Origin of the sequence: Streptomyces sp. NPDC050738 (genome assembly GCF_040654175.1) — a bacterium.
GTDB lineage: Bacteria > Actinomycetota > Actinomycetes > Streptomycetales > Streptomycetaceae > Streptomyces.
The window spans coordinates 282,964-340,333 of sequence record NZ_JBFAHN010000005.1 but is presented as its reverse complement, the minus strand read 5'-3'; the positions used below and the strand labels follow the sequence as shown (position 1 = coordinate 340,333).

Genomic DNA, 57,370 nt, shown 5'->3' with positions numbered 1-57,370 from the left:
CGCCCGAGCGGCCTCCCGCAGGATGCGGCCCGCGTCCTCGGTGGACGTCACGGTCTCCGCGTACTTCGAGACCGCCCGCAACATGCCGAGCTGATCCTTCGTCTCATGGATGAAGCCGCGCCCGCTGCCCAGATGGGCGCTGTCGATCTGCCCGGTGACATGCAGGACGGCGCTGCCCGCGCTGAGCGCCTCGATGAGCGAGCCCGCCGCGTTTCCGGCGCCCGTGCCCGTCGAGGTCAGCGCGCAGCCGATCGAGCCGCGGGCCCGGCCGTAGGCGTCGGCGGCGCTGACGGCGCTCGCCTCGTGGCGTACGGGCACGAACCGCAGGTCCCGGTCGACGGCCTCGACCAGCGGCAGATTGTGCACGCTGACGATGCCGAAGACCGTGTCGATGCCGAGTTCGCGCAGGACGGCGACGAGGAGATCGCCTCCGGTGGTGTGATGCATGGTGGTCTCCTCGGAGATCGTCAGAGAATGGAGCGGCCGACGCCGCCGCAGACGTCGATGGCTGTGCCGGTGATGTACGAGGCGCGGGGCGAGAGCAGGGACACCACCGCGTAGGCGACCTCCTCGGCCCGGCCGAGCCTGCCGAGCGCGATCCCGCGGTCGGCCGCGAGCTCCGCCTGCCACTGCTCATAGCCGAGGCCGCTGCCGGATGCGGCGTAGCGGCGCGTCCACTGCCCGGTGTCGACGAGGCCCAGACAGACCGAGTTGACGCGGATGCCGTCCGGCGCGAGCTCCTGGGACAGGGACTTGGAGAGGTTGAGAATCCCGGCGCGCGCCGCGCTGGTGGTCATGAGCCGGCGCTCCGGCTGCTTCGCCAGCACCGCGTTGATGTTCACGACCGAGGCCGCGGACGAGGCGCGGAGATGACCGAGGGCCGCGTGCAGCGGGTTGAGCACACCCGCGAACTTCAGCTCCAGCTCGTCGCGCCAGTCCTCGGCCGTCGTCTCGGCGAAGGGCTTGATGCGGGACTGGCCCGCGTTGTTGACCAGACCGTCGAGGCCGCCGAAGTGCTCGGCGGTCCTGGCGGTGAATCTCCGTACCGCGTCCGCATCCCGTACGTCGCAGACTCCGGTCAGCAGCCGGTCGCCGCCCGCGCCCAGGCCGGAGGCCGCCTTCGCGAGACGCTCCGCGTCCCGGCCGCAGGTGGCCACCCGTGCGCCCTCGTCGAGGAGGGCGCGGACCGTGGCCAGGCCGACGCCCGAGCTGCCGCCGGTGACCAGTACGGTGCGGTCGGTGAGGCCCAGATCCATAACAGGTGTCTCCGTGGGGTCAGTTCATGGTGAAGCCGCCGTTGACGGCGACCACCTGTCCGGTGAGATAGCGGGATTCCTCGCTCAGCAGGAACGCGACGAGCCCCAGAAGGTCCTCCGGCCGCTGGGGCCGCGAGATGGCCCTGTTCATGCGGTACAGCGCGTGCCGTTCGGCCGGTACGGACTCGGTGGCCTCGCCCTCGGTGATGCCGGGCGCCACCGCGTTCACGGTGATCCCCCGGTCGCCGAGTTCCCTGGCCATGGCACGGGTGAGGGCGATGACGGCGCCCTTGGAGGCGACGTAGTGGGCGAGGCGCGGGGAGCCGTACAGGGCGGCGTCCGAGGCGAGATGGACGATCCGCCCGCCCTCCCCGTGTGCGAGGAGCTGCGGCAGCAGGGCCCGCGAGACGAGCCAGGGCGAACGGGCGTTGACCGTCATGATGCGGTCGAAGTCCGCCACGGAGATGTCCTGGAACTCTCTTCCGCCCACTCCGTTGGCGAGCGCCGCGTTGTTCACCAGGCCGTGCAGCGGGCCCAGGTCGGCGACCCGTGCGGCGAGTGCGTCGACCGAGGCGGGGTCCGCCACGTCGCACCGTACGAAATGGGCGTCGATGCCCTCCGCGCACAGCTCCCCGGCCGCCAACTGACCACGATCCACGTCCACTTCGGCGAGTACGACGCGAAAGCCGTCCGTGCCCGCCCGGCGGGCCATGGCCAGTCCCAGGCCACGGCCGGCGCCGGTGATGACGACGGTGCGCATCAGTCGCGGGTCACGCCGTGCATGGGCGAGTGCTCGGGGTAGGTGGGGATCTGCGGCTTCTGCGTGCCGATGACGACACAGAACAGGGCGTCGGTGTCGCCCTCGTTCTTCAGCGAACGGGCCACGCCCGCGGGGACGACGATCATGTCGCGGTAGCCGAGCGTGCGGTACTCGCTCTCGCTGTCGCCGCGGTGGATGCCGACCCTGACCTGCCCCTCCAGGACGAAGAAGGCTTCCTCGACGTCGTGGTGGGTGTGCTCGGGACCCTCGGCACCCGGCGGAAGCAGCATGTTGGAGAAGGTGAAGCCGCCCGAGGGCAGGATGCGGTTGTCGCTCTCGTGGTTGCCGGTGGCGCCGGAGCCGACGTAGCGGATCTGACCGCGGCGGTACTGCGGGCCTGCCTTCTCCTGGAAGGAGAGGGTGTCGAAGTCCGCGACGCGCGAGGCCTTGGTGGCGATGAGCGAGTCGGTGTACGCGGCGAGGTTCCCGCCGTCGGTGTACTCGGTGGTGGTGAGAGGCATGGTGGGGCTCCTATGCGGGGGTCTGTGCTGTCTCAGGGATGTGGGCGGTGATGCGGAGGTGGGAGAGGACCCAGGCGTTGAACGCCGCGGGCTGCTCCTGGTTGGCCGCGTGACCGGCGTCCTTGACGATCACGTAGGCGGCGGTACGGAGGGATCCGGCGATCACCTGGCTCGCCTCGACACCGGTGACCCGGTCCTCGTCACCGCACAGGACGAGGGTCGGGGCGGTGACGAGGGCGAGTTCGGGACCGAGATCCGTGGCGGCCATCGCTTCGGCCGCGTATCCGTAGCCGGGAAGTCTGACGGCGCCGGCCATCGCGTCGACGAGCCGACGGACGAGCTCGGGCGGGGCCTTGGGGGAAAGGAGCCGGGGGCCTCGCCGCTCGGCGAAGGCCTGCGGCCCCGCCTCGGCCAGTTCGGCGGCCCGGCTGCGCATGGCCTCTGCCTTGGCGGGATCGGCCCCCGATCCGGTGCTGGAGTCGGCGACGATCAGTGAATCGACGAGCGTGGGGTGCCGGGTGGCGAGCCGGAGTGCGATGACGCCGCCCCAGGAGACGCCCAGGACGTGGGCGCGGCCGCCCCGTTCCCTGATGAGTGCGGCAGCGGTGTCGGCGAAGTCGTCGAGCGTCAGCGGACCGGCAGGGTCGTCGGACCGGGCGTAGCCGGGGGCGTCCCAGGCCACGACCCGTACGTACGCGGAGAGTTCGGCGAGCTGCGGGGCGAACGCGGCGGACGAGGAACCGATGCCGTGCAGACACAGCAGCAGCGGGCCTTCTTTTCCCGCCTCCTCCACATGCAGGGCGGCGGTCGGCACGCTCACAGGATCTGCCCGGTGCGTCCGGCTATCGCGCCGAGGCTGCGCAGCACGGCGTACGGCACGATCTGGCTGGTGGCGGGGTTCCCGGGATCCGGGAGATGCGCGACCTCGAAGCGGTACGCGCCGTGCGGGCCGCTCGCCTCGATCACATGCCGGGTGTGCTGCGCGCCGGGGTCGGCGACGACCCGTACCCGCACCGCGTCCAGGTCCCCGACCGCCAGGGCCACCGAGGCGGCCACATTGGTGGACTTCGGGAACTTCACCGGGATGTCCCGTGCGGTCCCCGACATGACCTCGACCGGACCGGTCGCGTTGCGCATCCGTGCCAGCAACTCCTCGTCCATCCAAGGCTGTTCGAGGGTGGCGGGAAGTTTCGTGGTGGTCAGCGTGATGTCGCTCAGCGGGGCGAGACCGCCGACCGCCTGCAGCAGATCGAGGCCGCCGACGGCGCCCGAGGTGAAGTACACGCGGCCGGGCCCCGCGGTCAGCAGCCGCTTCGCCAGGTCCTCGTCGGTCAGCGCCCCGGTCGATGCGATCAGGAGGTCGGTGCCCGAGAGCAGGACGCGCTCGCCCCATTCCCGTACGACGCCCTGGCCTGCCGCCTCCACGATCAGGTCGCAGCGCTCCAGCGCCTCCTCGAAGGAGAGCTGGGGCGCGGGTGCGTCACCGAGCGCACGGTTGTCGACGATGCAGGCCAACTCGGCGCCCTGCACGGCCCCTTCGGCGAGGGCCTGGCCCACCACCCGGCCGATGGCGCCCCAGCCGACGAGCCCCACGGTGCGGGTCATGCCACTGCCTCCTCGGTGGTACGGGACAGGGGGCCGGGATCCGGCGCACCCGCCATGTGGCTGCGGATCGTGGGGGACGGCGGTCCTGCCGTACCCCAGAGGTCGGAGAGTTCGGGGACCCGCCGCCACACCTTCGCGATCCACGCGTCCTCGACGATCTGCGCGACCTCGGAGGTGTACTCGCAGACGAGGCCCGAGGGGTCGGTGAAGTACGAGAAGGTGTTGTTGCCGGGGCCGTGCCGCCCCGGACCCCACTGCGGGGTGACGCCGTGGTGGCGCAGCCGGCCGAGTCCGCGCATGAAGTGGTCGACCGAACTCATCTCGTACGCCACGTGGTTGACCGAGGCCCACTCCGCCTGGTTGAAGGCGATGCAGTGGTGGTCGGCGTTGCAGCGCAGGAAAGCCATCTGGTGCTCGGACCAGTCTGAGACGCGCAGGCCGAGGACATCGCAGTAGAAGGCGACCGATGCGTCGATGTCGGCGGTGTTGAGCACGGCGTGCGTCACACCGACGGGGACCGCGCCGTCGCGGCCGCGCGGTGCGACCGCCTCGACCTGGGCGCTGATCTCGATCAGCCGGCGCTCGGGGTCGGTGAAGCGCAGCCCGTAGCCGCCGCCCACCTGGTCGAGCGGGCCGGGGCCCGCGATCGGGGTGATGCCGTGGGCGAGCAGCCGGCGGGCCGCCTCGTCGACCTCGGCGGGGGTCGCGACGGCGAACGCGATCCGGCCCAGGCCCGTACGGTCGGCGTGGCTGAGGTGCAGCACATGGTGCTCGTCGCCGGTGCCGCGCAGCCAGCGCGCACCGGAGTCCGACTCGACGCTCTCCAGACCCCAGACCTCCTGGTAGAAGTCGGCGGTCTCGGCGAAGGCGGGGGTGAACAGCTCGACGTAGCGCAGGGAACGCAGCCGGGCGACGGGGGGCGGGGGAGGGGTTGGGGGCACAGCTCTATCTCCAGACCGGGTCAGTTGGCCCATGCGAGCGGGGTGTCGGACATGCCCCAGTACAGGGACTTCTGTCGCTGGTAGGCGCGGAGGGAGTCGCGGCCCTTCTCCCGGCCGAGACCGCTCTCCTTCATGCCGCCGAACGCGGTGGCGATGCTGAACTGCTTGTAGGTGTTGATCCAGACGGTGCCCGCGTCGACCCGGCGGGCGATGCGCCACGCGGCCCGGTGGTCGCGGGTCCAGATCCCGCAGGCCAGCCCGTACACCGAGTCGTTGGCCGTACGGACGAGATCGTCCTCGCCGTCGAAGGGCAGCGCGACGAGCACCGGGCCGAAGATCTCCTCCTGGCAGGTGCGCGAGGAGTTGGCGAGGCCGTCGAGCACGGTCGGCAGGTAGTACGCGCCCTCGCCGTATGCCGCGCCCTCGGGCACGGAGCCTCCGCACAGCACCCTGGCGCCCTCTTCGCGGGCCAGATCGACGTACGCGGCGACGGAGTCCCGGTGCCTGTGGTGCACGAGCGGTGCCACCTGGGTGTCCGGGTCGGTGCCGGGCCCCACGCGCAACTTGCGTACACGCTCGACGAGTTCACCTACGAAGCTGTCGTACAGCTCGCGCGCCACGAAGAGCCGCGAACCGGCGATGCAGGACTGGCCGCTGGAGGAGAAGATCCCGAACATCACACCGGCCAGGGCCTGTTCGACATCCGCGTCGGCGAGCACGATCGTCGGCGACTTCCCGCCGAGCTCCAGCGACACGGGCATGAGCTTGTCGGCGGCCGCGCGGGCGATGGTGCGTCCGGTGGACGTCCCGCCGGTGAAGACGACCTTCCCGACGTGCGGGTCCTTCACGATGGCGTCACCGATGATGCTGCCGCGCCCCGGCAGTACGGACAACAACCCCGTGGGCAGGCCGAGTTCGGCGAGTACGCGGGTGATCAGGCGGCCCAGCGCGAGCGAGACCAGCGGGGTCCACTCGGCCGGCTTGAGCAGTACGGCATTGCCGCCCGCGAGGGCGGGGGCCAGCTTCTGTGCGTCGCTGGCGACGGGGGAGTTCCATGGGTTGATGGCGCCGACGACGCCGATCGGTTCGTACACGCTCATCGTGAGGCAGTCGCCGCGTGCGGGGGTGAGCGTCTCCTCCGCGGTCTCCAGGGCCGCCGCGGTGTAGCGGAAGGTTCCCGCCGCGCTGGCCACCAGGGCGCGGGTCTCGGAGAGCGCCTTGCCGGTGTCGGCGGTCTGCAGCGCGGCGAGCTTGTCCGCCTCCGCGTCGATCGCAGCGGCCACCCGGTGCAGCAGCTGGGCGCGCTGGTGAGGGAGGAGCGCCAGCCAGCGGGTGTCGGCTGCCGCGCGGGCCGCTCCCCGGGCCGCTTCGGCGACCTCGTCGACGGACGCCGCGTGCACGGTGGCCAGGGTCAGTCCGGTGGCCGGATCGACGGTACGGATCGGGGCGCCGGCGCCGCGACGCCACTCACCCGCGATGAGCACCTCGTCGGCCGGTAGATCGAGCATACGAGCGCCTCCTGACGGGAGTTGAGGAAGTCCTAGAAATCTAAGGCCTTAACTATCTCGGACGCAAGACCTGAATCGAAGATGATTTCCCAGCAGAGACCCTTGACGTGGGCCCGTGTGAGGGCGGTACAACTTAAGCCCTAAGAAACTTTGCGCTTACGTGCTTTTTGGCCCGGGTTTCCCCAGACCCCGCGGTCCGCCGCGTTCCCCTCGCCCCTCCCCGCCGAGCCGGAGGACCTTCCCGTATGACGATCGACGCCTACCCGGACCGTGCGGTCCGGGCCGCCATAGCCGCACGCTTCGAGCGGCTCCCCCTGTGCCGATGGCACGTCACCGTCCGGCTCATCGTCGGAGCCGTCACCTTCTTCGAGGCCTTCGACCAGCTCCTCATCGCCTACGCCCTGCCCGACCTGCGCAAGGAGTGGCACCTCAGCACCTCGGCGGCGACCCTTCTGCTGACCGTGGGCTCGATCGGCATGCTGATCGGCGCCCTGCTGTCGGGGCGGCTCGCGGACCGCTTCGGCCGCGTCAAGGTCATCGCCGCCTGTATCGGCGTGTCCAGCGTGGCCAACCTGGCGCTGGCCGCGAGCAGCACACCCGGCCTCTTCTTGGGGGTGCGCTTCATCCAGGGCCTGGCCATCGGCGGCGAGGTCCCGGTCGCCGCCACCTTCATCGCCGAGATCACCAGGAGCCACCGGCGCGGACGCTTCGTCCTGCTCTACGAACTCGTCTTCCCCGCCGGTCTCACGATCGGCGCCCTGGTCGCCGCCTGGGTGGTCCCGCTGCTCGGCTGGCGCTGGATGTACGCACTGGCGGCCGTACCCGGTCTGCTCTGCATCCTGGTCAAGCGCTCCGTACCGGAATCGCCGCGCTGGCTCGCCGAGCACGGCAGGGTCCAGGAGGCCGACGAGGTGATGACCAGGATCGAGACCGAGGTCGAACGCGTCACCGGCGAACCTCTGCCGCCCGTCCCCGCCGCACCCGCCGCACCCCCCGAGCCCGTCCCCGCAGCCGAGGCCTCCAGCGGCCTCCGCGGCCTGTTCACCGGCCGCTACCGGCGCCGCACCCTGGTCATCGGCGCCCTCTGGTTCGCCGGCTACTTCGTCAACTACGGCATCACCTCATGGCTGCCGACGATCTACCAGCACCGCTACGGCCTCTCGCTCTCCGACGCGCTGCTCTACTCCACCGTCACGTCCTGCGCGGGCCTCCTCGGCTGTCTCGTCGCCGCACTCACCGTGGACCGCGCGGGCCGCAGGCGCGTCATCACCGGCTGCCTCGCCGGAGCGGCCGCGGGCCTGCTCGTCCTCGCGTACGTCGGCGCCCGCACACCCCTGGAGGTCCTCGTGTGGACCTCGTTCGCCGCGGTCTTCTTCTTCGGCTCCAACATCTGCCTGTACCTCTACACGCCCGAGCTCTTCCCGACCCGCATGCGGGCGCTCGGCAGCAGCGTGGGCGGTGCCATGAACCGCCTCGGCGTCATCCTCGGGCCCATCGTCGTGGGCATCGTCTACGCGGGCGGCCACATGTCCTCCGTGTTCGTGATGCTCGGTGCGGTGGCCCTCGCCGGGGCTGTCGTCGCGGCGCTGGGTGCGGAGGAGACGGCAGGGCGGCGCCTGGAGGAGATCTCGCCCTGACCGCCACCGCCACCGCCCCGCCCCTCCGGCTCAGTCCCAGAGTGTGGAAGGCGCCTCGCGGCGTACCACCGGGGCGATCTCCTCGGCGAACCGCTGCAGCGTCTCGAGCTGCTCGCCGTGCGGCAGCCCGAATCCGTCGACCGTGATGGACTGCAGGTCATGCCGGTAGACCTCGTGGTATCCGAGGATCTTGTCGATGATCTGCTGTGGGGAGCCGATGAGTTGAGGGCCGCTCTCGATGGCGTCCTCGATCGTACGGAACGGGGTGTTGTAGCCCGCCTTCCCCGCCAGATGCGGCTTGAAGGTCTGCGCCACCTTCGCCTCGTACAGCCCCTTGAAGCGCGACACCGCCTGTTGTGAGCTGTCCGCGATCAGCAGCCCGCCCGAGCCCGCCGCCACATGGGCCCGGGCGGGATCGTGTCCGTACGCCGCGAACCGCTCGCGGTAGTGGTCGATCAGCTTCGCGTACGCGGCCCGGGGCTGGATGGCATTGGCGGTGAACAGCGGGTCGCCGTGCTTGGCGGCCAGCTCGGGGGAGTTGAGGCTGGTGGCCGAGCCGTGCCAGATGCGGGGGAGACCGTCGTACGGGCGCGGGACGGTCGTCACATTCTTCAGCGGCGGCCTGAACTCGCCCTCCCAGTCCACGCCTTCCTCGCTCCACAGCCGCCGCAGCAGCTCGTACTTCTCCCGCTGCAAGTCCCACTGGCGCTCTTCGTCGAGGCCGAAGAGGTCGAAGTGCCCGGCCTCCGCGCCCTTGCCCACGACCAGTTCGATACGGCCGCGGGAGAGCTGGTCGAGCGTCGCGTACTCCTCGGCGACCCGGACCGGGTCGAGGATAGCGACGACGGTGACACCGGTGAGGAGCCTGATCGTGGACGTACGGGAGGCGAGGGCGGCCAGCACCACGGTCGGGCTCGACGACAGGAAAGGCCCTGCGTGCCGCTCACCGACCGCGTACGCGTCGAACCCGAGCCGCTCGGCCTCGACACCCGTCCCGACGACCTCCGCCAACCGGTCGGCTGCGGACGGGAGTTCACCGGTCAGGGGGTGCGGGGCGTGGCCGATGATGGAGAGCACGGAGAATTTCATGAACTCCACTGTTCCCGCGCAGTGTTGCGGGAGCGTGGCAGGCGCATGGCATGAGTGAGGGGCGGCCCCCCGTAGGCCGCCCCTCACCGTTCAGTGGGACTACTTCTTGCCGAGTACGTCCTCGACCTTGGCCCGTACGTCGTCCGTCGCCAGACCCCGGATCGTCAGCGTCGTGCGGCGGCGCAGCACGTCGTCCGCGGTCTCGGCCCACTCCTGGTCGCGGGCGTAGACGACCTGCGCCCAGATCTCCGGGGCGTCGGGGTGGATCCGCTCGGCCAGCGACGGGTCCTCGTAGGCGAGGCGCGCGATGTCGAAGGAGAGCGAACCGTAGTGCGTCGCCAGATGGCGCGCGGTGTCGGCCGCCATCCGCGGGCCGGGCGCCGGGGCGTCCACCAGGAGGCGGTGGGCGACCGCGTTCGGGTTGGCGATACCGGGCAGCGGGAGCTTCTTCGGCAGATGCGAGATCGGCTCCATGTCCTCGCCGAGGGGGTGACCGGGCAGCGCCGCCAGCTTGTTCATGACGGTGCGGCCGATGTGACGGAAGGTCGTCCACTTGCCGCCGGCCACCGACAGCATCCCGCCGCGCCCCTCGGTGACGACCGTCTCGCGCTTGGCCTTCGAGGTGTTGCCGGGACCGCCGGGCAACACGCGCAGACCCGCGAAGGAGTAGGTGATCAGGTCGCGGGAGAGCTGCTGGTCGCGTACGGAGAAGGCCGCCTCGTCCAGGATCTGCGCGGTGTCCTTCTCGGTGACCGAGACGTCCGCCGGGTCGCCCTCGTACTCCTCGTCGGTGGTCCCCAGCAGCAGCTGGTCCTCCCACGGCAGCGCGAACGTGATCCGGTACTTGTCGATGGGCGTGGCCAGCGCGGCCTTCCACGGCGAGGTCCGCTTCAGGACCAGGTGCGCGCCCTTCGAAAGGCGGATGGAGGGAGCCGAGTCGGGGTCCTCCATCTTCCGCAGGTGGTCCACCCACGGTCCGGTCGCATTGAGCACGAGGCGCGCGGTGACCCCGAACTCCTCGCCGCTCATACGGTCCTTGAGCTCGGCGCCCGTCACCCGGCCCTGGGTGAAGCGCAGCCCGGTGACCTCGGCGTGGTTGAGGACGGTGGCGCCGGACTCGACGGCGGCGCGGACCGTCATCAGGGCCATGCGGGAGTCGTTCATCTGGTCGTCGCCGTACACGGCAACGGCCTTGAGGTTGTCCGTACGCAGCTCCGGTACGTCACGCTGCGCCCGCGAGGGCGAGATGACATGCCCGACGCCGTCACCGAAGGCGGAGAGCGCGGAGTAGGCGAAGACGCCCGCGCCGAGCTTGGCCGCGCCGTGCGGGCCGCCCTTGTAGACGGGGAGGTAGAAGGTGAGCGGGTTGGCGAGGTGTGGTGCCACGTCACGCGAGACCGCACGCCGCTCGAAGTGGTTCTCCGCGACCAGCTTCACCGCGCCGGTCTGCAGATAGCGCAGACCGCCGTGGAGGAGCTTGGAGGAGGCGGAGGAGGTGGCGCCGGCGAAGTCGCCGGCGTCCACCAGTGCCACCCGCAGTCCGGACTGCGCGGCGTGCCAGGCGGTGGAGATGCCCAGGATTCCGCCGCCGATCACCAGGAGGTCGTACGTCGCCTTGGAAAGCTGCTCCCGAGTCTCGGCGCGGCTCGCTGTGGAGCCGGAGGCCGGGTGCGTCCCGAGGGCCGGAACGCTCTGCAGGGTGGTCATGTTGCTTACTCCTCGCCGGTGTTCTCGTCGAGCCAGCCCATGGACCGTTCCACGGCCTTGAGCCAGCTCTTGTACTCACGGTCCCGCTGGTCCGCGTCCATGCGGGGGGTCCACTCGGCGGCCCGGCGCCAGTTGGCGCGCAGCTCGTCGGTGCTGGACCAGAAGCCGACGGCCAGGCCGGCGGCGTAGGCGGCGCCGAGGCAGGTCGTCTCGGCGACCATCGGGCGCACTACGGGGGCGTCCGTGAAGTCCGAGATGGTCTGCATCAGCAGGTTGTTGGAGGTCATGCCGCCGTCGACCTTGAGGGCCGCCAGCTCGACGCCGGAGTCCTTGGTCATGGCGTCGGTGATCTCGCGGGTCTGCCAGGCGGTGGCTTCCAGGACGGCGCGCGCGATGTGCGCCTTGGTGACGTACCGGGTGAGGCCGGCGATCACACCGCGGGCGTCGGAGCGCCAGTACGGGGCGAAGAGACCGGAGAAGGCCGGCACGAAGTAGGCGCCGCCGTTGTCCTCGACCGAGGACGCCAGGGTCTCGATCTCGGCGGCGGAGTTGATCAGGCCCATCTGGTCGCGCATCCACTGCACGAGGGAGCCGGTGACGGCGATGGAGCCTTCGAGGGCGTAGACCGGCTTCTGGTCGCCGATCTGGTAACCGACCGTCGTCAGCAGTCCGTTGTACGAGTTGACCGGCTTGTCACCGGTGTTCATCAGCATGAAGGTGCCGGTGCCGTACGTGGACTTGGCCTCGCCCTCGGCGAAGCAGGTCTGGCCGAAGAGGGCCGCCTGCTGGTCGCCGAGCGCGGAGGCGACCGGGATGCCGTCCAGGACGCCGCCCTTGGCATGGCCGTACACCTCGGCCGACGAGCGGATCTCGGGCAGCATGGCCATCGGGAGCTGCATGGAGGAGACGATCTTCTCGTCCCACGCCATGGTGTGCAGGTTCATCAGCAGGGTGCGCGAGGCGTTGGTGACGTCGGTGACGTGAACGCCGCCGTTCACTCCGCCGGTCAGGTTCCAGATGACCCAGGAGTCCATGGTGCCGAAGAGGATGTCCCCGGCCTCGGCGCGCTCGCGCAGCCCCTCGACGTTGTCGAGCAGCCAGCGGGCCTTGGGACCGGCGAAGTACGAGGCGAGGGGGAGGCCCGTCTCGCGGCGGAAGCGGTCCTGGCCGACGTTGCGGCCGAGCTCCTTGCAGAGCGCGTCGGTGCGGGTGTCCTGCCAGACGAGGGCGTTGTGGACGGGCTCACCGGTGTTCTTGTCCCAGAGCAGCGTGGTCTCGCGCTGGTTGGTGATGCCGATCGCCTTGACGTCGGCGGAGGTGATGCCCGCCTTTTCGATGGCGCCCGCGACGACTTCCTGGACGTTGGTCCAGATCTCGGCGGCGTCGTGCTCGACCCAGCCCGGCTTGGGGAAGATCTGCTCGTGTTCCTTCTGGTCGACGGCGACGATCCGGCCGTCCTTGTCGAACACGATGCAGCGACTGGACGTGGTGCCCTGGTCGATTGCCGCGATGAACGGCCCTGCGGTGTGAGCGTCGGTGGTCACGATGTGCTCCAGAGAAGTCTGTGAAGGGGAGTCGATTCGGCTCAGGCGAAGGCGAGGTTGTAGAGGCCACCAGCTATGGCGCCGCCGATCAGCGGTCCCGCGATCGGGATCCATGCGTAGCTCCAGTCCGAACCGCCCTTGTTGGGCAGCGGGAGCAGGGCGTGCACGATGCGCGGACCGAGGTCGCGGACCGGGTTGATGGCGTAGCCGGTGGGCCCGCCGAGCGAGAGGCCGATCGACACCACGACGAGCGCGGTGATCAGCGCGCCGAGCGTGCCGAGACCGTTGCCGTCGTTGTTGAGGCCCTGGGTGAGGATCGCCAGGACGAGCACGGCCGTGGCGATGATCTCGGTGACCATGTTCTGCACGACGTTGCGGATCTCGGGACCGGTGGAGAAGACACCGAGGACGGGGCCCGCAGGCCCGTCGTTCTTGGTCTTCGCGATCTCGGGATCGTTCAGGTGCGCGTGGAACTGGCCGTAGTAGACGGCCCAGACCAGTACGGCACCGATCATCGCGCCGAGGAGCTGCGAGGCCAGGTAGAGCGGTACGTCGCTCCACTTGGTGCCGCCCTCGATCGCGAGGCCGATGGTGACTGCCGGGTTGAGGTGAGCGCCGGAGACGCCGCCCGCGAGGTAGGCGCCGGTCAGAACGGCGAATCCCCAGCCGAACGTGATCGCGAGCCAGCCCGCGTCCTTTGCCTTTGAGCGCTTCAGCGTGACGGCGGCACAGACGCCGCCGCCGAGCAGGATGAGCACGGCGGTACCGATGGTCTCGCCGATGAAGATGTCGGAGCTGGACACCCGCGACTCCTTTGTCCTTCGTCCAGGGGAACGTTGCCGGCCCTTGGCGTTGTCACACTCTAACTCGTATTACCGGTAGGTGTTCGACAATGCCGACCGTTGAACGAGAGTGTTACTCGGCGGTTAACACAACGTCAAGGGTTCTGTGACCAGGAACTCGGTCCGTGACCGCGCTAGAACCGACTGGCACCGAGATCGCGCGAAACGGACCGCGCGCAGTCCCGTACGGCGGCGACCAGCTCGGGCCGCAGCTCGCCGTCCTTGGTGCAGACCCGCTCCACCGCACCGGTGATGCCGACCGCGCCGACCGGCATCCGGCGCCGGTCGTGGATGGGGGCGGCCACCGAGGCCACGCCCTCCCAGGTCTCCTCGACATCCGCGGCCCAGCCGCGGGCCCGGGTGATGTCCAGTACGGACTCGAAGTCCTCCCGGGCGCTGATCGTGCGCGGGGTGAAGACCTTGCGCTCCGTCTCGACGACCTCACTGTGTGCCACCGGGTCGTACGCCGAGAGCACCTTGCCCAGCGCGCTGGAGTGCAGCGGCTGCATCGCCCCGACCTCCAGGACCTGCCGGCTGTCGTCCGGGCGGAAGACATGGTGGATGATCAGCACGCCCTGCTGGTGGAGGACACCCAGATAGACGCTCTCGCCGCTGGAGCGGGCCAGGTCGTCCGTCCAGACCAGTGCGCGGGCCCGCAGCTCGTGCACATCCAGATAGCTGTTGCCCAGCCGCAGCAGTTCCGCGCCCAGCTGGTAGCGGCCGGAGGCCGGGTCCTGCTCCACGAACCCCTCGTGCTGAAGGGTGCGCAGAATGCCGTGTGCCGTGCCCTTGGCCAGATCGAGGGAGGAGGCGATGTCGGACAGGCCGAGCCGCCGCTCGCCGCCCGCGAGGAGCCGCAGTATCGCGGCGGCCCGTTCGAGCGACTGGATGTTCTTGGCCATGAACCGGCCCTCCTTCACGGTGTTCGACAATGCTGAACAGTATCGGCCGATGCCGACCCGGTGCCAGTGCGCGGTCAGGCGTCCGCCTCGTGGGACACCTTCACGGTCCCCTGGACGCCCCCGCTAGGCTGGCCCGGTGCGCCGTCCTGCCGGAGGGCGCAAAGCCGACAGCCGTCGCACCCCAGGGAGCACTTTCCATGGCCTCGTTGCCGACCCCTCCGTCCGCCCGTGACCGCGCCGCCGCACTGCGCGAAGCCCTTGCAAGCCGGGTCGTCGTCGCCGATGGTGCGATGGGCACCATGCTCCAGGCGCAGGATCCCACCCTTGAGGATTTCCAGGACCTCGAAGGCTGCAACGAGATTCTCAACCTCACCCGCCCCGACATCGTTTCATCGGTGCACCGCGAGTACTTCGCGGTCGGCGTGGACTGCGTCGAGACGAACACCTTCGGTGCGAACCACACGGCTGCCACCGAGTACGAGATCGCCGACCGGATCCACGAGCTGTCCGAGTCCGGCGCCCGTATCGCCCGTGAGGTCGCCGATGAGTTCGCGGCCGCCGACGGCCGCCAGCGCTGGGTGCTCGGCTCCATCGGCCCGGGCACCAAGCTGCCTTCGCTCGGACACATCGACTACGCCACGATCCGCGACGGCTACCAGAAGAACGCCGAGGGCCTCCTCGCCGGTGGTGCCGACGCGCTGATCGTGGAGACCACCCAGGACCTGCTGCAGACCAAGTCCAGCCTGATCGGCGCCCGCCGCGCCATGGAGGCGCTCGGGATCGACGTGCCTCTCGTCTGTTCGCTCGCCTTCGAGACCACCGGCGTGATGCTCCTCGGCTCCGAGATCGGCGCCGCGCTGACCGCGCTGGAGCCCCTCGGTATCGACCTCATCGGCCTCAACTGCTCGACCGGCCCTGCCGAGATGAGCGAGCACCTGCGCTATCTGGCACGCCACTCCACGACGCCGCTGATGTGCATGCCCAACGCCGGTCTGCCCATCCTGACCAAGGACGGCGCGTACTTCCCGCTGACCCCGCCGGAGATGGCGGACGCGCACGAGACCTTCGTGAACGACTACGGCCTCCAGCTCATCGGCGGCTGCTGCGGTACGACGCCCGAGCACCTGCGCCAGGTCGTCGAGCGGGTCCGCGACCTCACCCCGCCCGTCCGCGACCCGCGCCCCGAGCCGGGCGCCGCCTCGCTCTACCAGACGGTCCCCTTCCGCCAGGACACGGCGTATCTGGCGATCGGCGAGCGCACCAACGCCAACGGCTCGAAGAAGTTCCGCGAGGCCATGCTGGAGGCCCGCTGGGACGACTGCGTGGAGATGGCCCGCGACCAGATCCGCGAGGGCGCGCACATGCTCGACCTCTGCGTCGACTATGTGGGCCGCGACGGCGTCGCCGACATGGACAAGCTGGCCGGCCTCTTCGCCACCGCCTCGACCCTGCCCATCGTCCTGGACTCCACCGAAGTGCCCGTCATCCGGGCCGGGTTGGAGAAGCTCGGCGGGCGTGCGGTCATCAACTCGGTCAACTACGAGGACGGGGACGGCCCCGAGTCGCGCTTCGCGAAGGTCACCGCGCTGGCCCAGGAGCACGGAGCGGCCCTGATCGCGCTGACCATCGACGAGGAAGGCCAGGCCCGTACCCCCGAGCACAAGGTCGCCATCGCCGAGCGGCTGATCGCCGACCTGACCGGCAACTGGGGCATCCGCGAGTCGGACATCCTCATCGACACCCTGACCTTCACCATCTGTACCGGCCAGGAGGAGTCCCGCAAGGACGGCATCGCGACCATCGAGGCGATCCGTCAGCTGAAGCAGCGCCACCCGGACGTACAGACCACCCTGGGTCTGTCCAACATCTCCTTCGGCCTCAACCCGGCCGCCCGCGTGGTCCTCAACTCCGTCTTCCTCGACGAGTGCGTCAAGGCCGGCCTCGACTCGGCGATCGTCCACGCCTCGAAGATCCTGCCCATCGCCCGCCTGGAGGAGGAGCAGGTCAAGGTCGCCCTCGACCTGATCTACGACCGGCGCGCGGAGGGCTACGACCCGCTGCAGAAGCTCATGGCGCTCTTCGAGGGCGTCAACATGAAGTCGATGAAGGAGGGCCGCGCCGAGGAACTTCTCGCGCTGCCCCTGGAAGAGCGCCTGCAGCGCCGCATCATCGACGGCGAGAAGAACGGCCTGCAGGCCGACCTCGACGAAGCCCTCGAGACCCGCCCCGCGCTCGACATCGTCAACGACACCCTCCTGGAGGGCATGAAGGTCGTCGGCGAGCTCTTCGGCTCCGGCCAGATGCAACTGCCCTTCGTGCTCCAGTCCGCGGAGGTCATGAAGACCGCGGTGGCCCACCTGGAACCGCACATGGAGAAGTCCGACTCCGAGGGCAAGGGCACCATCGTGCTCGCCACCGTGCGCGGCGACGTCCACGACATCGGCAAGAACCTCGTCGACATCATCCTCACCAACAACGGCTACAACGTGGTCAACCTGGGCATCAAGCAGCCCGTCGCCGCGATCCTGGAAGCCGCCGAGGAACACAAGGCCGATGTCATCGGCATGTCGGGCCTCCTGGTCAAGTCCACGGTGATCATGAAGGAGAACCTCCAGGAGCTCAACCAGCGCAAGATGGCGGCCGACTTCCCCGTCATCCTGGGCGGCGCCGCACTCACCCGCGCGTACGTCGAGCAGGACCTGCACGAGATCTACGAGGGCGAAGTCCGCTACGCCCGCGACGCGTTCGAGGGCCTGCGCCTGATGGACGCCCTGATCGGCGTCAAGCGCGGCGTCCCCGGCGCCGTACTGCCCGAGCTCAAGCAACGCCGCGTCCCCAAACGGGACACGGCCGTCCTGGACGTCGTGGAGGAGCCCGAGGGCTCGGTCCGCTCCGACGTCTCCACCACCAACCCCGTCCCCACCCCGCCCTTCTGGGGCACCCGCGTCGTCAAGGGCATCCAGCTCAAGGAGTACGCGTCCTGGCTGGACGAGGGCGCCCTCTTCAAGGGCCAGTGGGGGCTGAAGGAGGCCCGCAAGGGCGGACCCTCCTACGAGGAGCTGGTGGAGACCGAGGGCCGCCCGCACCTGCGCGGCTGGCTGGAGAAGCTGCACACGGGCAACCTCCTGGAGGCGGCCGTGGTGTACGGCTACTTCCCCTGTGTCTCCAAGGGCGAGGACCTGATCCTCCTCAACGACGACGGCAGCGAGCGCACCCGCTTCACCTTCCCGCGCCAGCGCCGCGGCCGCCGTCTGTGCCTGGCCGACTTCTTCCGCCCCGAGGATTCGGGCGAGACCGACGTCATCGGCCTGCAGGTCGTCACCGTCGGCTCACGCATCGGCGAGGAGACCGCCAAGCTCTTCGAGGCCAACTCCTACCGCGACTACCTCGAACTGCACGGCCTGTCCGTGCAGTTGGCCGAGGCCATGGCCGAGTACTGGCACTCCCGCGTCCGCTACGAACTCGGCTTCGCCGGCGAAGACCCCGCGGACGTGAAGGACATGTTCGACCTGAAGTACCGCGGAGCCCGCTTCTCCCTCGGATACGGCGCCTGCCCCGACCTCGAGGACCGCGCGAAGATCGCCGACCTGCTCCAGCCCGAGCGCATCGGCGTACACCTCTCCGAGGAGTTCCAGCTCCACCCCGAGCAGTCCACGGACGCGATCGTCATCCACCACCCCGAGGCGAAATACTTCAACGCGCGCTAAGCGATCGAGACGTACACTGGTCGGTCCAGTGCAGGCCGGTCGCCTCCCTCACCTGGGAGGCGGCCGGCCTTCTCGTCCCTTCAGGAGGTGTGCCCGGATGACAAGTACGGTCCCCGCGCCCAGTACACGTACGGCCGAAGGCTCGGCCCTCCAAGCGGTCCTCCTCGACATGGACGGAACCCTCGTCGACACCGAGGGCTTCTGGTGGGACGCCGAGGTCGAGGTCTTCGCCGACCTCGGACACCGGCTCGACCCGACCTGGAAGCACATCGTGGTCGGCGGACCCATGACCCGCAGCGCGGGCTACCTCATCGAGGCCACGGGCGCCGACATCACGCTTCCCGAGCTCACTGTGCTGCTCAACGACCGCTTCGAGCAGCGCATCACCCGCGGTGTGCCGCTGATGCCCGGAGCCGCCCGGCTGCTCGCCGAACTGGCCGCGCACCGGGTGCCCACGGCCCTGGTCTCCGCCTCCCACCGGCGCATCATCGACCGGATCGTCACCTCGCTGGGCCCCTCCCACTTCCACCTCACCGTCGCAGGCGACGAGGTGGAGCGCACCAAGCCGCACCCCGACCCGTATCTCCTCGCGGCGGCCCGCCTCGGAGCCGAACCGGCCCGCTGCGCGGTCATCGAGGACACGGCCACCGGAGTGGCCGCCGCCGAGGCCGCGGGCTGCCGCGTCGTGGCCGTGCCGTCCGTCGCACCGATCGCCCCCGCGTCGGGCCGGGTGGTCGTCGGATCGCTCGAAGAAGTCGACCTTGCCTTTCTGTCGACCTTGATCACGGGAATGCACTGATCCGTGCACCGAGCGTGTTTCCCCGAATGAAGGGGGAAACTCTCGGCAGCGGACCGTGTATTTTCCGTGAGCACCCCACCGGGTAATTCACGCCCCGTCAAAGCTGCCCCGGGCGTGACCTTTGTCACCCGACAGGCCGTCGACAGTGGAGAGTTGACGTGTAGAGGTGCTCCCATGTGTCCGGATTCGCGCCCCATGTGTCCCAGTTGGTGGGCGGGTGTACGGAAACATTCCTGCGCTCTGAAATCGGTGCACCCGTATTCGCGTTGGGCCGACGATTAGTCCTCAACTCGTCGTAGTTCCAGCTTTCCTGACGCAGCCCACTAATCTCATCGCGAGAACTCCGCCGCACCCCCACTCGTGGCCCAGCGCCCACCCAGCGCTGAGAACACAGGACTGATCGCTCTGTACCCGGCCCCGATCGCGCTGCTCCACACAAGCGGCAGCGGCGGAGTGTCAAGCAGACCGCTGTATCCCAGCGTGGGATGAGGGAGAACGTCCAGGATGAACCGCAAGACCTTGGTGCTGTCGGCCACCGTGTGCCTGCTGGCTCCCGTGCTCGCCGCATGCGGCGGATCGGGCAGCGGCGGTGGTGGCAAGGCCATCGTCGTGGGCACCACGGACGCGTACGAGGCCACGAAGGACACCCCCGCACCCTTCGACCCGGCGTACGCCTATGACGCGAGCGCCTGGAACATCCTGCGCCAGACCGTGCAGACCCTGGTCCACGTGCCGCGCGGCGGCGGTGTGCCCGTGCCGGACGCGGCCAGCGACTGCCACTTCACCGACCACGAGAACGAGAGCTACCGCTGCACGCTGCGCGGCGGGCTGAAGTTCGCCAACGGCAAGGCCATCACCTCGGCCGATGTGAAGTACTCCATCGACCGCGTGCGGAACATCAACGACGAGGCGGGGCCCGTCTCCCTGCTGGAGAACATCGACACCATCGAGCCCGCGGGCGACCAGGCAGTCGTGTTCCACCTGAAGACACCCGACGCGACCTTCCCGTACAAGCTCTCCACGCCTGCCGCGGGCATTGTCGACAAGGACACCTACGCCCCGAAGAAGCTGCGCGAAGGCTTGCAGGTCGACGGATCGGGCCCGTACACCCTCAAGACCGAGACCAAGGGCGATCAGGTCGTCAAGGCGGTCTTCACCAAGAACCCGAACTACAAGGGTGACTTGAAGATCGAGAACGACAAGGTGGAACTCCGTTCGTTCCCCGACGCCGACGCGATGGGCAAGGCCCTCAAGTCCGGCGACATCGACATGATGACCCGCACCATGTCGCCCGAGCAGATCCAGCAGATGTCCACCGCCCCGGAGCAGGGCATCAACCTCGTCGAGCTGCCCGGCCTGGAGATCCGCTACCTGGCCTTCAACACCAACGACCCGTCGGTCAAGAACAAGGCGGTCCGCCAGGCGATGGCCCAGGTCATCGACCGCGGCCGGCTCGCCAGCCAGGTGTACGGGGCGACCGCGGAGCCGCTGTACTCCCTCATCCCCACCAGCATCTCCGGCCACAGCAACTCCTTCTTCAACAAGTACGGCGACCCGAGCAGGACCAAGGCCGCCTCGCTGCTGCGTACGGCCGGCATCCACACCCCGGTGAAGCTGGTGCTGCACTACACGACCGACCACTACGGCTCGGGCACGGCGAAGGAGTTCAAGGTGCTCCAGGAGCAGCTGAACGCCTCGGGTCTCTTCGACGTCACCGTCCAGGGCACCAAGTGGTCGGAGTACCGCCCGGCGCAGAAGAAGAACACGTACGCGGTCTACGGCCTCGGCTGGTTCCCCGACTTCCCGGACCCGGACAACTACATCGCGCCGTTCCTCGACAAGGGGAACTTCCTCAACACCCCGTACGTCAACACCGCGATCCGTACCACCTACATCCCCGAATCGCGGAAGGCCACCGACCGCAACGCGGCGTCCGCGACCTTCGGAAAGGTCCAGGACATCGTCGCCAACGACGTGCCGGTCCTGCCCATCTGGCAGGGCAAGCAGTACGTCGCCGCACGCGACGACATCACCGGCGTCGAATGGGCGGTCAACTCCTCGTCCGATCTCCAGCTCTGGGAGCTCGGCCGCGGCGTGAGCTGACGCCGAGCAGTACACCGGACGCGAAGGCCGCGCGCCGGCAAGCAATTCACCGAATCAGTGAGGCACCTGCGCGTGAGGATACGTAACCAATGGCTGTCGGCCCCGCTTGCTGCGGGGCTGGCGGCCGGCCTGCTCACCGGCTGCGGCAGCGGCGAGGGCGGCTCCGGCGGCACGGGCAAGCCGATCGTCATGGGAATGTCTGACGAGATCCAGTCCACGGACCCGGCCGCGGGTTACGACCCGGGCTCCTGGCTGCTGTTCAACAACGTGTTCCAGTCGCTGATGAGCTTTCCCAAGGGAAGCGCGACGCCCGAGCCCGAGGCCGCCAAGGAGTGCGGCTTCGACAAGGGCGGGTCGACGGTCTACCGCTGCACGCTGCGCGACGGGCTCAAGTTCAGCAACGGCGACAGCCTCACCTCGGAGGACGTCAAGTACTCCTTCGACCGCGTCGCGAAGATCAACGACGATGCCGGCCCGATGCCGCTCCTCACCACGATCGACAAGATCGAGACACCGGACAAGAAGACCGTCGTCTTCCGCCTCAACACCCCCGACGCCACCTTCCCCAGCAAGATCGCCTCGGGTGCCGGCTCCATCGTCGACCACCGTGAATACGCGTTCAACAAGCTGCGCAAGGACGGCAAGGCGGTGGGTTCGGGCGTCTACAACCTGGACTCGTACTCCAAGAGCGAAGCGGTCTTCTCGGTCAACTCGAAGTACAAGGGCACCGCCGAGGCCAAGAACACCGGCATGACGATGAAGCTCTTCAACGGTGACCAGAAGGCCCTGGGCGCGGCTCTCAAGAACGGCGAGATCGACCTCGCCTACCGAGGCCTCACCGCCAAGGACATGGAGAGCCTCCAGCAGGCCTCCGCCACCAGCGACGACGGCATCCAGATCATCGAGGGCACCAGCGCCGAGGTCCAGCACCTGGTCTTCAACGTGAAGGACCCGGTCGTCGGCAACATCGGCGTACGCAAGGCGATGGCGTTCCTCATCGACCGCAGCGCCCTGGTCACGGACGTCTACCGGTCCACCGCCGAGCCGCTCTACTCGATCGTCCCCGCCGGGATCGCCGCCCACAACACGGCCTTCTTCGACACCTACGGGGGCACCCCGCAGCCCGCACGGGCCAAGCAGGCTCTGCACGCGGCGGGTGTCGACAAGAAGGTGAAGCTCACGCTCTGGTCCACGCCCAGCCGCTACGGACCCGCCACCGACGACGAGTTCAAGGCCATCGCCAAGCAGCTGAACGCCAGCGGGCTGTTCGACGCGACGGTCAAGTCGGTGCCCATCGAGGAGTACGACAAGGGCATCGCGGCCGGCAAGTACGGCGTGTACGTGAAGGGCTGGGTCCCCGACTACCCGGACCCGGACAACTTCACCTCGCCGTTCTTCGGCAAGGGCAACGTGCTGGCCAACAACTACGCCAACTCGACGATCACCGACGACATCATCCCGTCGACCTCCGCCGCGGCGGACCGGGGCACGACGACCTCGGAGTTCGGCAAGCTCCAGAACGTCGTCGCCGCGGACCTGCCGATCCTCCCGCTCTGGCAGGGCAAGCAGTACGCCGTCGCCCACCAGAACATCACGGGCCTCGAGTGGACCCTGGACGCCTCGACGGTCTTCCGATTCTGGGAGATCGCCAAGAGCTGACCGTGACCGGCCGTCCCGGCGCCCCGTCCGCTACTGGGCGCCGGGACGGACCAGCCCGCTCTCGTACGCGTACACCGCGGCCTGCACCCGGTCACGCAGACCCAGCTTGGTCAGCACATGGCCCACATGCGTCTTGACCGTGGTCTCGCTGACGAACAGATCAGCGGCGATCTCCGCATTGGAAAGGCCGCGCGCCACCAGCTTCAGCACCTCGACCTCGCGCTCGGTGAGCGTGTGCAGGGTGTCGGGCACCGGGTCCTCGCCGGACGGCAGGTGCTCCGCGTACTTGTCGAGCAGCCGGCGCGTGATGCTCGGCGCCAGCATCGCCTCGCCCGATGCGACCACCCGGATCGCCTGGACCAGCTCGACAGCGGGCGCGTCCTTGAGCAGAAAACCGCTCGCACCGGCGCGCAGGGCCTCGACCACGTACTCATCGAGATCGAACGTCGTCAGCACCAGCACCTTGGCCGGGCCGTCGCGGCCCGGTCCGGTGATCTGACGGGTCGCCTCGACCCCGTCCATCCGGGGCATCCGGATGTCCATCAGCACCACATCGGGCTGCAGCGCCCGCACCTGGTCGAGCGCCTGGAGGCCGTCCCCGGCCTCGCCGACCACCGCGATGTCCTGCTCGGCCTCCAGGATCATCCGGAAACCGGTGCGCAGCAGCGGCTGGTCGTCGACCAGTAGGACGCGGATCGCCACGGGAACTCCTTCAGTAGACCGGGCCCATTCTGCCCTGACGCCTCTACGGCGACTCCACGGGGCGCACGGTGAGCGGATAGACCGGCGGCGTGCCTCCGAATTCCGGACACACCGCCTGGTGGTCGCACCAGCCGCACAGCTTCGTCTTCCGCGGCCGCCACTCGCCCGTCGCGGTGGCCTCCTTGATCGCCTCCCACAGCGCGTGCAGCTTGCGCTCCACCCGCTCCAGATCGGCCTCCACGGGGTCGTACGTCAGCACCTCGCCATTGCCGAGATACACCAGCTGCAGCCGCCGCGGCACGATGCCCTTCAGGCGCCACACCACCAGCGCGTAGAACTTCATCTGGAAGAGCGCGCCCTCCGCGTACTCCGGGCGCGGGGCCTTGCCCGTCTTGTAGTCGACGATCCGCACCTCGCCGGTGGGCGCCACGTCGACCCGGTCGATGATGCCGCGCAGCCGCAGCCCCGAAGCCAGCTCGGTCTCCACGAACAGCTCGCGCTCGGCCGGCTCCAGACGCGTCGGGTCCTCCAGCGTGAACCACCGTTCGACGAGCTGCTCCGCCTCCTGCAGCCACGTCGCCAGATCCGCGCCCGCCGTCCCGTCGGGGGATTCACCGAACAGTCCGGCCAGCTCCGGCTTGGACTCCAGCAGCCGGTCCCACTGCCCCGGGACGAGCCCCTTCGCCCGCACCGCCGTCCGTTCCTGGGCCGGATTGTCGAAGAGCCTCTCCAGCACCGCGTGCACCAGCGTGCCGCGCGTCGCCGCCGCGCTCGGCTTCTCGGGCAGCTTGTCGATCACCCGGAACCTGTACAGCAGCGGACACTGCATGAAATCGCTCGCGCGGGAAGGAGAGAGTGACGAAGGCGGTTGAGCGGTAGTCATGACGAAGACCCTACGGCCCGCCACTGACAGTCATCCGCATACCATCGTCACCAGGCCCCTCCTCACAGGGGGCGCTCCGAGTGGGAATCGAAGGGACATCGTGGACGAGAGCGGCGACAGCGGGAGTCCCCAGTCCGGCAAGTCCGGTACCGGGGAAGCGAATCCCGGTGCCACCCCCGACGGCGACAAGCCGCGGCGCCGCGACGAACCCGGCGGCGGCATCCTCATGGGACGCCCCTTCGGTGTCCCCGTCTACGTCGCGCCCAGCTGGTTCCTGGTGGCCGCGCTCATCACCTGGGTCTTCGGCGGCCAGCTCGACCGCGTACTGCCCGAACTGGGCGCCGCGCGCTACCTCGTCTCCCTCTTCTTCGCCGTCGCCTTCTACGCCTCCGTACTCGTCCACGAACTCGCCCACACGGTCGCGGCCCTGCGCTTCAAGCTCCCCGTGCGCCGCATCCAACTGCAGTTCTTCGGCGGAGTCTCCGAGATCGAGAAGGAGTCCGACACCCCCGGCCGGGAATTCGTCCTGGCCTTCGTCGGCCCTCTTCTCTCGCTGATCCTCTCCGGGATCTTCTACCTCGGTATGAAGGCCGTCGAGCCCGGCACCGTCCCCGGTGTGCTCCTCGCGGGTCTGATGATCTCCAACCTCATCGTGGCGGCCTTCAACCTGCTGCCCGGCCTGCCGCTCGACGGCGGCCGGATGCTGCGCGCCGTCGTCTGGAAGATCACCGGCAGGCCGATGACCGGCACCATCGCCGCCGCCTGGTTCGGCCGGGCCCTCGCGGTCACCGTCCTCATCGGGCTGCCCCTGCTCACCCACACCGGCGCACTCGGGAACGACACCGCGGACATCGGCGGGATGACCACCGTCACCGACGCGCTGCTCGCCGCGATCCTCGCCGCGATCATCTGGACCGGTGCGGGCAACAGCCTGCGCATGGCACGGCTCCGCGAGCACCTCCCCGAGCTCCAGGCCCGCGCCCTCACCCGGCGCGCGGTCCCCGTGGAGACGAACACCCCGCTCTCCGAAGCGCTGCGCCGCGCCAATGAGGCGGGCGCCCGCGCACTCGTGATCGTCGACGGGCAGGGCGACCCCACGGCGCTGGTCAGGGAAGCGGCCATCGTCGGCGTCCCTGAGCACCGGCGCCCCTGGGTCGCCGTCAGCGGGCTGGCGCAGGAGCTCACCGACGGGATGAAGGTCCCCGCCGAACTGGCCGGCGAAGCGCTGCTTGACACGCTGCGCGCCAACCCCGCCACCGAGTACCTGGTGATCGAGGAGAACGGTTCGATCTACGGCGTGCTCTCCACCGCCGATGTCGAACGTGCATTCGTAGCAGCGATGGCGCGACCCGGCTCCTAGGGCCGGTAGGCTGGTCACATGTCCGAACCGACCGGTGCCGCCCGCCGACGCGGGCCCCTCAAAGTCGGGGACCAGGTCCAGCTCACCGACCCCAAGGGACGCCACCACACCTTCACGCTCGAAGCAGGAAAGAATTTCCACACCCACAAGGGTTCTTTCCCGCACGACGAGCTGATCGGTGCTCCCGAGGGCAGTGTTGTCCGTACCACGGGGAACGTCGCCTACCTGGCGCTGCGCCCCCTGCTCCCCGACTTCGTCCTGTCCATGCCCCGCGGTGCAGCCGTGGTCTACCCCAAGGACGCGGGGCAGATCATCGCCTTCGCGGACATCTTCCCCGGCGCACGCGTCGTGGAAGCGGGCGTCGGCTCCGGCTCGCTCAGCAGCTTCCTGCTCCGCGCCGTGGGCGACCACGGGATGCTGCACTCCTACGAGCGCCGCGAAGACTTCGCAGAGATCGCCACCCAGAACGTCGAGCGCTACTTCGGGGGCCCGCACCCCGCCTGGCAGCTCACTGTCGGCGACCTCCAGGACAACCTCTCCGACACCGACGTCGATCGCGTGGTGCTGGACATGCTCGCCCCCTGGGAGTGCCTGGAGGCCGTCTCCAAGGCCCTCGTCCCCGGCGGCATCCTCTGCTGCTACGTGGCCACCACCACCCAGCTCTCGCGCACCGTCGAATCCATCAGGGAGATCGGCTGCTTCGCCGAGCCCCAGCCGTGGGAGTCGATGATCCGCAACTGGCACGTCGAGGGTCTCGCGGTCCGCCCCGACCACCGGATGATCGGCCACACCGGCTTCCTCGTCACCGCCCGCCGTCTCGCGGACGGCGTCGAGCCGCCCATGCGCCGCCGCCGCCCCTCCAAGGGCGCGTACGGCGACGACTACACCGGCCCCGGCAGCGAGCGCGGTGCGGCCCCCGCCGACGACTGACCGCGTAACCCGTAACGCACCGACGCCGCCGCCGAGTTCGTCCCGTACACCGGGGAACTCGGCGGCGGCGTCTTTACGTTGACCTTACGAACCCCGCCGTTCCATGCTCCTGTGACGTGTGGCACTATTCACGCCACCCCCACCAGCAACTGCCCCACAGGAGACATCCCGCGTGCAGCCCTCCGCGCTCCCGGATCTCGCGCACACCCGGACCCGTCCGGTCCACTGGCTCGCCACAGCCGCCGCGATGGCCGCGGTCGTCGCCGCCGCAGGTTTCCTCCAGCCCGACGCCGCCACCGCGTCACAGGCCGGGCCACCCACCACCACGCCCCCCGGCACCGTCGGGGCGGTCTTCCCGCTGAAGTGCGACGCCGCGAAACCGGCGGTCGTGAAGCAGGTCTCGGGCGACCTCGACGGCGACGGCAGCCCCGAAACGGTCGCGGTGGTCCGCTGCGCCGCGGGATCGGGCACCCCGCCCAGCGCCATCTACGTCCTCACCCGCCCCACCGCCAAGGGCGGCGCACCCCGCCTGGTCGCGACCCTGCTCGACCCGGCGCTCAAGCAGAGCGTCACGGACCTCGCGGTCCAGGACGGCGACGTGACGGCGACACTGCTCGGCTATACCACCGACGCGGTCCCGCGCTGCTGCCCCGATGTCCAGGAGAAGGCCAAGTGGCACTGGCAGGGTGGCACGTTCCTGCGGTCCGCCCAGGCCGAAGCGCAGAGCATGTGACCGGTCACGGCTACGGGGCCCTGAGCCGGTGAGCGGGGTGCGGGCGGTCCGTTATTCCGCGTCGGGGCCGTAGACCTCGACCCTGTCCGAAACGCGTCGTACATGGATGCAGTCGCCCGGGCACTCCTTCGCGGAGTCCACGACGTCCGTCAGGAGCGTCAGCGGGACGGGTGTTGTGGCGCCGGCCGTCTGCAGGAGCTCGTCGTCGGCGCTTTTCACGTACGCCAGACCATCGATGTCCAGCTCGAAAACGTCCGGCGCGTACTGCACACAGATGCCGTCACCAGTGCAGAGGTCCTGGTCGATCCAGACCTCGAGGGACTGGGCGCTCTCGTCGGTCACAGCCTCGTGCTGCACGGTCATTTCCCCTGCCGTTTCCTGCGCTGTCGAACCAAATGAAGCCAGCCCTGACGGGTGTTGAACACTTCGACGATACAACCGCCCGCTTTGCCGATGTTGATGGGTGGGTATCCCCCTGGCGTGAGGGAGTGCGCAAGGGTAAAGATCGGACACACTCCGACCGTCTTTGTGATCTAGGTTTCAACGCCCACCTGCCCAGGTAGGGTCAGGAAGCGTCCAGCTCCCCCTGGAGGAGGTGAGGACCGTGGCAGCCCACGACGACGACATCAACCGCGGCATCCGGCCCGCGCGAGGGTCCGAGGACCCCGCCGGTCAGGTTGCCTATCTTGAGCAGGAAATCGCCGTCCTGCGCCGCAAGCTTGCCGACTCTCCGCGCCATACGAGGATTCTCGAAGAGCGGATCGTCGAGCTGCAGACCAATCTGGCAGGCGTGTCCGCCCAGAACGAGCGGCTCGCCAACACACTCCGCGAGGCCCGCGATCAGATCGTGGCCCTCAAGGAGGAAGTCGACCGGCTAGCGCAGCCGCCGGCCGGCTTCGGAGTCTTCCTGCAGGCCAATGAGGACGGCACATGCGACATCTTCACCGGGGGCCGCAAGCTCCGGGTGAACGTCAGTCCCAGCGTCGAGCTCGAAGAGCTCAGGCGTGGCCAGGAAGTCATGCTCAACGAAGCGCTCAACGTGGTCGAGGCCATGGAATTCGAGCGCGCCGGGGACATCGTCACCCTCAAGGAGATCCTCGAGGACGGCGAGCGCGCCCTGGTGGTCGGGCACACCGACGAGGAGCGGGTGGTGCGGCTCGCCGAGCCACTCCTGGACATCACCATCCGCCCCGGCGACGCCCTGCTGCTCGACTCCCGGTCCGGTTACGTCTACGAAGTAGTCCCCAAGAGCGAGGTCGAGGACCTGGTCCTCGAAGAGGTTCCGGACATCGACTACGACAAGATCGGCGGCCTGGGCGACCAGATCGAACTGATCCGGGACGCGGTCGAGCTCCCCTACCTCCACCCCGACCTCTTCAAGGAACACGAGCTGCGGCCGCCCAAGGGCATCCTGCTCTACGGCCCGCCCGGTTGCGGCAAGACACTCATCGCCAAGGCCGTCGCCAACTCGCTGGCCAAGAAGGTCGCCGAGGTGACCGGCCAGCCCACGGGGAAGAGCTACTTCCTCAACATCAAGGGCCCCGAGCTCCTCAACAAGTACGTCGGTGAGACCGAGCGGCACATCCGCCTCGTCTTCCAGCGTGCGAGGGAGAAGGCGAGCGAGGGCACCCCCGTCATCGTCTTCTTCGACGAGATGGAATCCCTCTTCCGCACCCGCGGATCCGGTGTCAGCTCGGACGTGGAGAACACCATCGTCCCCCAGCTGCTCGCCGAGATCGACGGCGTGGAAGGCCTGGAGAACGTCATCGTCATCGGTGCCTCCAACCGTGAGGACATGATCGACCCCGCGATCCTGCGCCCAGGACGACTCGATGTGAAGATCAAGATCGAGCGCCCGGACGCGGAGGCGGCGAAGGACATCTTCGCCAAGTACCTCAGGTCCTCGCTGCCTCTGCACGCGGACGACCTGGCGGAGAACCGCGGCAGCCAGGACGCCGCTGTCCAGGGCATGATCCAGTCCGTCGTCGAGCGCATGTACACCGAAACCGAGGAGAACCGCTTCCTCGAGGTGACCTACGCCAACGGCGACAAGGAAGTCCTGTACTTCAAGGACTTCAACTCCGGCGCGATGATCCAGAACATCGTCGACCGGGCCAAGAAGATGGCCATCAAGGCCTTCCTCGAGCAGGGCCAGAAGGGCATCCGCGTCTCCCATCTCCTCCAGGCTTGCGTGGATGAGTTCAAGGAGAACGAGGACCTGCCCAACACCACCAACCCCGACGACTGGGCCCGTATCTCCGGCAAGAAGGGCGAGCGGATCGTCTTCATCCGCACGCTCGTCACCGGAAAGCAGGGCGCGGACACCGGACGCTCCATCGACACGGTGGCCAACACCGGTCAGTACCTGTAATACGCAGTACCTGCAGCACACAGACCGGCTGCGGGCGCCCCGCCGGGCACCCGCAGCCGGTTCGCATTTCCGCCCAGCCACAACCACTCATGAGCAAACACGTAATTGATCTCCCCACCAGCGCAAAGGCGTTCTAGGCTCTTCGGTACCGCCAAGACGCGCCGTGCGGGGACGGGCACCGCACACGCACCGGAGCTACAGCGGTACTTGAGCGCCGCTCCCGAAGGGGAGCGACGCCGGGCAAGGAGGGCCGCATGACCGTACGGCGAGTAATGGGCATCGAGACGGAGTACGGCATCTCCGTCCCTGGCCACCCCAACGCCAATGCCATGCTCACCTCGTCCCAGATCGTCAACGCCTACGCGGCGGCGATGCACCGGGCGCGCCGCGCCCGCTGGGACTTCGAGGAGGAGAACCCGCTGCGGGACGCACGAGGTTTCGACCTCGCCCGCGAAGCCGCCGACAACAGTCAGCTCACCGACGAGGACATCGGCCTCGCCAATGTCATCCTCACCAACGGGGCGCGGCTCTACGTCGATCACGCACACCCCGAGTACAGCTCGCCCGAGGTCACCAACCCGCGCGACGCCGTCCTGTGGGACAAGGCCGGCGAGCGCATCATGGCCGAGGCCGCCGAACGCGCCGCCCAGCTCCCCGGCGCGCAGCCGATCCATCTCTACAAGAACAACACCGACAACAAGGGCGCCTCGTACGGCACGCACGAGAACTATCTGATGAAGCGGGAGACCCCCTTCTCGGACATCGTGCGCCACCTCACCCCGTTCTTCGTCTCGCGCCAGGTCGTGACCGGAGCCGGCCGGGTGGGCATCGGCCAGGACGGCCACGAACACGGCTTCCAGATCAGCCAGCGCGCCGACTACTTCGAGGTCGAGGTGGGTCTGGAGACCACCCTCAAGCGCCCGATCATCAACACCCGCGACGAACCGCACTCCGACGCGGAGAAGTACCGCCGCCTGCACGTCATCATCGGCGACGCGAACCTCTCGGAGATCTCCACCTATCTCAAGCTCGGCACCACCTCTCTCGTCCTCTCGATGATCGAGGACGGCTTCATCAACGTGGACCTCGCCGTCGACCAGCCGGTGCGCACCCTGCACCAGGTCTCCCACGACCCGACGCTCCAGCGCCTGATCACGCTGCGCAGCGGCCGCACGCTGACCGCCGTACAGCTTCAGATGGAGTACTTCGAGCTGGCGCACAAGTACGTCGAGGAGCGCTACGGCGCCGATGCGGACGAGCAGACGAAGGACGTCCTGGGGCGCTGGGAGGACACCCTCAACCGGCTCGAGAACGACCCGATGAGCCTGTCGGGCGAGCTCGACTGGATCACCAAGCGCGAAATCCTGGAGGGCTACCGCCGCCGGGACGGCGTCGACTGGGACGCGGCACGGCTGCATCTGGTGGACCTCCAGTACGCGGACGTACGGCCCGAGAAGGGGCTCTACAACCGTCTGGCGGCCCGCGGCAAGATGAAGCGGATCCTGGACGAGGACGAGGTCGTACGGGCCGAGACCAAGCCCCCCGAGGACACCAGGGCGTACTTCCGCGGCCGCTGCCTGGAGCAGTACGCCGACGACGTCGCGGCGGCCTCCTGGGACTCGGTGATCTTCGATCTGCCGGGCCGGGACTCGCTGCAGCGGGTGCCCACCCTGGAGCCGCTGCGCGGGACCCGCAACCACGTCAAGGAGCTCCTCGACCGGTGCCGGACCGCGGAAGACCTGGTCCGGGTGCTGTCCGGGGGCTGAAAAGTCCGGCGGAGGGGAAACATCAAGGTGAGCCCGGACGTTCAGAGAAGTACCGGGCCAATGTCGGACCCCGCTTGTAGGGTCTGATCAAGAGCATCGAACCGAGCGGGGTGAGGTAGATGGCGACCAAGGACACCGGCGGCGGACAGCAGAAGGCGACGCGTTCCACCGAGGAGACCGAGGAGGTTGCGCAGGATGCGCAGGGCTCCGAGGACCTCAAGGAACGCCAGGAGAAGCTGAGCGACGACGTCGACTCGGTTCTCGACGAGATCGATGACGTGCTCGAGGAGAACGCCGAGGACTTCGTGCGTTCCTTCGTTCAAAAGGGTGGACAGTAGTCCACGGATGTGAACGGTGGTGGGGTGCCTTCGCGTGCGGCAAGGCATCCCATCGCACCCTCGAGTTCATGTGGATCAATGCCGTCAGACGGGTAGGGTCCGTGGCGTACTGTGCTTCAACTGCAATTCAGGCATCGGCAAGTTGGGAGATGATCCCGACACCCTCCGTCGGGCCATCGCTTACCTGGAAGGAAACGCGTGGAAGCCAACACTCGTAGCACCGGGCGTCTACCAGCTGCCTTCCTGACGCCCGGGTCGTCCTCCTTCATGGACTTCCTGACCGACCACCAGCCCGAGATGCTCCCGGGCAACCGACCCCTGCCGGTCGTGCAGGGTGCGATCCAGGCGCCTCACGGCACGACCATCGTCGCCGCGTCCTTCCCCGGCGGGGTCGTCCTCGCCGGTGACCGGCGGGCGACCATGGGCAACATGATCGCCCAGCGCGACATCGAGAAGGTCTTCCCGGCCGACGAGTACTCGGCGGTCGGAATCGCGGGCACCGCCGGCCTCGCCGTCGAGATGGTCAAGCTCTTCCAGCTGGAGCTCGAGCACTTCGAGAAGGTCGAGGGGACGACGCTCTCCCTGGAGGGCAAGGCCAACCGGCTCTCCACCATGATTCGCGGGAATCTCGGAATGGCCATGCAGGGACTGGCGGTTGTGCCCCTGTTCGCCGGGTACGACGTCGACCGCGAGAAGGGCCGGATCTTCTCGTACGACGTCACGGGCGGCCGCTCCGAAGAGGTCGGTTACGCGGCCACCGGCTCCGGATCGATCTTCGCCAAGGGCTCCATGAAGAAGCTCTACCGCGGCGATCTGACGGAGGAGGAGACCACCACACTGGTCATCCAGGCGCTGTACGACGCCGCCGACGACGACTCGGCGACCGGCGGCCCTGACGTGGCCCGGCGGATCTATCCGATCGTCACCGTCATCACTGATGAGGGCTTCCGCAGACTGAGCGACGCGGAGAGCTCCGAGCTGGCCCGCTCCATCATCGAGCGGCGCCTGGAACAGCCCGACGGGCCGCGCGCCGCGCTGCTCTGAGGATCTGGGACCTCTCCGATGCACTCGTCACTGACAGAAAGGGACGGATAGCCGGTGTCGACGCCGTTCTATGTCTCACCTCAGCAGGCCATGGCCGACCGGGCGGAATATGCCCGGAAGGGCATCGCCCGTGGTCGCAGCCTGGTTGTGCTGCAGTACGCCGACGGCATTGTCTTCGTCGGCGAGAACCCGTCCCGTGCGCTGCACAAGTTCAGCGAGATCTACGACCGGATCGGCTTCGCGGCCGCCGGCAAGTACAACGAGTACGAGAACCTGCGGATCGGCGGTGTGCGCTACGCGGACCTGCGCGGATACACCTACGACCGTGACGATGTGACGGCCCGTGGGCTGGCCAATGTGTATGCCCAGACGCTGGGCACGATCTTCTCGAGTGCGGCCGAGAAGCCGTATGAGGTCGAGCTGGTCGTCGCCGAGGTGGGCAGCGAGGCCGAGGGCGATCAGATCTACCGCCTTCCCCATGACGGTTCGATCGTGGATGAGCACGGTTCGGTCGCGGTCGGTGGCAATGCCGAGCAGATCAGTACGTTCCTCGATCAGCAGCACCGTGACGGCATGACGCTGGCGGAAGCGCTGAAGCTTGCCGTACAGGCGCTGTCGCGGGACACCAACGGCAGTGAGCGGGAGATTCCCGCGGAGCGGCTCGAGGTGGCGGTCCTGGACCGTACGAGGCCGCAGCAGCGGAAGTTCAAGCGGATCGTCGGGCGTCAGCTCTCGCGGCTGCTCGCCGCGGACGATGCGGCGAGCGCGAAGACGGACGTTCCTTCCGACGAGGAAGAGGACGAGTAGTCCGCCCAGTTGTACTGCGGTGCCCCGGATCGCCCGTGCGGTCCGGGGCACTGTGGCGTTTCCAGGGTGTGCGGGGCGTGCGTTCAGGCGGACGGCGGCGGGGCCGTGGAGCCCCGGACGAGGAGCCGGACGGGGAGAAGGGGGCCGGGTGCGGGCGGGGCGCCGTCCAGAACGGCCAGGAGGGCTTCCATGCCGCGCCGGCCGATCTGCTCGGCGGGAAGGGCCACGGTGGTGAGTTCGGGCTCGATGGCGGTCGCCAGGGCCAGGTCGTCGAAGCCGGTGACGGAGAGATCCTCGGGGACGCGCAGCCCGAGGCGCCGGGCGGCCTTGCAGGCGCCGGCGGCCATGATGTCGTCGTCGCAGACGATGGCGGTCGGATGCGGCCCGGGGCCCGAGAGGGCCGCTTCCGCGGCCTGCCTGGCGGCATCCACGTTGAGCGGGGCCTTGACCGTGCGGACCCGCGTACCGCGCAGAGCCTTGTGCAGCGCTTCGGCCCGTACGTCGAAGGTCCAGGAGTCGACGGACGACGCCAGATGCAGGAAGTCCCGGTGGCCCAGGGCCAGGAGATGGTCCGTCACCTGGCGCATGCCGTCGGCGATGTCGAGGTTCACATGTGCGGCCGCGCTCGCCTCGGCGGGGTCGCTGTCGAGCATGACCAGGGGCAGGCCGGACGAGCGGATGGAGGTGAGGGCGTCGACGGCGATGGAGGAGGCGATCACTCCGTCGAGTGCGGCGCGGGCGGAGGCGAAGGGGTCCCTGGCCGGGCCGACGCCGTCGGGGGAGGGGTAGAGCACGACGCCGAAGCCGTGTTCGCCGGCGGCCTCGGCCGCGCCGGTGTAGACGCGGGCGAAGAACTCGGTGGTGAGCGCCGGGACGACGAGCAGGGCGGTCCTGGTGGAGCCGAGCCGGAGGTTGCGGGCCGCCAGATTGGGGCGGTAGCCGAGTTCGGCGGCGGCGTCACGGACGAGTTCCGCCGTACGCGCCGAGACCCTGCCGCGCCACTTCTCACCCAGTACGAGCGAGACCGTGGCCTGGGAGACCCCTGCGGCACGGGCGACATCGCGACTGGTGGGGCGCGGTGGGACACCGGCTTCGGTGCGGGTCACGCTGGCCTCCGGGCGTCTGGACTCCTGGTCTGCGCACATGGTACGTATAACCCCGGACGTTATACGTAACACTTCGGCGGCGGGCCGGGGAGACAAGGGGCAGGACATGGCCGCGGGATACGCGGAACTCCTCGGGACCCGGCATGTGGCGAGGCTGCTGACCGGCACCCTCGTCGGCCGGCTGCCGAATGCGACCGCAGCCATCGCCGTGGTGCTCTTCGTCCGTGCCGAGGGCGGGAGTTACTCCCTGGCCGGCGCCCTGTCCGCGGTCTACGGCATCGCCACGGCCGTCGGCCAGCCGCTGCTCGGCCGCGCCGTGGACCTGTACGGGCAGCCGCGCGTGATGCTGCCCGCCGCCGTGGTCTCGGCGCTCGGCATGGTGCTCTTCGCCGCCGTCGGCATCGACCCGGTGGCCCTCGCGTATGTCGCGATGCTGATCGCCGGTCTTTTCACGCCACCGCTGGAAGGCGGGCTGCGCGCGCTGTGGCCCGGCGTCCTCAAAAGCGAGGACCGGGTGCACGCCGCGTACGCGATGGACGCGGTGGCCCAGGAAGTCATGTTCACCGTGGGCCCGTTGATGCTCACGCTCGCCGTCGCACTCTGGTCGGAGGCGGCTGCGGTGGTCGCCATCAACCTGATCGGCGTCCTGGGGGCGCTCTCCGTGGTCCTCTCCGAGCCGTCCAGGACCTGGCGTTCGGCGCCCCGCGAGGCGCACTGGCTGGGCGCGCTCCGCTCGCGCGGACTCCTCGCGCTGCTCGGCGCGTTCTTCTTCGTCGGACTGGCACTCGGCTCGATCACGGTCGCCTCGGTCGCGTACGCGGACGAGCACGGCGGAGACGTGGTGTACGGAACGCTGATGGCGGCGATCGGACTCGGCGCCCTCCTCGGCGGTCTGGTGTACGGGGCGAGGCAGTGGGCGGGGGCGGCCGAAAAACGACTTCGGGTCCTCGTCGGCTTCCTGGCCGTCGGCTATCTGCCCCTGATGCTGGTGCCCGGCGTGGTGGCGATGACGGTGCTGACGACGCTTGCCGGGATCTTCCTGGCGCCTGCCATCGCCTGTGCGTTCATCGTCGTCGACCGGCACGCTCCGCGCGGCACGGTGACGGAGGCTTTCTCCTGGCTGGTGACCACGTTCGGGGTCGGCGCGGCCCTGGGAACGGCCGCCGCGGGACCGGCGGTCCAGTACGGCGGAGTCGCGGCCGGCTTCGCCGCGGCGGGCGGCGGAGGGGCCGCCGCACTGCTGGTACTGCTGGCCACTCAGCGGGTCCTCGCAGCTCCGGAGCGCCCGGGTCATGTCGTATCCGCTTCCGAAAATGATCGAAACGGGGCTGTCGAACCCGGTTTCAGGACAGGCCATCAGGCGTAATGTTCAGTCATGGACCGCCGCATTTTCGGGCTGGAGAACGAGTACGGCGTCACGTGCACGTTCAGGGGACAGCGCCGACTGTCTCCTGACGAAGTGGCGCGCTACCTCTTCCGCCGTGTTGTGTCATGGGGCCGCAGCAGTAACGTCTTCCTGCGGAACGGCGCCCGCCTCTACCTCGACGTGGGTTCGCATCCGGAATACGCAACTCCCGAATGCGACAACGTGACCGAGCTGGTCACGCACGACAAGGCCGGCGAGCGCATTCTCGAAGGCCTGCTCGTCGACGCCGAACGCCGCCTGCACGAGGAGGGAATCGCGGGCGACGTCTATCTCTTCAAGAACAACACCGACTCGGCAGGAAACTCCTACGGCTGCCACGAGAACTTCCTCGTCGCACGCCACGGAGAATTCTCCCGGCTCGCGGACATCCTCATCCCGTTCCTCGTCACCCGCCAACTGATCTGCGGGGCAGGCAAGGTGCTGCAGACGCCGCGCGGTGCGGTGTTCTGCGTCAGCCAGCGCGCGGAGCACATCTGGGAGGGTGTCAGCTCCGCCACCACCCGTTCCCGGCCGATCATCAACACCCGTGACGAGCCGCACGCGGACGCGGAGCGGTACCGCCGCCTCCATGTCATCGTCGGCGACTCGAACATGTCCGAGACGACCATGATGCTGAAGGTCGGAGCCACCGACCTCGTGCTGCGCATGATCGAGGCGGGCACGGTGATGCGCGATCTGACCCTGGAGAACCCGATCCGGGCCATCCGCGAGGTCAGTCACGACATCACGGGCTCGCGCAAGGTGCGCCTGGCGAGCGGCCGCGAGGCGTCCGCCATCGAGATCCAGCGCGAGTACTACGACAAGGCAGTGGACTTCGTCGACCGTCGCGGAATCCGCACGGGCGAGGTCGAGAAGGTCCTGGAGCTGTGGGGCCGGGCGCTGGACGCGATCGAGGCGGAGGACCTCGACCGGATCGGCACCGAAATCGACTGGGTGATGAAGTACAAGCTCATCGAGCGGTACCGCGGCAAGCACAACATGACCATGTCGAATCCGCGGGTCGCCCAGATCGACCTCGCGTATCACGACATCCACCGCCGCCGCGGGCTGTACTACCTCCTGCAGAAGAACGGGCAGGCCGCCCGGATCTGCAACGACCTGAAGATCTTCGAGGGCAAATCGGTGCCCCCGCAGACCACCAGGGCCCGGCTGCGCGGGGACTTCATCCGCCGCGCGCAGGAGCAGCGCAGGGACTTCACCGTCGACTGGGTGCATCTGAAGCTGAACGACCAGGCGCAGCGCACCGTGCTCTGCAAGGATCCCTTCCGATCGGTCGACGACCGGGTGGAGAAGCTGATCGCCGGGATGTGAGTGCCGCGGTTTCGGTCAGGGGGTGTCCGGCGGATCAGGCCGCCCTTGCTCGGCGTCGAACCCTTCACTGCTGGTGAGCGGTGGTCTGGTGCGTGCAGCTGCAAGGCGGAGGAGGGCGTCAACGCGGAGCGTTGACAACCGACGACAACGCCGCAGATGTGCGTGCCAGACCGGCGCGACCGCGGCATGATCCGCCGGACACCCCCTGACGACATGGGCCCCGTACGTTCCTCGTGCGGGGCCCTTGGCACGCCCTAGAGTGGCGGGCAACTACTGTGCCGTCTGAGATCTGAGGAACACGTGCGCCGACTTGCCGGCCTTCTGGTCGTCCCCCTGCTGCTGCTGAGCGCGGCATGCGGTAGCGACGACAAGGGCTCCGATTCCACCTCCTCCTCCGCTGCGTCGGGCGATCTGCCCGCGATCACCGCGGGCGCCAAGTTCGGTGAGAAGCCGACCATCGCCAAGGGGACGGGCAATCCGCCGAAGGACCTCAAGGTCGATGTCATCAGCAAGGGCAACGGCTCGGAGGTCAAGAAGGGCGACGCCGTCTCGGTCAACTACCTCGGCCAGACGTGGGTTTCCACCACGCCCTTCGACAACAGTTACGACCGCAAGGCGCCGTTCTCGCTGACCGTCGGTGCCGGCGATGTCATCAAGGGCTGGGACCAGGGCCTGGAGGGCCAGAAGGTCGGCAGCCGCGTCGAGATGTCCATCCCGCCGACCCTGGGCTACGGCACGACGGCGCAGGGCAGCATCCCGGCCAACTCGACGCTCGTCTTCGTCGTCGACATCGTGAAGAGCACGCAGATCCCGAACACGGCCAAGGGCAAGGAAGTCCCGCAGACGGACGCCGCGCTGCCCAAGGTCGGCACCAACACCGACGGCAAGGCCCCGACGGTGACGGTCCCCAAGACCGCCGCACCGACGAAGCTCGTCTCCAACTACGTGCTGGAGAGCGACGGCGCCAAGGTCACGGACAAGGACAACGTCGTACTGAACTACGTCGGCCTGCTCTGGAAGGACGGCAAGAAGTTCGATTCGACGTACGACCTGGGCAAGACGCAGACCTTCGCGATGCAGCAGCTGACGGTCAAGGGGCTGAAGGACGGCCTGGTCGGCAAGAAGGTCGGCAGCCGTGTGCTCCTGGTGATCCCGCCGGCCGAGGCGTTCGGCGACAAGGCCACGCAGGGCATTCCCGCCAAGTCCACTCTGGTCTTCGCGGTCGACATCCTGGCAGTGATGTAAGACTGTCCCGGTTGCCCCGTTCGTCTTGAAGAGGAGTTACGCAGTGAGCATCGAGAAGCCCGAGATCGACTTCCCGGGCGGCGAACCGCCGGCCGATCTGGAGATCAAGGACCTCTGGGAGGGTGACGGCGAGGTCGCCAAGGCCGGCGACACCGTCTCCGTCCACTACGTGGGTGTGGCCTTCTCCACCGGCGAAGAGTTCGACGCCTCCTGGAACCGCGGCACGCCGCTGCGCTTCCAGCTCGGTGTCGGCCAGGTCATCTCCGGCTGGGACCAGGGCGTCCAGGGCATGAAGGTCGGTGGCCGCCGCCAGCTGGTCATCCCCGCGCACCTCGCCTACGGCGACCGCGGTGCGGGCGGTGCCATCAAGCCCGGCGAGACGCTGATCTTCGTCTGCGACCTGGTCGCGGTCTGATCCGCGATCGTTCGCGTAAAGAGGGCCCATGCCTCCTGGCATGGGCCCTCGGCTTTTGCCACGCACCCTGTGAGCGGTACGGTCAACGGTCGTAGCCGGTGCTGCGTTTTCCCAGTGACATAGAGAGGGCGTCGATGGCGATTGCCAAGGCCGAGCGGCTGATGAATCTGGCGCTGTGCCTGCTGGGGACCCGCCGCCCGCTCTCCAAGCGTGAGTTGAGGGGCTCCATCGAGGCCTATCTCGAGGCCGGTTCCGATGATTCCTTCAACCGGATGTTCGAGCGCGACAAGGACGATCTGCGCGAGCTCGGCCTGGTGATCGAGACCGTGGAGAACCTCGACGCGGAGGTGGGCTATCTGGCCCGCCGTGACAGCAACAGGCTGCCGCCCGTCGCACTGGACGCCGAGGAGGCCGCAGCCCTGGGGCTCGCGGCCAAGGTCTGGCAGCAGGCACGTCTCGCCGGTGCGGCCAGCGGTGCGCTGCAGAAGCTGCGGGCCGCAGGGATGCCCGAGGCGGGCGGAACGGACACCGAGGGACAGAGCGCGCTGGAGCCGCGGATTCCGGTGCACGAGGCGGCGTTCGAGCCCCTCATGCTGGCCTGCCGCGACCGCCGTCCCGTGGTCTTCGAGTACCGCAAGGCCAATGCCGCCCGACCCGAGACCCGTCAGGTCGAGCCCTGGACGCTGGAGTGCTGGCGCGGGCACTGGTATCTCGCCGGCTGGGACCGGGACCGGGCCGCCGAGCGCGTCTTCCGGCTCTCCCGGATCACCGGCAGGGTCCGGTCGAAGTCGAGCGCCTTCACCGCCGATGTCCCCGACGTGGTGACCGTACGGGAGACGGTGGCGAGCTGGGCGGGGGAGAGCGCGACGCGCTCCGCCCTGATCAGGCTGCGCAGGGGCGCCGGATATCCGCTGCGCTCCCGGGCCACCTCGGTGCGGGAGGCGGGCGAGGGCTGGGACGAGCTGGAGATCCCGTACGGACACGGGCTCGATGCCTGGCTGGTGGAGTTCGGCCCCGACGTGGTCGTGCTGGAGCCCGCTGACCTGCGGGCCGACGTGGTGGACCGGCTGCGCGCCGTGGCCAAGGACTGAGAGGCAGCGGTGGCTACGAACGCGATCGACCAGACCCGTCGGATGCTCTCCCTGGTGACGTACCTCCGGGAGCGCCCGGGAGCCCGCGTCGGTGATGTGGCGCGCGCCTTCGGGATCACCGAGGACGAGCTGATCTCCGACCTCGACGTGCTGCCCATGTGCGGTACGAGTTTCCGCGGCGGCGACCTCCTCGACATCGACACCGACGGCGACCGCATCTGGTGGCACAACCCGGACGACGTGGCCGAACCGCTGCGTCTCGCCGCCGACGAGGCGACCGCGCTGCTGGTGGCCGCGCGTGCGGTCTCCACGCTGCCCGGGCTGCGCGAGGGCGACCGGCAGGCGCTGCTGCGGGCCACGGCGAAGCTGGAGACGGCGGCCGGTGAGGCGGCCGGGGCCAGCTCGCGGCTCTCAGTGACCTTCGAGTCGGAGGGCGGCGTCTTCGCCGACGTCGACCGGGCGATCGCCGAGCGGCGCCGGCTCTGGGTGCGCTACTACTCGCCGGCGCGGGACGAGCTGACCGAGCGCGAGGTGGACCCGATCCGGCTCTTCGCCGTCGGCCATACGTACATGGAGGCGTGGTGCTACCTCTCCGAGGCGCGGCGCACCTTCCGGCTCGACCGGGTGGCCGAGATCAGGCTGCTCGACGAGGCGTCGTCGCCGCCCGAGATCGAGCTGCGTGATCTCTCCGAGGGCCTTGTACAGCCCTCGGCGGACGATCCGGAGGTCGTGGTCGAGGTCGGCCCCGGCGGGCGCTGGGTGGCCGAGTACTACCCGCACGACAGCGCGGAGGAGCTCGCCGACGGAGGTCTGCGGATCACTCTGCGTACACCGGATCCCACCTCGCTGCGGCGCCTCGCACTGAGGCTCGGCAGGGACGGGCGCATCGTCTCGCCGCGATATGTGGCGGACAGCGCACAGCAGGCGGCCCGCGAGGCGCTCGCGGCCTACGACGTGCAGGGGTGAGGATGTAATGCGCAATTTGCCTGCAATGTCCGGTATTTCGGAGCAGGTTGGCCCGACCATCTTCAAGGCCGCCTGCCCGGACTGCCGCGGACGCTTCGAACTGGCCGCCGAGGCGCTCCGGCTGGCGATCGGCGCCAGCCGCCGTACGACCTTCTACTCCTTCACCTGCCCGGAGTGCGGCGCCTCGGTCCGCAAGCCCGCGGGCGAGCGGATCGTCGAACTCCTCACCGGCGGAGGGGTTCGGACGCTCCGCCTCCACTCGGCGATCTAGGGGGTGTCCGGCGGATCAGGTCGCTCTTGCTTGGCGTTGAACCTTTCACTGCTGGTGAGCGGTGGTCTGGTGCGTGCAACTGCAAGGCGGAGGAAGGCGGCAACGCGGAGCGTTGACAACTGACGACAACGCCGCAGGTGTGCGTGCCAGACCGGCGCGACCGCGGCATGATCCGCCGGACACCCCCTAAGCTCGGCACATGTTCTGGCCGATGCTCGCAATCGCTCTGGGTTTCTGTGGGGTCGCCGTGCTCGGCGTCCTCGCGATCAAGGTGTTCGTCGAGGCGCAGCGCCTGGGGCGCCAAGTGGCGCGCACCACACAGGAGATCAACACCGCCGCCGAGGGGCTCGAACGAGCCGCCACGGGTCTGGCTCGCACTGGCGAAGCCTTGCGATAGCGCAACGGGCACTGCTGCAACACAGATTCGGGCGGTACGCTGCAGGTCGCGGTCCGGTCAGCGAGGCGCGGGCTGCGGGCGAGAGTATGCACAGGCATTGCCCTGTGTTTACTCCTGCGGGTTACGATCGCTGCCAGCACGACGACCGGACACCTGTCCGATCGGTCGGACAGTCCCACCCCTGCCGCCTCGGTGAGAAGGTACACAGTTATGTTCGGAAGGCTCGGCGCACCCGAGATCATCCTGATCCTCGTCGTCATCGTCCTGCTGTTCGGCGCGAAGAAGCTTCCGGACATGGCCCGTTCGCTGGGCAAGTCCGCCCGCATCCTCAAGAGCGAGGCCAAGGCCATGAAGTCGGACGGCGGCCAGACCGCTCCGGCCGACCCGCCGCAGAACACCACGGCCCAGTCCACCGAAGCCCCTCGTACGATCCAGGCGTCGCCCGGCGACGTGACCAGTGCGCGTCCCGTCGCAGAGCCGACGGACTCGACCAAGCACTGATCCCTGGGCCGGAGCGGGCGCCGTGGATTGCGGACGCCCGCCGCACGAGATGAGGACGTGGGTTGAGCAAGTCTGCCCGCAGAGTGGAGAAGGACCCTGAGGGGCGTATGCCCCTCGTGGAGCACCTGCGCGAGCTGCGCAACCGGCTCGCAAAGGCGATGCTGGCGATCGTCATCGTCACGATCGTTGCTGCCTTTTTCTACAAGGACATCATCGAATTCTTCACCAACCCGGTGCTGAATGCGGTCGGCTGTGAGAAAAACCTGGCTGAGCTGTCGCAGCACGAGAGCGGCAACTGCGCCCGCATCGTCCTGAACGGTCTGCTGACGCCGTTCACCCTGGCGCTCAAGGTCTCGCTGATGGCCGGTGTAGCGCTGTCCTCGCCGATCTGGCTCTACCAGCTGTGGGCCTTCATCGCGCCGGGGCTGCACAAGAACGAGCGCAAGTACACGGTCGGATTCGTGGCCGCGGGCTTCCCGCTCTTTCTGGCCGGCGGTTTCTTCGCGTACAAGACGCTGCCGACGATGGCGAAGGTCCTGCTGGACTTCTCGCCGGCCGACCTCGACAACCAGCTGCCGCTGGACGACCTGCTCGATCTGATCTCGCGCATGGTGGTCGTCTTCGGGCTGTCCTTCGAGCTGCCACTGCTGCTGGTCATGCTGAACTTCGTCGGGATCATCACCGGCAAGCGCATGCTCGGCTGGTGGCGGGCCATGATCATGGGGATCACGGTCTTTGCCGCTGTCGCGACTCCCAGCACGGACCCGATCACCATGCTGGCGCTGGCCGGACCGATCTGGGTGCTGTACTTCGTGGCCACCGCGATCTCGATCCTCAACGACCGCCGGAAGGCGCTGCGCGAGAGCGAGGGCCCGGCTGACGACGAGGCCTCCGACCTCGATCTCACGCCCGAGGACATCGGTGAGATGGAGAGCGTGACCACGCCCTCCCTGCCCGAGCAGTCGGACGGCGGACGATCCAGCAGGCTCAACGGTTACGACGACATCACCTGATCTTGTAGGGTCCGCTCGTGACCAGCGAGATCACCCTCTTCGTCAATCCCACCGCGGGACGCGGCCGGGGCGCGCATGCCGCGCAGCCGGCCGCTTCTGCGTTGCGGGCCGCCGGATTCTCCGTGACCACCGTCGTGGGCGAGGACGCCGGGGACGCGCTGCGGCGGGCCCGGGCGGCCGTCGCCTCGGGTACCGGGGCGCTGATCGCCGTCGGCGGCGACGGCATGGTCAATCTCGCGCTGCAGGCCGTCGCCGGGACGCGGACCCCGCTCGGGGTGGTCGCGGTGGGCACCGGCAACGACTTCGCCCGGACGCTGGGTCTTCCCGTACGGGACCCGGCTGCGGCTGGGCGGCTTGCCGCCGAGGCCCTGTCCGGCGGGCCGGTGCGGTCCGTGGATCTGGGGCGGGTCGGGGAGCGCTGGTTCGGGACCGTGCTCGCCTCCGGGTTCGACTCCCGAGTGAACGACCGGGGCAACCGGATGCGGTGGCCGCGCGGCCGCTTCAAGTACGACGCCGCGATGGTCGCGGAGCTGGCCGGGCTCAGAGCGATCCCCTACAAGGTCTCCTTCGACGACGGACCGGTGCGGGAGATCGCGGCGACCTTGATCGCCGTCGGGAACGGGACCTCGTACGGCGGCGGGATGCGCATGTGTGCCGGGGCCGAGCTCGACGACGGACTCTTCGATGTGACCGTGGTCGGGGAATGCTCGCGTACGGAGCTGATCAAGGTCTTCCCGAAGGTGTACCGGGGGACGCACCTCGGCCACCGGCTCGTCACCGTGCACCGGGTGCGGAAGATCGCGCTGGAAGCGGCGGATGTGACCGGGTATGCGGACGGTGAACCCCTGGGGGCGCTGCCGCTGACGGCCGAGTGCGTGCCGGGCGCCGTGCGGGTTCTGGGCTGGTAATTAAAGATCGCGCTAGGTGTCAGACCTGGCGGGTAGGCTCCTTTACAAGATGACCGAGGACCTTTCGCCCGCTGAGCGATACGCAGCTGCCCGCATCCGAGCTGCTGAAGAGGCCACTGCGCTGGCCCCCTTCCGCGGCATGTACGAGTTCGATCTCGACCCGTTCCAGATCGAGGCGTGCAAAGCCCTGGAGGCCGGCAAGGGTGTGCTCGTCGCGGCACCCACCGGCTCGGGCAAGACCATTGTCGGCGAGTTCGCCGTGCACCTGGCCCTGGAACAGGGCCGCAAGTGCTTCTACACCACCCCCATCAAGGCCCTGTCCAACCAGAAGTTCGCCGACCTCGCCCGGCGCTACGGCGCCGACAAGGTCGGTCTGCTCACCGGTGACAACAGCGTCAACTCCGATGCGCCCGTGGTCGTCATGACCACCGAGGTGCTGCGGAACATGCTGTACGCCGGGTCGCAGGCGCTGAACGGGCTCGGGTATGTGGTGATGGACGAGGTGCACTACCTCTCCGACCGTTTCCGCGGTGCCGTCTGGGAGGAAGTGATCATTCACCTCCCGGATTCGGTGACCCTGGTCTCGCTCTCGGCGACCGTCTCCAACGCCGAGGAGTTCGGCGACTGGCTGGACACCGTGCGCGGCGACACCGAAGTGATCGTCTCCGAGCACCGGCCCGTGCCACTGTGGCAGCACGTGCTCGCCGGGCGGAAGATGTTCGACCTCTTCGAGGAGTCCACGGACCACGGCGGCCGGGGAGGTGCGAAGCGCGAGGTCAATCCTGATCTGCTGCGCATGGCCCGGCAGGAGAACCAGAACACCTACAACCCGCGGGACCGTCGGCGCGGAAAGATGGTGCGCGAGGCGGACCGCGAGCGCGAGCGGCGCTCCCGCAGCCGGATCTGGACGCCCAGCAGGGCCGAGGTCATCGACCGCCTCGACAACGAGGGCCTGCTGCCCGCGATCACGTTCATCTTCAGCCGGGCCGCCTGCGAGGCCGCCGTACAGCAGTGTCTGACCGCCGGGCTGCGGCTCAACAAGGAAGAGGCGCGGCACACGGTCCGGGAGATCGTCGAGGAGCGGACGGCCTCGATTCCCCGTGAGGACCTGCATGTTCTGGGGTATTACGAGTGGCTGGAAGGCCTGGAGCGAGGCATCGCCGCGCACCACGCGGGGATGCTGCCGACGTTCAAGGAGGTCGTCGAGGAGCTCTTCGTGAAGGGGCTCGTCAAGGCGGTCTTCGCGACGGAGACGCTTGCGCTCGGCATCAACATGCCTGCCAGGTCCGTGGTGTTGGAGAAGCTCGTCAAGTGGAACGGCGAACAGCACGCCGACATCACCCCCGGTGAGTACACCCAGCTCACCGGGCGGGCCGGGCGGCGCGGGATCGACGTCGAGGGCCATGCCGTGGTGCTGTGGCAGCGTGCCATGGACCCGGGTGCGCTCGCGGGGCTTGCGGGCACGCGTACGTATCCGCTGCGGTCCAGCTTCCGGCCCTCGTACAACATGGCCGTGAACCTGGTGCAGCAGTTCGGGCGGCATCGGTCTCGCGAGCTCCTTGAGACGTCCTTCGCGCAGTTCCAGGCGGACCGGTCCGTCGTAGGGATCTCCAAGCAGGTCCAGCGGAACGAAGAGGGACTCGAGGGCTATCAGGAGGGCATGACCTGCCATCTCGGGGACTTCGAGGAGTACGCGCGGCTGCGGCGTGACCTGAAGGACCGCGAGACCGAGCTGGCCAAGCAGGGTGTGTCGCAGAAGTGGGCGGCTGCCGCCAGCGCGCTGGAGAAGCTGAAGACGGGCGACGTCATCCATGTGCCGACGGGCAAGTTCGCCGGTCTGGCTCTGGTCCTTGATCCTGGAGTTCCGGCGGGACGGGCCAACGGGCACCGGGGTTTCGAGCACCAGGACGGGCCCAGGCCCCTGGTGCTGACCGCCGAGCGGCAGGTGAAGCGGCTGGCTTCGATGGACTTCCCCGTACCGGTCGAGGCGCTCGACACGATGCGGATCCCGAAGTCCTTCAACCCGCGCTCCCCGCAGTCGCGTCGGGACCTGGCGTCGGCGCTGCGCGCCAAGGCCGGGCACGTGCGGCCCGAGAAGCAGCGGCGCGGGCGTGCGGCCGCCGCCGACGACCGGGAGATCATCCGGCTGCGGAGCGAACTGCGGGCGCACCCTTGCCACGGCTGCGACGAGCGCGAGGACCATGCGCGCTGGGCGGAGCGCTATCACCGGCTGCAGCGTGACACCCAGCAGTTGGAGCGCCGTATCGAAGGCCGGACGAACACCATCGCCCGCACCTTCGACCGGATCCATGCCCTGCTGACGGAGCTGGACTATCTGCGCGGCGACGAGGCGACCGTGCACGGCAAGCGGCTGGCCCGGCTGTACGGCGAGCTGGACCTGCTGGCCAGTGAGTGCATTCGCGAGGGTGTGTGGGAGGGCCTGAGCCCTGCCGAACTGGCTGCCTGCATCTCGGCGTTGGTGTTCGAGGCCCGGCAGTCGGACGACGCGGTCGCACCCAAGGTGCCCTCGGGTAACGCGAAGGCCGCGCTCGGCGACATGGTCCGTATCTGGGGCAGGCTCGACGCCCTGGAGGAGGACTTCAAGATCAACCAGACGGAGGGTGTCGGGCAGCGCGAGCCCGATCTCGGGTTCGCATGGCCGGTCTATCAGTGGGCGTCGGGCAAGGGTCTGGACGAGGTGCTGCGCGAGGCCGAGATGCCCGCCGGGGACTTTGTCCGCTGGTGCAAGCAGGTCATCGACGTGCTGGGGCAGATCGCCGCTGCCGCGCCGCGCGAGAACTCGACCGTCGCGAAGAACGCACGCAAGGCGGTCGACGCGGTGCTGCGGGGTGTCGTGGCGTACAGCTCGGTCGGCTGACCGTACGCAGAGACGGGTGAGCGGCCCCCGCCGGGACTCTTCCGGCGGGGGCCGCTGCGCTCAGGCGGCCGCGGTCTTCGCCGCGTCGCGCTTGGCGACCTCTTCGCGGACGATCGGGATGACATGGCGGCCGAAGTCGATCGCGTCGTCGAGCAGGTCGTAACCGCGGGCGGAAAGGATCTCCACGCCCAGGTCGTAGTAGTCGAGCAGCGCCTGGGCGACCGTCTCCGGAGTGCCCACCAGAGCCGTCGAGTTGCCCGCGCCACCGGTCTCCGCGGACGTCGGCGTCCACAGGGCGCGGTCGTGGCGCTCACCTCGGCCGGCGACCGCGAGGAGCCGCTGGGATCCGGAGTTCTCCGGGTTCTTCAGCGGGTGGCGGCGGGAGAGCGGCGCGCCCGCCTTGCGGGCCTTGATGCGGTCCAGGGTGCGATGGGCCTTCTCCCAGGCCAGCTCCTCGGTGGGCGCGATGATCGGGCGGAAGGCGACCTGGATCCTGGGTACATCGGTACGGCCGGCTGCTCTGGCCGCCGCCTTCACCGATTGGATTTGTTCGGCGGTCTCCGCGAGGGGTTCGCCCCACAGGCAGTAGATGTCGGCCTCGGCCCCGCCTGCTGCGTACGCGGCGGGCGAGGAACCGCCGAACGAGACCTGCGGGTGCGGCTGCTGGACCGGGAAGGTGTCGCTCACGAAGTCGTTGAAGCGATAGTGCGTGCCCTCGTGGTCGAAGGGCTCGTGGGTCGTCCACGCCTTCTTGATGATCTGGATGGCCTCGCGGGTGCGGGCGTACCGCTCGTCCTTGGTGAGGAAGTCGCCCTCGCGCTGCTGCTCGTGGTCGTTGCCCCCGGTGATGAAGTGCACGGCGAGACGGCCGTCGCTGATCCGGTCGAGGGTGGCGAACGTCTTGGCGGCGAAGGTGGGGTACGAGACGTTCGGCCGGTGCGCGACCAGGATCTGCAGCGTCTCGGTGCGGGCCGCGATGTACGCGGCGGCGGGGGAGGGGTCCGGCGATCCTGATCCGTACGCGAACAGGACGCGGTCCCAGCCGTAGTCCTGGTGCGCGCGGGCCAGCTTGAGTGTGTACTCCTTGTCGAAGGACGGCCCGGTGCGGGGCGTGACTTCGGAGCCTTCATGGGTCGCGGCTATGCCGAGAAACTCGACGGGCATGACAGATCCTCATTCGGTGCGCTGCGGGGTGATGGTGGTCGTGTCGTGGTGTGGTCGTGCCGTCAGGCACAACACGACGCCGACCACACGCGACCGAAGTCGATGTGGTCGCGGGTGACCAGCCGCAGCTGAGGACGCATCTGCCCAGTGGAACAGGGTTGTTGGACGTACGTCAACCTCTCCTGTACGCCCGCCAGCCGCCGTACGCCGTGATGTCCTTCGCCCCTTCGAGCGCGCTCGGCTCGCAGAGGAATCCGGGGACGGTGGTGCCGTCGGCCAGTTCCACGCTGCCGATCGCCATGGGGTGGGGGAGGGACGCGACCAGGGCGCCCAGGCCCTCCGGGGGCAGGTTCCAGAGCTCGGCTTCGACGGTCGCGCCGTCGCCGGGCGTCGTGCGGACGAGGCCCGGTTTGGGAGGGGTGGTGGGGAGCGCGTACAGGCGGTAGTGGGGTGAAGTTGTTGTTGTGCTGTCGAAATGGGCTCCCAGGGAGAGGAGTTGGGGGTTGAGCGGCTCGCCTGTGAGGTGGGCGCCGACCACGGCGATGCGGGTGGGCGGGGTGAGGAGTGCGGCGATACGGGCGAGGCGCTCGTCCGCGTGGGCGGGGCCGATCAGCATCACGCCGAAGGGGAGTCCTTCGACCTGGCCGGCGGGGACGGCGGCCGCGCACAGGCCGAAGAGGTTGGTGGAGTTGGTGAAGCGGCCCAGGCGGGCGTTGGCGGCGAAGGGTTCGGCCGCCACTTCGGCGAGGGTGGGGTGGCCGGGGGCCGTGGGCAGGAGGAGTGCGTCCGCGTCGCCGAGCGCGGTGAGTGCCTGGGCGCGGAGGGCGGCGATGCGGGCCTGGTCGGCGAAGAGGCGGTGGGCCGGGATGTCGCGGGCGCGGCGGACGATCGCGGCGACCGTGGGGTCGAGGTCGGGGGTGTCTTTGTCGACGAAAGGACCTACCGCGGTGTACCGCTCGGCCACGAAGGCGCCCTCGTAGAGCAGGGCGGTGGCCTCGGTGAACGGTGTCAGGTCGATGGGGCGCAGTTCGGCGCCCGCTGCCGCGAGGCGGAGCGCGGCGGCTTCGTACGCCTCGGGCCAGCCCTTGTCCATCTCGCCCAGCTGGGTGGTCGAGGGGATCGCTATGCGGTACGGGCCGGGGCGGCGGGGTGGTGCGGCTGTGGTGGGGCCGGAGGTCATGTGGGCGAGGGCCTGTTCGGCCTCGGGCAGCGTACGGGCGAAGACGGTGACGCAGTCCAGGCTCGCGCAGGCCGGGACGACGCCTTCGGCGGGGACCAGGTCGTAGGTCGGTTTCAGGCCGACGATGCCGTTGAAGGCGGCGGGGACCCGGCCCGATCCCGCGGTGTCCGTGCCGAGGGCGAAGTCGACGATGCCGAGCGCTGTCGCCACGGCTGAGCCGGAGCTGGAGCCGCCGCTGACGCGGGTGGGGTCGATGGCGTTGCGTACGGCGCCGTAGGGGGAGCGGGTGCCGACCAGGCCGGTGGCGAACTGGTCGAGGTTCGTCGTGCCGATGAGGAGGGCGCCGGCTGCTCGGAGGCTTGCTACCACGGGAGCGTCCGTCTGAGGTGTGTACGCGTAGGACGGGCAGCCTGCGGTGGTGGGGAGGCCTGCCACGTCTATGTTGCCCTTTGCGGCGAAGAGGCGGCCTGCCAGGGGGAGTTGGGGGTCGATGGCCTTCGCCTCCGCCTCCACTTCGGCCTGGGGGCGGAGGGTGATCCAGATCTCGGGGCGGTTGGTGGCTGCGATGCGGGCGTAGGCGGCGGCGATGCGGTGTGCGGTGGCGGGGTGCACGGGGGTGGCCTCCTTGGTAGTTGGTTGGCGGCGGGCCGATACGGGGGCCGCTGCGCGGAGCGAGTCCCCTGACCCGCCCCTTCCCGAAACCGGGGGCGTTGCCCCCGGACCCCCTTGTCGCGGCCTTCGGCCGCTCGTCCTCAAACGCCGGACGGGCTGAATCTGCCTGGTGTCACGGCGTGAGGATCAGCAGCGGGGTGCCCGCCTCGACCTGGGCGCCCGTGCTCGTCAGGATGCGCGTCACCGTGCACGCCGTCGGGGCGTGGACCGGGGACTCCATCTTCATCGCCTCCAAGGCGATCAGCTGCTGGCCCGCCTCCACGCGGTCTCCCTCCGCCACCGACAACTGCCATACCGACGCCGCGAATTCGGCCTCGATCAGACGGCTGCCTGCCGGAATCTCGATCTCCTCGGGCGGGGCCGGTTCCGTCACCGCCTCCGCCCTCGTGAACTCGCCCGACGCCTCCCACGCATCGCGCTCCGCCCCGAACGCCGTCGCCTGCTGCGCGCGGAACGCTGCGATCGACTCCGCGTTCTCGGCCAGGAAGGCCTGGTGGTCCGCCAGCGCGAACGTGCCTCCCTCGATGCGCGGCTCCCAGCGGCCCGCCGCCATGTCGGCCCGCAGTTCGAGGAGTTCGTCCGCGCCGACCGGATACCACTTGATCCGGTCGAAGAAGCGCAGCAGCCACGGACGCTCCTGCCACCGCGACCAGACCTGCGTCGTACGGCCCACGAACTGATAGCCGCCGGGCCCCTCCATGCCGTAGATGCACAGGTAGGCGCCGCCGATCCCCACCGAGTTCTCGGCGGTCCAGGTCCGCGCCGGGTTGTACTTCGTCGTCACCAGGCGGTGGCGCGGGTCCAGCGGGGTGGCGACCGGGGCGCCCAGGTAGACGTCGCCCAGGCCGAGCACCAGGTACTCCGCGTCGAAGACCGTGCGGTAGACCTCCTCGGGCGAGGTCAGGCCGTTGACTCGGCGGATGAACTCGATGTTCCAGGGGCACCAGGGTGCGTCGTCCCGTACGCCCGCCATATAGCGGGCGATCGCCTCGCGCGTCGCCGGGTCGTCCCAGGAGAGCGGCAGGTGGACCGTGCGGGACTCGACCACCAGGGCGTCCGTGGGCGGGAGTTGGGACTGCAGACGGCGTACGGAGCGCAGGAGCTCCTCGACCGGGAGCACCTCGGGGTCCGTGTGGATCTGCAGCGAGCGGATGCCCGGTGTGAGGTCCACGACGCCGGGGAGGTCCGCTGCCGCCACGGCCTGCGCAAGCGCGTGGACGCGCATGCGCAGCGCCAGGTCCAGCTGCATCGGTCCGTACTCGACGAGGAGGTTGTCGTCGCCGCTGCGGCGGTACGTGACATCCGCGTCCCGCGCCAGTATCCCGCCGTCGACGATGGCCGGGCGGGATGCGCCCGCGACCGTGACCGGCGTGAAGCGGACCGTGTCGCCGGGGCGCAGTTGGCCCAGTTTCCAGCGTTCCGAGGTGATGATCGTCGCCGGGCAGACGAAGCCGCCCAGGGAGGGGCCGTCGGGGCCGAGGAGCACCGGCATGTCGCCGGTGTAGTCGACCGCGCCGACCGAGTAGGGGGTGTCGTGGATGTTGGAGGGGTGCAGGCCGGCTTCGCCGCCGTCGGTCCGGGCCCAGCGGGGCTTGGGGCCGACCAGGCGGACCCCGGTGCGCGCCGAGTTGAAGTGGACCTTCCAGTCGGCCGCGTAGAAGTCGTGGATGTCCTCCTCGGTGAAGAACTCCGGTGCGGCGTGCGGTCCTTCGGCCGCGCCGATCTGCCAGGCCGTGGAGATCGCGGGGCGGTCGGCGGGGGAGACGGCGCTCGTGCTGGTCCGTTCCGTACCCCCGTGCAGTACGTCGCCCGTGCGGAGCGCCCGGCCGCCGTGACCGCCGAATCCGCCCAGCGTGAAGGTCGACGCACTGCCCAGGTAGGCGGGGACGTCGAGCCCGCCCGCGAACAGGATGTAGGTGCGCAGACCTTCACCGGACGGAGCGCCCACGGTGAGGCGGGCCCCCGGCGGGACCGTGAACGGCGCCCACTGCGGGGCCTGTTCGCCGTCCACCGTGACGGGGGCGGGTGCGCCCGTGACGCAGAGCGTGGTGGCGTGCGTGAAGCGCAGGGTCGGACCCTGGAGCGTGCATTCGAGGCCGGGGGCTCCCGGTTCGTTGCCCAGTGCGGTGTTGCCGAGCCGGAAGGAGCGGTCGTCCATCGGGCCCGACGGGGGTACGCCGACCTGCCAGTGGCCGGTGCGGCCCGGCCAGTCCTGGACGGTGGTGAGCGTGCCGCCCGCGGTGACCTCGATGCGCGGGGTCGGGTCGGTGATGCCCGCGAGGGTCGCCGTGGAGTGGGTGGCGGCGCGGACATCGGGCGAGGCCAGGGCGGCGCGCACCAGGCCCAGATTGGTCTCGATGCCGTCGACACGGGTCGCGGCGAGCGCCGTGTCCAGCCTGGTCAGGGCCTCGGTGCGGTCGCTGCCGTACGCGATGACCTTGGCCAGCATCGGGTCGTACGCGGTGGTGACCTCGGTGCCGGTCTCCACCCAGGCGTCGACGCGGACGCCCTCGGGGAAGGCGACCCGGGTGAGGAGGCCGGCGCTGGGGCGGTGGTCGCGGGTGGGGTCCTCGGCGTAGACGCGGGCCTCGACGGCATGGCCGCGGGGTGCGCCGGGCTCGGTGACGACCGCGGTGTCGCCCTGGGCCAGGCGGAGCATCCACTCGACGAGGTCGACGCCGTAGATCTCCTCGGTGACCGGGTGCTCCACCTGGAGGCGGGTGTTGACCTCCAGGAAGTACGCCTCCTCGCGCCCGGCGTCGTACACGAACTCGACCGTTCCGGCCGAGCGGTAGTCGACGGACGCGCACAACTCTCGTGCGGATGCGGCCAGTTGGTTGCGTACGCGATCCGGCAGGTCGGGGGCCGGTGCCTCCTCCAGGACCTTCTGGTTGCGGCGCTGGAGCGAGCAGTCGCGGTCGCCGAAGGTGACCACCCGGCCCGTGCCGTCGCCGAAGACCTGCACCTCGACGTGGCGTGCGTGCTCCACGAGGCGCTCCAGGAAGACCCCTGCGGAGGAGAACGAGGCGGCGGCCACGCGCTGCACCCGCTCCCAGGCGTCGGCCAGCTCCTCGGCGTCGTACACCGCCTGCATGCCGATGCCGCCTCCGCCGCCGGTCGCCTTGAGCATGACGGGGTAGCCGATGCGCCCGGCCGCCTCGGTCGCCGACGCGAGGTCGGGGAGCAGGCCGGTGCCGGGCGCGAGCGGGACGCCTGCCGCCTCGGCCGCGGCGCGTGCCGTGTGCTTGGCGCCGAAGAGTTCCAGCTGGTGGGCGGTGGGGCCGACGAAGACGATGCCCGCGTCCTCGCAGCGGCGGGCGAAGGCGGCGTCCTCGGACAGGAAGCCGTAGCCGGGGTGGATGGCGCCCGCTCCGGTGTCCTTGGCCGCCTTGAGGACGAGATCGGCGTCCAGGTACGACTCCTTGGCGGGGGCGGGGCCGAGGCGTACCGCCTCGTCGGCCAGGCGTACGTGGGGAGCCGAGCGGTCGGGGTCGGAGAAGACCGCGACCGTACGCAGGCCGAGCGCTTTCGCGGTGCGGATGATGCGGACGGCGATCTCGCCGCGATTGGCGACGAGGAGGGTGTCGAAGGTCATGAGGTGGGCGCCTCGCTGATCGTCATTTCCACGGCGGTCGGCTCGAAGCCGTTGCAGGGGTTGTTGATCTGCGGGCAGTTGGAGACCAGGACCAGGACGTCGGTCTCGGCGCGCAGGGTGACGCGAAGGCCCGGGGCGGAGATGCCGTCGACGATGCCGAGGGTGCCGTCCTTCTCCACGGGGACGTTCATGTACCAGTTGATGTTGGAGACGAGGTCGCGCTTGGTGAGGCCGTAACGGGCGCCCTCGGCAAGGAAGTTGTCCACGCAGGCGTGCTGCGCGTAGGTGTGGTGGCCGTAGCGCAGGGTGTTGGACTCCTTGGAGCAGGCGCCGCCGACCGTGTCGTGGCGGCCGCAGGTGTCCTCGGTGACCGTCATCAGCGGGGTGTGCTCGCCGGAGAGGAGCACGCTGCCGGTGGTGAGGAAGATGTTGCCCTGGGCGTGGATCGTGTCAGGCGCGCTGTAGCGGACGGCGGTGTCGTGCGCGTCGTAGACGAGGAAGTCGACGGCCTGGTTGCCGTGCAGATCGGTGAGGGTCAGTTGCTCGCCGCGGCGGACGACGGCCGAGCAGGCGGCGCGGGCGGGTACGACGGTTGTCGCGGTCACTTGATCCCCCGGGCGGTGAGGTGGTCGGCGGTGTTGAGGAAGGCGCGGTGACCTTCGGGGGTGGCGTCCCAGAGCGGGTCGCCGGGCGCGGTGGGGTGGGCGCGCCAGGCCAGCACCTCCAGCGGGGTGCAGGTGTAGGCGGGGCGCGGGTCGAGCGGGTGCGGGACGTTCGCGATCAGTACGGTCACGTCCTGCTCGGCGCGCAGGGTGACCGCGGCGCCGGGGCCCGCCGAGCCGGTGAAGTCCAGGGCGCCGTCCTCGCGTACCTCCACCCCCTGGAAGAAGGAGAGCGAGGGGGGCAGGTCGCGGGCGGCGAGGCCGTTCTTGAGGGCGGCCAGCTTCAGCAGTTCGCGCCCGGCGGGCGACGCGGACTGCGGGGTTCCGTCGCCGTAGCGCGCTGTGTTCCGTACGAGGGTGGAGGTGCCGCAGAGCGCGTCGTGACGCCCCGAGGTGTCGGCGGTGAGCGTGGCGAGGACGCGGCCCTGGTCGGAGAGGAGGAGCTGTCCGGCGCCGAGATAGGCGTTCCACTGCACCTTCACCGTGTCGGCGGTGTTCAGGCGCTCCCAGGGGCGGCCGTCGACGTACAGCAGGAGGTGGGCGCAGGCGTCGCCGGCGAGGTCGGTCAGACGCAGCTCCGTACCGCGGGCCAGGACCTTGTGGGTGTAGTTGCCGCCGGCCACCGTCTCCGCCCAGACGACAGGTCCGGGCGTCTCGCCGGGCCAGTCGCTCGCGGGCACCACGGGCATGGCCTCGGCCCGGCCGCCCTGCTGGGCGCGGGCGTGGTCCCGTGCCCCGTGTGTCGTGGCTGTCGCCATGGCTCGGCCTCCTCCGGATCGGCGGTCATTTCTGTCGCTCGACAGAAATTAAGACGGCCGGGAGTCCGTCCCATTGCCCGTCTGTTGCGGGGGAGTTACCTGATCCTCACCAAGATCCGGTGGCCTGCGGGTGTGCGACGATCGACGGCATGAGCACCACGGGACGGCGGGTAGGACGGCCGCGCGCAGCGCAGCGGCCGGAGAGCGGGCTCTCGGCCCGCGACGAACTCCTGGAATCCGCCGCCGAGTTGTTCACCACGCACGGTTACGCGGCGACGACCACCCGCGCGGTCGCCGAGCGGGCGGGGATGCGCCAGGCGACGATGTACCACTACTTCTCCGGCAAGGAGGAGCTGCTCGCCGAGCTCCTGGAGTCCACGGTCACCCCGTCGCTGGCCCTGGCGCGAAGCCTGCTGGCGGACGACGCTGCGGAGCCCGCGGCCAGGCTCCATGCGCTGTGCCGCTCGGACGTGGAGCTGCTCTGCGGAGGTCCGCACAATCTGGGCGGGCTCTATCTGCTGCCCGAGGTGCGCTCGGAGGCCTTCGCCGGATTCCACCAGGTGCGCGCCGATCTCAAGGACGCGTACGGGCAGTTGCTCGCGGCGACGGACGCGTGCGGCGCCCTGGACAAGACGGAGCTCGCGCTCCGCACCGACCTCGTCTTCGGACTGATCGAGGGCGTGATCCTCATCCACCGCTCCGATCCCGACCGTACGGTGGCCGCCCTGGCCGAGGCGATGGCGGACGCGGCCCTGCGCATCGCCGGTGTCGGATCAGCCGGCTGACCAGGCCTCCAGTGCGCGGCCGCTCTCGAACCGGTGCTCCTTGCCGGTCACCGGATCGGTGAACTCCAGCCGCCGGGACAGGAGTTGGAGCGGATGCGTGAAATCGTCGGCTGCCGGGTCGGTCAGGGTGGGGAAGTAGGGGTCGCCGACGATCGGGGCGCCCAGGGCGTTCATATGCACCCGCAGCTGGTGGGTGCGCCCGGTGACCGGTGTGAGGCGGTAGCGGCCGAGCCCGCCGTCGTGCTCGATCAGCTCGACGCGGCTCTCGCTGTTCGGCTCGCCCTCGATCTCCCGGGCGGCGAGAATCCCGCGCACCTTCTCGATGCGGCTGCGGACGGTGCGGGGGAGGTCGAGCTCCGGGTCGTACGGCGCGATCGCCTCGTACTCCTTGCTGACCTTCCGGTCCCGGAACAGCGTCTGATAGGCGCCGCGCTCCTCGGTCCGTACGCAGAACATGACCAGCCCCGCCGTCAGCCGGTCGAGACGGTGCGCGGGGCTCAGCGCGGGCAGCTCCAGATCGTGGCGCAGCCGCGAGAGCGCGGTCTGGGTGATGTGGCGGCCGCGCGGGGTGGTGGCGAGGAAGTGCGGCTTGTCGGCGACGACCAGATGCTCGTCGCGGTACAGCACCTCGATCGCGAACGGCACCGGGATCTCCTCGGCCAGCTCCCGGTGGAACCAGACGGTGGACCCGGGCACATACGGAGCATCCGCGCGGACCGGCCCGTCGAGCCCGACGAACGCGCCGCCGGCGAGCATCGCGTCGACAGCGTCCGCGCCGACGGGCAGCCGCTCGACGAGGTGGTCGCGGACGGACCCCCACTCCCCGTCGAGGGGCAGCTTCAGCCGCACGGGGTCGACCCCGAGGCGCTGCGGGAGCGGGGACGGCGGGAGCGGAGATCGGCGGCGTGTCATCGCCTCAAGAGTACGAGTGCGGCCCGTCGAGCCGCCGAGCCAGCTCTACGAGCTCCGGAGCATCCAGCGTCCGCCCGTCCCACCCCGGCAGCGGCACGTGCAGCGGCGCGGTCCACCGCTCGGGCACGGCGCCGATCCCGTACACCGCGCCCGCGAGCCCGCCCGTCACGGCGGCCACCGTGTCGGTGTCCCCGCCGAGGTCGATGGCCGCGCCCAGCGCGGCCTCGAAACCGGAGGTGGTGCGCAGCGCCCACACAGCCGAGCCGAGACAGGGCCACACCGCGCCGTTGAACTCGGTCGCCCGGTCCGGGTGCCAGCCGGGGTCGAGCACGGTCGCCCACCGCTCCCGGTGATCGGGATGTACGGCGGCGAGGGCGCCCGGCAGCGCGGCGAGCGGATCCCCGCCGTCCAGGGCGTGGCGTACGAGCTCGTGGAAGACCGCGGTGCCCTCCCAGGCGGCGCGGTCGCCATGGGTGAGGGCGGCGATGCACCGGGCCGCGTCCATGGTGGCGTCGCGGCCCGCCCGGGCGAAGTACACGGCGGAGGTGGCCGCCCGCATCAGCGAACCGTTGCCCGCCGCACGCCCGTTGACCTGGAAGT

At 69.4% G+C, this 57,370-nt stretch carries 50 protein-coding genes and 1 pseudogene (2 of these 51 running past the window's edge); 27 read left to right on the top strand and 24 right to left on the bottom strand.

Annotated elements, in window-relative coordinates; all coding sequences use genetic code 11:
* The 8 genes in view from AB0H78_RS15980 to AB0H78_RS15945 are tightly spaced (at most 20 nt apart) and all read right to left on the bottom strand, a layout consistent with a single transcriptional unit that may run on beyond the window.
* Positions 1-447, bottom strand: the 5' end (the start) of a protein-coding gene (locus AB0H78_RS15980; protein ID WP_363234976.1) for a thiamine pyrophosphate-binding protein. 1,179 nt of this gene lie to the left of the window's left edge; 447 of the gene's 1,626 nt are visible here — the first part of the coding sequence; it begins with the start codon at positions 445-447; its stop codon lies beyond the left edge, outside the window.
* 20 nt (positions 448-467) lie between these two features.
* Positions 468-1,256, bottom strand: a complete 789-nt coding sequence (locus tag AB0H78_RS15975) for an SDR family oxidoreductase (RefSeq protein ID WP_363234975.1) — start codon at positions 1,254-1,256, stop codon at positions 468-470.
* A 19-nt stretch (positions 1,257-1,275) separates the two neighbouring features.
* Positions 1,276-2,016, bottom strand: coding sequence for an SDR family oxidoreductase (locus tag AB0H78_RS15970; protein ID WP_363234974.1), 741 nt, complete (start codon positions 2,014-2,016; stop codon positions 1,276-1,278).
* A complete protein-coding gene (locus tag AB0H78_RS15965; RefSeq protein ID WP_363234973.1) occupies positions 2,016-2,537 on the bottom strand; it encodes a cupin domain-containing protein in 522 nt (173 codons plus the stop codon). The genes AB0H78_RS15970 and AB0H78_RS15965 overlap by 1 nt, the downstream gene beginning before the upstream one ends.
* 10 nt (positions 2,538-2,547) lie before the next feature.
* Entirely contained in the window at positions 2,548-3,357 is an 810-nt protein-coding gene (locus AB0H78_RS15960; RefSeq protein WP_363234972.1) for an alpha/beta fold hydrolase, read from the bottom strand.
* Positions 3,354-4,142, bottom strand: coding sequence for an aspartate dehydrogenase domain-containing protein (locus tag AB0H78_RS15955; RefSeq protein ID WP_363234971.1), 789 nt, complete (start codon positions 4,140-4,142; stop codon positions 3,354-3,356). Before AB0H78_RS15955 ends, AB0H78_RS15960 begins: the two co-directional genes overlap by 4 nt.
* The gene (locus AB0H78_RS15950) at positions 4,139-5,083 is read right to left on the bottom strand and encodes a VOC family protein (RefSeq protein WP_363234970.1); all 945 of its coding nucleotides are present in this window, start codon (positions 5,081-5,083) and stop codon (positions 4,139-4,141) included. The genes AB0H78_RS15955 and AB0H78_RS15950 overlap by 4 nt, the downstream gene beginning before the upstream one ends.
* Positions 5,084-5,103: 20 nt before the next feature.
* Positions 5,104-6,591: an aldehyde dehydrogenase gene (locus AB0H78_RS15945; RefSeq protein WP_363234969.1), complete on the bottom strand. Its 1,488-nt coding sequence runs from the start codon at positions 6,589-6,591 to the stop codon at positions 5,104-5,106.
* Positions 6,592-6,836: 245 nt separating this feature from the next.
* Here AB0H78_RS15945 and AB0H78_RS15940 point away from each other — a divergent pair, with 245 nt between their 5' ends.
* Positions 6,837-8,228, top strand: coding sequence for an MFS transporter (locus tag AB0H78_RS15940; RefSeq protein WP_363234968.1), 1,392 nt, complete (start codon positions 6,837-6,839; stop codon positions 8,226-8,228).
* A gap of 30 nt (positions 8,229-8,258) precedes the next feature.
* Here AB0H78_RS15940 and AB0H78_RS15935 read toward each other — a convergent pair whose 3' ends face one another.
* The 5 genes from AB0H78_RS15935 to AB0H78_RS15915 all read right to left on the bottom strand — a co-directional run bounded on the left by AB0H78_RS15935 (position 8,259) and on the right by AB0H78_RS15915 (position 14,312).
* Entirely contained in the window at positions 8,259-9,317 is a 1,059-nt protein-coding gene (locus AB0H78_RS15935; protein WP_363234967.1) for an LLM class flavin-dependent oxidoreductase, read from the bottom strand.
* Positions 9,318-9,416: 99 nt separating this feature from the next.
* Positions 9,417-11,024, bottom strand: a complete 1,608-nt coding sequence (locus AB0H78_RS15930) for a glycerol-3-phosphate dehydrogenase/oxidase (RefSeq protein ID WP_363234966.1) — start codon at positions 11,022-11,024, stop codon at positions 9,417-9,419.
* 5 nt (positions 11,025-11,029) lie between these two features.
* The gene (gene glpK / locus AB0H78_RS15925; RefSeq protein ID WP_363234965.1) at positions 11,030-12,568 is read right to left on the bottom strand and encodes a glycerol kinase GlpK; all 1,539 of its coding nucleotides are present in this window, start codon (positions 12,566-12,568) and stop codon (positions 11,030-11,032) included.
* A 41-nt stretch (positions 12,569-12,609) separates the two neighbouring features.
* A complete protein-coding gene (locus tag AB0H78_RS15920) occupies positions 12,610-13,371 on the bottom strand; it encodes an MIP/aquaporin family protein (RefSeq protein ID WP_363234964.1) in 762 nt (253 codons plus the stop codon).
* Between the two features lie 173 nt (positions 13,372-13,544).
* Positions 13,545-14,312, bottom strand: coding sequence for an IclR family transcriptional regulator (locus AB0H78_RS15915; protein WP_363234963.1), 768 nt, complete (start codon positions 14,310-14,312; stop codon positions 13,545-13,547).
* A 197-nt stretch (positions 14,313-14,509) separates the two neighbouring features.
* Between AB0H78_RS15915 and metH the strand changes: the two genes are divergently transcribed.
* The 4 genes from metH to AB0H78_RS15895 all read left to right on the top strand — a co-directional run bounded on the left by metH (position 14,510) and on the right by AB0H78_RS15895 (position 22,580).
* Complete coding sequence (gene metH / locus AB0H78_RS15910; protein WP_363234962.1) at positions 14,510-18,019, top strand: methionine synthase; 3,510 nt, start codon at positions 14,510-14,512, stop codon at positions 18,017-18,019.
* A 97-nt stretch (positions 18,020-18,116) separates the two neighbouring features.
* Positions 18,117-18,818: an HAD family phosphatase gene (locus tag AB0H78_RS15905; RefSeq protein WP_363234961.1), complete on the top strand. Its 702-nt coding sequence runs from the start codon at positions 18,117-18,119 to the stop codon at positions 18,816-18,818.
* A 504-nt stretch (positions 18,819-19,322) separates the two neighbouring features.
* The gene (locus tag AB0H78_RS15900) at positions 19,323-20,921 is read left to right on the top strand and encodes an ABC transporter substrate-binding protein (protein WP_363234960.1); all 1,599 of its coding nucleotides are present in this window, start codon (positions 19,323-19,325) and stop codon (positions 20,919-20,921) included.
* Positions 20,922-20,993: 72 nt separating this feature from the next.
* On the top strand, positions 20,994-22,580 hold the full coding sequence (locus AB0H78_RS15895; protein WP_363234959.1) for an ABC transporter substrate-binding protein: 1,587 nt from the start codon (positions 20,994-20,996) through the stop codon (positions 22,578-22,580).
* A 30-nt stretch (positions 22,581-22,610) separates the two neighbouring features.
* Here the strand turns inward: AB0H78_RS15895 and AB0H78_RS15890 are convergent, their stop codons facing one another.
* Together AB0H78_RS15890 and AB0H78_RS15885 are read right to left on the bottom strand one after the other, a co-directional pair.
* A complete protein-coding gene (locus AB0H78_RS15890; RefSeq protein ID WP_363234958.1) occupies positions 22,611-23,282 on the bottom strand; it encodes a response regulator transcription factor in 672 nt (223 codons plus the stop codon).
* A gap of 43 nt (positions 23,283-23,325) precedes the next feature.
* A complete protein-coding gene (locus tag AB0H78_RS15885; RefSeq protein WP_363234957.1) occupies positions 23,326-24,165 on the bottom strand; it encodes a RecB family exonuclease in 840 nt (279 codons plus the stop codon).
* Positions 24,166-24,265: 100 nt separating this feature from the next.
* Between AB0H78_RS15885 and AB0H78_RS15880 the strand changes: the two genes are divergently transcribed.
* From AB0H78_RS15880 to AB0H78_RS15870, 3 genes are all read left to right on the top strand, one after another.
* Positions 24,266-25,525 (top strand): site-2 protease family protein, encoded by a 1,260-nt coding sequence (locus AB0H78_RS15880; RefSeq protein ID WP_363234956.1) that lies wholly within the window; start codon positions 24,266-24,268, stop codon positions 25,523-25,525.
* A gap of 18 nt (positions 25,526-25,543) precedes the next feature.
* Positions 25,544-26,455, top strand: coding sequence for a tRNA (adenine-N1)-methyltransferase (locus AB0H78_RS15875; RefSeq protein WP_363234955.1), 912 nt, complete (start codon positions 25,544-25,546; stop codon positions 26,453-26,455).
* A 172-nt stretch (positions 26,456-26,627) separates the two neighbouring features.
* Positions 26,628-27,188, top strand: coding sequence for a hypothetical protein (locus AB0H78_RS15870; protein ID WP_363234954.1), 561 nt, complete (start codon positions 26,628-26,630; stop codon positions 27,186-27,188).
* Between the two features lie 51 nt (positions 27,189-27,239).
* Here the strand turns inward: AB0H78_RS15870 and AB0H78_RS15865 are convergent, their stop codons facing one another.
* Positions 27,240-27,551: a ferredoxin gene (locus tag AB0H78_RS15865; protein WP_363234953.1), complete on the bottom strand. Its 312-nt coding sequence runs from the start codon at positions 27,549-27,551 to the stop codon at positions 27,240-27,242.
* 241 nt (positions 27,552-27,792) lie between these two features.
* Here AB0H78_RS15865 and arc point away from each other — a divergent pair, with 241 nt between their 5' ends.
* From arc to prcA, 6 genes and pseudogenes are all read left to right on the top strand, one after another.
* Positions 27,793-29,559 carry a proteasome ATPase gene (arc, locus tag AB0H78_RS15860; RefSeq protein WP_363234952.1) on the top strand — a complete coding sequence of 589 codons (1,767 nt, stop codon included), beginning with the start codon at positions 27,793-27,795 and terminating at the stop codon, positions 29,557-29,559.
* Between the two features lie 254 nt (positions 29,560-29,813).
* On the top strand, positions 29,814-31,325 hold the full coding sequence (gene dop, locus AB0H78_RS15855; protein ID WP_363234951.1) for a depupylase/deamidase Dop: 1,512 nt from the start codon (positions 29,814-29,816) through the stop codon (positions 31,323-31,325).
* Positions 31,326-31,444: 119 nt separating this feature from the next.
* Positions 31,445-31,663 carry a ubiquitin-like protein Pup gene (locus tag AB0H78_RS15850; protein ID WP_206961727.1) on the top strand — a complete coding sequence of 73 codons (219 nt, stop codon included), beginning with the start codon at positions 31,445-31,447 and terminating at the stop codon, positions 31,661-31,663.
* A 58-nt stretch (positions 31,664-31,721) separates the two neighbouring features.
* Positions 31,722-31,910 (top strand): annotated as a pseudogene (locus AB0H78_RS15845) (endonuclease domain-containing protein); the annotation flags it as partial.
* Complete coding sequence (prcB, locus tag AB0H78_RS15840; RefSeq protein ID WP_363234950.1) at positions 31,862-32,707, top strand: proteasome subunit beta; 846 nt, start codon at positions 31,862-31,864, stop codon at positions 32,705-32,707. The pseudogene AB0H78_RS15845 and the gene prcB, both read left to right, overlap by 49 nt.
* A 54-nt stretch (positions 32,708-32,761) precedes the next feature.
* A complete protein-coding gene (prcA, locus tag AB0H78_RS15835) occupies positions 32,762-33,514 on the top strand; it encodes a proteasome subunit alpha (RefSeq protein ID WP_329114726.1) in 753 nt (250 codons plus the stop codon).
* An 83-nt stretch (positions 33,515-33,597) separates the two neighbouring features.
* Here the strand turns inward: prcA and AB0H78_RS15830 are convergent, their stop codons facing one another.
* Positions 33,598-34,659 carry a LacI family DNA-binding transcriptional regulator gene (locus tag AB0H78_RS15830; RefSeq protein ID WP_363234949.1) on the bottom strand — a complete coding sequence of 354 codons (1,062 nt, stop codon included), beginning with the start codon at positions 34,657-34,659 and terminating at the stop codon, positions 33,598-33,600.
* A 67-nt stretch (positions 34,660-34,726) separates the two neighbouring features.
* On the opposite strand from AB0H78_RS15830, the gene AB0H78_RS15825 reads away from it, so the two are divergent.
* The 12 genes from AB0H78_RS15825 (at position 34,727) to AB0H78_RS15770 (ending at position 47,042) form a co-directional block, all read left to right on the top strand.
* Positions 34,727-35,986, top strand: coding sequence for an MFS transporter (locus AB0H78_RS15825; protein ID WP_363234948.1), 1,260 nt, complete (start codon positions 34,727-34,729; stop codon positions 35,984-35,986).
* A gap of 9 nt (positions 35,987-35,995) precedes the next feature.
* Positions 35,996-37,357, top strand: a complete 1,362-nt coding sequence (gene pafA, locus AB0H78_RS15820) for a Pup--protein ligase (RefSeq protein ID WP_363234947.1) — start codon at positions 35,996-35,998, stop codon at positions 37,355-37,357.
* 300 nt (positions 37,358-37,657) lie between these two features.
* Positions 37,658-38,602 (top strand): FKBP-type peptidyl-prolyl cis-trans isomerase, encoded by a 945-nt coding sequence (locus AB0H78_RS15815; protein ID WP_363234946.1) that lies wholly within the window; start codon positions 37,658-37,660, stop codon positions 38,600-38,602.
* Positions 38,603-38,645: 43 nt separating this feature from the next.
* Positions 38,646-39,017, top strand: a complete 372-nt coding sequence (locus AB0H78_RS15810; protein WP_363234945.1) for an FKBP-type peptidyl-prolyl cis-trans isomerase — start codon at positions 38,646-38,648, stop codon at positions 39,015-39,017.
* A gap of 134 nt (positions 39,018-39,151) precedes the next feature.
* Positions 39,152-40,108 carry a WYL domain-containing protein gene (locus tag AB0H78_RS15805; protein WP_363234944.1) on the top strand — a complete coding sequence of 319 codons (957 nt, stop codon included), beginning with the start codon at positions 39,152-39,154 and terminating at the stop codon, positions 40,106-40,108.
* Positions 40,109-40,117: 9 nt separating this feature from the next.
* On the top strand, positions 40,118-41,074 hold the full coding sequence (locus AB0H78_RS15800) for a WYL domain-containing protein (protein ID WP_363234943.1): 957 nt from the start codon (positions 40,118-40,120) through the stop codon (positions 41,072-41,074).
* A gap of 7 nt (positions 41,075-41,081) precedes the next feature.
* A complete protein-coding gene (locus AB0H78_RS15795) occupies positions 41,082-41,345 on the top strand; it encodes a hypothetical protein (protein ID WP_363234942.1) in 264 nt (87 codons plus the stop codon).
* A gap of 199 nt (positions 41,346-41,544) precedes the next feature.
* The gene (locus AB0H78_RS15790; protein WP_363234941.1) at positions 41,545-41,742 is read left to right on the top strand and encodes a hypothetical protein; all 198 of its coding nucleotides are present in this window, start codon (positions 41,545-41,547) and stop codon (positions 41,740-41,742) included.
* Positions 41,743-41,952: 210 nt separating this feature from the next.
* Positions 41,953-42,243 carry a Sec-independent protein translocase subunit TatA gene (gene tatA / locus AB0H78_RS15785; protein ID WP_363234940.1) on the top strand — a complete coding sequence of 97 codons (291 nt, stop codon included), beginning with the start codon at positions 41,953-41,955 and terminating at the stop codon, positions 42,241-42,243.
* A gap of 62 nt (positions 42,244-42,305) precedes the next feature.
* Entirely contained in the window at positions 42,306-43,256 is a 951-nt protein-coding gene (tatC, locus tag AB0H78_RS15780; RefSeq protein ID WP_363234939.1) for a twin-arginine translocase subunit TatC, read from the top strand.
* Positions 43,257-43,273: 17 nt separating this feature from the next.
* On the top strand, positions 43,274-44,164 hold the full coding sequence (locus tag AB0H78_RS15775) for a diacylglycerol kinase (RefSeq protein ID WP_363234938.1): 891 nt from the start codon (positions 43,274-43,276) through the stop codon (positions 44,162-44,164).
* Positions 44,165-44,213: 49 nt separating this feature from the next.
* Positions 44,214-47,042, top strand: a complete 2,829-nt coding sequence (locus tag AB0H78_RS15770) for a DEAD/DEAH box helicase (RefSeq protein ID WP_363234937.1) — start codon at positions 44,214-44,216, stop codon at positions 47,040-47,042.
* A gap of 60 nt (positions 47,043-47,102) precedes the next feature.
* Here the strand turns inward: AB0H78_RS15770 and AB0H78_RS15765 are convergent, their stop codons facing one another.
* From AB0H78_RS15765 to AB0H78_RS15745, 5 genes are all read right to left on the bottom strand, one after another.
* Positions 47,103-48,206, bottom strand: coding sequence for an LLM class flavin-dependent oxidoreductase (locus AB0H78_RS15765; RefSeq protein ID WP_363234936.1), 1,104 nt, complete (start codon positions 48,204-48,206; stop codon positions 47,103-47,105).
* Between the two features lie 172 nt (positions 48,207-48,378).
* The gene (locus tag AB0H78_RS15760; protein ID WP_363234935.1) at positions 48,379-49,998 is read right to left on the bottom strand and encodes an allophanate hydrolase; all 1,620 of its coding nucleotides are present in this window, start codon (positions 49,996-49,998) and stop codon (positions 48,379-48,381) included.
* Between the two features lie 172 nt (positions 49,999-50,170).
* Positions 50,171-53,653: a 5-oxoprolinase/urea amidolyase family protein gene (locus AB0H78_RS15755; RefSeq protein ID WP_363234934.1), complete on the bottom strand. Its 3,483-nt coding sequence runs from the start codon at positions 53,651-53,653 to the stop codon at positions 50,171-50,173.
* Positions 53,650-54,258, bottom strand: a complete 609-nt coding sequence (locus tag AB0H78_RS15750; protein WP_363234933.1) for an urea amidolyase associated protein UAAP2 — start codon at positions 54,256-54,258, stop codon at positions 53,650-53,652. Before AB0H78_RS15750 ends, AB0H78_RS15755 begins: the two co-directional genes overlap by 4 nt.
* Positions 54,255-55,073, bottom strand: coding sequence for an urea amidolyase associated protein UAAP1 (locus tag AB0H78_RS15745; protein WP_363234932.1), 819 nt, complete (start codon positions 55,071-55,073; stop codon positions 54,255-54,257). The genes AB0H78_RS15750 and AB0H78_RS15745 overlap by 4 nt, the downstream gene beginning before the upstream one ends.
* A gap of 149 nt (positions 55,074-55,222) precedes the next feature.
* Between AB0H78_RS15745 and AB0H78_RS15740 the strand changes: the two genes are divergently transcribed.
* Positions 55,223-55,858 (top strand): helix-turn-helix domain-containing protein, encoded by a 636-nt coding sequence (locus AB0H78_RS15740; RefSeq protein WP_363234931.1) that lies wholly within the window; start codon positions 55,223-55,225, stop codon positions 55,856-55,858.
* Here AB0H78_RS15740 and AB0H78_RS15735 read toward each other — a convergent pair.
* Both AB0H78_RS15735 and AB0H78_RS15730 read right to left on the bottom strand, forming a co-directional pair.
* Positions 55,847-56,770 (bottom strand): RluA family pseudouridine synthase, encoded by a 924-nt coding sequence (locus tag AB0H78_RS15735; RefSeq protein WP_363234930.1) that lies wholly within the window; start codon positions 56,768-56,770, stop codon positions 55,847-55,849. The two genes, AB0H78_RS15740 and AB0H78_RS15735, sit on opposite strands and share 12 nt — an antisense overlap.
* A 4-nt stretch (positions 56,771-56,774) precedes the next feature.
* Positions 56,775-57,370, bottom strand: partial view of an ADP-ribosylglycohydrolase family protein gene (locus AB0H78_RS15730; protein WP_363234929.1) — the 3' portion only. Its footprint extends 343 nt past the window's final position; 596 of the gene's 939 nt are visible here — the last part of the coding sequence; the start codon falls outside the window, past its right edge — the gene reads right to left on this strand; its stop codon occupies positions 56,775-56,777.

Excerpts from the sequence above, each read along its gene's own strand:
- AB0H78_RS15790 (WP_363234941.1), top strand. The coding sequence starts at position 41,545 with ATGTTCTGGCCGATGCTCGCAATCGCTCTGGGTTTCTGTGGGGTCGCC.
- AB0H78_RS15930 (WP_363234966.1), bottom strand. The coding sequence starts at position 11,024 with ATGACCACCCTGCAGAGCGTTCCGGCCCTCGGGACGCACCCGGCCTCC.
- AB0H78_RS15975 (WP_363234975.1), bottom strand. The coding sequence starts at position 1,256 with ATGGATCTGGGCCTCACCGACCGCACCGTACTGGTCACCGGCGGCAGC.
- AB0H78_RS15770 (WP_363234937.1), top strand. The coding sequence starts at position 44,214 with ATGACCGAGGACCTTTCGCCCGCTGAGCGATACGCAGCTGCCCGCATC.
- AB0H78_RS15850 (WP_206961727.1), top strand. The coding sequence starts at position 31,445 with ATGGCGACCAAGGACACCGGCGGCGGACAGCAGAAGGCGACGCGTTCC.
- AB0H78_RS15865 (WP_363234953.1), bottom strand. The coding sequence starts at position 27,551 with ATGACCGTGCAGCACGAGGCTGTGACCGACGAGAGCGCCCAGTCCCTC.
- AB0H78_RS15905 (WP_363234961.1), top strand. The coding sequence starts at position 18,117 with ATGACAAGTACGGTCCCCGCGCCCAGTACACGTACGGCCGAAGGCTCG.
- tatA (WP_363234940.1), top strand. The coding sequence starts at position 41,953 with ATGTTCGGAAGGCTCGGCGCACCCGAGATCATCCTGATCCTCGTCGTC.
- AB0H78_RS15955 (WP_363234971.1), bottom strand. The coding sequence starts at position 4,142 with ATGACCCGCACCGTGGGGCTCGTCGGCTGGGGCGCCATCGGCCGGGTG.
- AB0H78_RS15945 (WP_363234969.1), bottom strand. The coding sequence starts at position 6,591 with ATGCTCGATCTACCGGCCGACGAGGTGCTCATCGCGGGTGAGTGGCGT.
- AB0H78_RS15740 (WP_363234931.1), top strand. The coding sequence starts at position 55,223 with ATGAGCACCACGGGACGGCGGGTAGGACGGCCGCGCGCAGCGCAGCGG.
- AB0H78_RS15745 (WP_363234932.1), bottom strand. The coding sequence starts at position 55,073 with ATGGCGACAGCCACGACACACGGGGCACGGGACCACGCCCGCGCCCAG.
- AB0H78_RS15940 (WP_363234968.1), top strand. The coding sequence starts at position 6,837 with ATGACGATCGACGCCTACCCGGACCGTGCGGTCCGGGCCGCCATAGCC.
- AB0H78_RS15875 (WP_363234955.1), top strand. The coding sequence starts at position 25,544 with ATGTCCGAACCGACCGGTGCCGCCCGCCGACGCGGGCCCCTCAAAGTC.
- AB0H78_RS15900 (WP_363234960.1), top strand. The coding sequence starts at position 19,323 with ATGAACCGCAAGACCTTGGTGCTGTCGGCCACCGTGTGCCTGCTGGCT.
- AB0H78_RS15970 (WP_363234974.1), bottom strand. The coding sequence starts at position 2,016 with ATGCGCACCGTCGTCATCACCGGCGCCGGCCGTGGCCTGGGACTGGCC.
- AB0H78_RS15885 (WP_363234957.1), bottom strand. The coding sequence starts at position 24,165 with ATGACTACCGCTCAACCGCCTTCGTCACTCTCTCCTTCCCGCGCGAGC.
- AB0H78_RS15825 (WP_363234948.1), top strand. The coding sequence starts at position 34,727 with ATGGCCGCGGGATACGCGGAACTCCTCGGGACCCGGCATGTGGCGAGG.
- AB0H78_RS15965 (WP_363234973.1), bottom strand. The coding sequence starts at position 2,537 with ATGCCTCTCACCACCACCGAGTACACCGACGGCGGGAACCTCGCCGCG.
- AB0H78_RS15755 (WP_363234934.1), bottom strand. The coding sequence starts at position 53,653 with ATGACCTTCGACACCCTCCTCGTCGCCAATCGCGGCGAGATCGCCGTC.
- AB0H78_RS15765 (WP_363234936.1), bottom strand. The coding sequence starts at position 48,206 with ATGCCCGTCGAGTTTCTCGGCATAGCCGCGACCCATGAAGGCTCCGAA.
- AB0H78_RS15915 (WP_363234963.1), bottom strand. The coding sequence starts at position 14,312 with ATGGCCAAGAACATCCAGTCGCTCGAACGGGCCGCCGCGATACTGCGG.
- AB0H78_RS15805 (WP_363234944.1), top strand. The coding sequence starts at position 39,152 with ATGGCGATTGCCAAGGCCGAGCGGCTGATGAATCTGGCGCTGTGCCTG.
- AB0H78_RS15735 (WP_363234930.1), bottom strand. The coding sequence starts at position 56,770 with ATGACACGCCGCCGATCTCCGCTCCCGCCGTCCCCGCTCCCGCAGCGC.
- dop (WP_363234951.1), top strand. The coding sequence starts at position 29,814 with ATGACCGTACGGCGAGTAATGGGCATCGAGACGGAGTACGGCATCTCC.
- AB0H78_RS15935 (WP_363234967.1), bottom strand. The coding sequence starts at position 9,317 with ATGAAATTCTCCGTGCTCTCCATCATCGGCCACGCCCCGCACCCCCTG.
- AB0H78_RS15795 (WP_363234942.1), top strand. The coding sequence starts at position 41,082 with ATGCGCAATTTGCCTGCAATGTCCGGTATTTCGGAGCAGGTTGGCCCG.
- metH (WP_363234962.1), top strand. The coding sequence starts at position 14,510 with ATGGCCTCGTTGCCGACCCCTCCGTCCGCCCGTGACCGCGCCGCCGCA.
- pafA (WP_363234947.1), top strand. The coding sequence starts at position 35,996 with ATGGACCGCCGCATTTTCGGGCTGGAGAACGAGTACGGCGTCACGTGC.
- AB0H78_RS15830 (WP_363234949.1), bottom strand. The coding sequence starts at position 34,659 with ATGTGCGCAGACCAGGAGTCCAGACGCCCGGAGGCCAGCGTGACCCGC.